The organism is Novosphingobium sp. ST904, assembly GCF_001298105.1.
Classification (GTDB): domain Bacteria; phylum Pseudomonadota; class Alphaproteobacteria; order Sphingomonadales; family Sphingomonadaceae; genus Novosphingobium.
The window spans coordinates 1-57,671 of record NZ_LGJH01000150.1; the positions used below are offsets into that span (position 1 = coordinate 1).

The 57,671-nt window shown below is 64.4% G+C and carries 48 protein-coding genes and 7 pseudogenes (1 of these 55 running past the window's edge); 33 read left to right on the top strand and 22 right to left on the bottom strand.

Annotation, left to right across the window (positions count from 1 at the left end):
• The first annotated feature begins 1,168 nt into the window (after positions 1-1,168).
• Complete coding sequence (locus ADT71_RS15865) at positions 1,169-2,944, top strand: tetratricopeptide repeat protein (protein ID WP_054438377.1); 1,776 nt, start codon at positions 1,169-1,171, stop codon at positions 2,942-2,944.
• A gap of 114 nt (positions 2,945-3,058) precedes the next feature.
• On the opposite strand, the gene ADT71_RS15870 is transcribed toward ADT71_RS15865, so the two are convergent.
• Genes ADT71_RS15870 through ADT71_RS15880 form a run of 3 tightly spaced genes read right to left on the bottom strand, consistent with a single transcriptional unit; the run spans position 3,059 to position 4,236 of the window.
• Complete coding sequence (locus tag ADT71_RS15870; protein WP_231635922.1) at positions 3,059-3,454, bottom strand: cytochrome c family protein; 396 nt, start codon at positions 3,452-3,454, stop codon at positions 3,059-3,061.
• A gap of 19 nt (positions 3,455-3,473) precedes the next feature.
• Positions 3,474-3,800, bottom strand: coding sequence for a hypothetical protein (locus ADT71_RS15875; protein WP_231635923.1), 327 nt, complete (start codon positions 3,798-3,800; stop codon positions 3,474-3,476).
• Positions 3,801-3,807: 7 nt separating this feature from the next.
• Positions 3,808-4,236 (bottom strand): DUF983 domain-containing protein, encoded by a 429-nt coding sequence (locus ADT71_RS15880; protein WP_054438379.1) that lies wholly within the window; start codon positions 4,234-4,236, stop codon positions 3,808-3,810.
• Between the two features lie 83 nt (positions 4,237-4,319).
• Between ADT71_RS15880 and ADT71_RS15885 the strand changes: the two genes are divergently transcribed.
• Entirely contained in the window at positions 4,320-5,657 is a 1,338-nt protein-coding gene (locus ADT71_RS15885; RefSeq protein ID WP_231635924.1) for a PLP-dependent aminotransferase family protein, read from the top strand.
• A gap of 105 nt (positions 5,658-5,762) precedes the next feature.
• Here the strand turns inward: ADT71_RS15885 and ADT71_RS15890 are convergent.
• The 4 genes and pseudogenes from ADT71_RS15890 to ADT71_RS33765 form a co-directional block, all read right to left on the bottom strand.
• Positions 5,763-6,766, bottom strand: a pseudogene (locus ADT71_RS15890) (class 1 fructose-bisphosphatase).
• A gap of 72 nt (positions 6,767-6,838) precedes the next feature.
• Positions 6,839-7,705 (bottom strand): shikimate 5-dehydrogenase, encoded by an 867-nt coding sequence (locus ADT71_RS15895; RefSeq protein ID WP_231635925.1) that lies wholly within the window; start codon positions 7,703-7,705, stop codon positions 6,839-6,841.
• A 2-nt stretch (positions 7,706-7,707) separates the two neighbouring features.
• A complete protein-coding gene (locus ADT71_RS15900) occupies positions 7,708-8,613 on the bottom strand; it encodes a LacI family DNA-binding transcriptional regulator (protein ID WP_231635926.1) in 906 nt (301 codons plus the stop codon).
• On the bottom strand, positions 8,598-8,717 hold the full coding sequence (locus ADT71_RS33765) for a LacI family DNA-binding transcriptional regulator (protein ID WP_231635927.1): 120 nt from the start codon (positions 8,715-8,717) through the stop codon (positions 8,598-8,600). Before ADT71_RS33765 ends, ADT71_RS15900 begins: the two co-directional genes overlap by 16 nt.
• Positions 8,718-8,895: 178 nt before the next feature.
• Here ADT71_RS33765 and ptsP point away from each other — a divergent pair.
• The 6 genes and pseudogenes from ptsP (at position 8,896) to ADT71_RS15930 (ending at position 16,940) form a co-directional block, all read left to right on the top strand.
• Positions 8,896-11,415: pseudogene (gene ptsP, locus ADT71_RS15905) on the top strand (phosphoenolpyruvate--protein phosphotransferase).
• Entirely contained in the window at positions 11,415-12,395 is a 981-nt protein-coding gene (gene pfkB, locus ADT71_RS15910) for a 1-phosphofructokinase (RefSeq protein ID WP_054438381.1), read from the top strand. The pseudogene ptsP and the gene pfkB overlap by 1 nt, the downstream one beginning before the upstream one ends.
• Positions 12,395-14,088 (top strand): annotated as a pseudogene (locus ADT71_RS15915) (fructose-specific PTS transporter subunit EIIC). The gene pfkB and the pseudogene ADT71_RS15915 overlap by 1 nt, the downstream one beginning before the upstream one ends.
• A gap of 51 nt (positions 14,089-14,139) precedes the next feature.
• On the top strand, positions 14,140-15,510 hold the full coding sequence (locus tag ADT71_RS15920) for a carbohydrate porin (protein ID WP_054438383.1): 1,371 nt from the start codon (positions 14,140-14,142) through the stop codon (positions 15,508-15,510).
• Between the two features lie 47 nt (positions 15,511-15,557).
• Complete coding sequence (locus ADT71_RS15925; RefSeq protein ID WP_054438385.1) at positions 15,558-16,232, top strand: hypothetical protein; 675 nt, start codon at positions 15,558-15,560, stop codon at positions 16,230-16,232.
• 366 nt (positions 16,233-16,598) lie between these two features.
• Complete coding sequence (locus tag ADT71_RS15930) at positions 16,599-16,940, top strand: hypothetical protein (protein WP_054438387.1); 342 nt, start codon at positions 16,599-16,601, stop codon at positions 16,938-16,940.
• 41 nt (positions 16,941-16,981) lie between these two features.
• Here the strand turns inward: ADT71_RS15930 and ADT71_RS15935 are convergent, their stop codons facing one another.
• Complete coding sequence (locus tag ADT71_RS15935; RefSeq protein WP_054438388.1) at positions 16,982-18,019, bottom strand: acyltransferase; 1,038 nt, start codon at positions 18,017-18,019, stop codon at positions 16,982-16,984.
• A gap of 22 nt (positions 18,020-18,041) precedes the next feature.
• Positions 18,042-19,559 (bottom strand): hypothetical protein, encoded by a 1,518-nt coding sequence (locus ADT71_RS15940; RefSeq protein WP_054438390.1) that lies wholly within the window; start codon positions 19,557-19,559, stop codon positions 18,042-18,044.
• A 506-nt stretch (positions 19,560-20,065) separates the two neighbouring features.
• Here ADT71_RS15940 and ADT71_RS15945 point away from each other — a divergent pair.
• Together ADT71_RS15945 and ADT71_RS15950 are read left to right on the top strand one after the other, a co-directional pair.
• A complete protein-coding gene (locus tag ADT71_RS15945; protein WP_054438393.1) occupies positions 20,066-21,121 on the top strand; it encodes a glycosyl hydrolase in 1,056 nt (351 codons plus the stop codon).
• Positions 21,043-22,578, top strand: a complete 1,536-nt coding sequence (locus ADT71_RS15950) for a calcium-binding protein (protein ID WP_054438395.1) — start codon at positions 21,043-21,045, stop codon at positions 22,576-22,578. Before ADT71_RS15945 ends, ADT71_RS15950 begins: the two co-directional genes overlap by 79 nt.
• Before the next feature lie 408 nt (positions 22,579-22,986).
• Here ADT71_RS15950 and ADT71_RS15960 read toward each other — a convergent pair whose 3' ends face one another.
• The 5 genes from ADT71_RS15960 to ADT71_RS15985 all read right to left on the bottom strand — a co-directional run bounded on the left by ADT71_RS15960 (position 22,987) and on the right by ADT71_RS15985 (position 31,426).
• Positions 22,987-23,442: a calcium-binding protein gene (locus ADT71_RS15960; protein ID WP_231635929.1), complete on the bottom strand. Its 456-nt coding sequence runs from the start codon at positions 23,440-23,442 to the stop codon at positions 22,987-22,989.
• 639 nt (positions 23,443-24,081) lie between these two features.
• A complete protein-coding gene (locus tag ADT71_RS15965; RefSeq protein WP_054438399.1) occupies positions 24,082-26,787 on the bottom strand; it encodes a S8 family serine peptidase in 2,706 nt (901 codons plus the stop codon).
• 751 nt (positions 26,788-27,538) lie between these two features.
• The gene (locus ADT71_RS15975) at positions 27,539-29,065 is read right to left on the bottom strand and encodes a hypothetical protein (RefSeq protein ID WP_054438402.1); all 1,527 of its coding nucleotides are present in this window, start codon (positions 29,063-29,065) and stop codon (positions 27,539-27,541) included.
• Positions 29,066-29,084: 19 nt separating this feature from the next.
• On the bottom strand, positions 29,085-30,359 hold the full coding sequence (locus ADT71_RS15980; RefSeq protein WP_054438404.1) for a polysaccharide pyruvyl transferase family protein: 1,275 nt from the start codon (positions 30,357-30,359) through the stop codon (positions 29,085-29,087).
• Complete coding sequence (locus tag ADT71_RS15985) at positions 30,356-31,426, bottom strand: FAD-dependent oxidoreductase (RefSeq protein ID WP_197283043.1); 1,071 nt, start codon at positions 31,424-31,426, stop codon at positions 30,356-30,358. The genes ADT71_RS15980 and ADT71_RS15985 overlap by 4 nt, the downstream gene beginning before the upstream one ends.
• A 6-nt stretch (positions 31,427-31,432) precedes the next feature.
• Here ADT71_RS15985 and ADT71_RS33780 point away from each other — a divergent pair, with 6 nt between their 5' ends.
• Complete coding sequence (locus tag ADT71_RS33780) at positions 31,433-31,600, top strand: hypothetical protein (RefSeq protein ID WP_231635942.1); 168 nt, start codon at positions 31,433-31,435, stop codon at positions 31,598-31,600.
• A gap of 23 nt (positions 31,601-31,623) precedes the next feature.
• Here the strand turns inward: ADT71_RS33780 and ADT71_RS33785 are convergent.
• The 7 genes and pseudogenes from ADT71_RS33785 to ADT71_RS16015 form a co-directional block, all read right to left on the bottom strand.
• Positions 31,624-31,680: pseudogene (locus tag ADT71_RS33785) on the bottom strand (hypothetical protein); the annotation flags it as partial.
• Positions 31,681-32,126: 446 nt separating this feature from the next.
• Positions 32,127-32,975, bottom strand: a complete 849-nt coding sequence (locus tag ADT71_RS15990) for a TorF family putative porin (protein ID WP_054438405.1) — start codon at positions 32,973-32,975, stop codon at positions 32,127-32,129.
• Between the two features lie 314 nt (positions 32,976-33,289).
• Positions 33,290-34,764 (bottom strand): annotated as a pseudogene (locus tag ADT71_RS15995) (SulP family inorganic anion transporter).
• A 76-nt stretch (positions 34,765-34,840) separates the two neighbouring features.
• Positions 34,841-35,530 (bottom strand): carbonic anhydrase, encoded by a 690-nt coding sequence (locus tag ADT71_RS16000; RefSeq protein ID WP_054438406.1) that lies wholly within the window; start codon positions 35,528-35,530, stop codon positions 34,841-34,843.
• A 278-nt stretch (positions 35,531-35,808) separates the two neighbouring features.
• Positions 35,809-37,131: an ATP-binding protein gene (locus tag ADT71_RS16005; protein WP_054438408.1), complete on the bottom strand. Its 1,323-nt coding sequence runs from the start codon at positions 37,129-37,131 to the stop codon at positions 35,809-35,811.
• Entirely contained in the window at positions 37,131-37,871 is a 741-nt protein-coding gene (locus ADT71_RS16010) for a response regulator transcription factor (protein WP_054438532.1), read from the bottom strand. Before ADT71_RS16010 ends, ADT71_RS16005 begins: the two co-directional genes overlap by 1 nt.
• A 239-nt stretch (positions 37,872-38,110) precedes the next feature.
• A complete protein-coding gene (locus tag ADT71_RS16015; protein WP_054438411.1) occupies positions 38,111-38,374 on the bottom strand; it encodes a hypothetical protein in 264 nt (87 codons plus the stop codon).
• Positions 38,375-38,738: 364 nt separating this feature from the next.
• Between ADT71_RS16015 and ADT71_RS16020 the strand changes: the two genes are divergently transcribed.
• The 10 genes from ADT71_RS16020 (at position 38,739) to ADT71_RS16060 (ending at position 46,343) form a co-directional block, all read left to right on the top strand.
• Positions 38,739-38,969: a DUF6429 family protein gene (locus tag ADT71_RS16020; RefSeq protein WP_054438414.1), complete on the top strand. Its 231-nt coding sequence runs from the start codon at positions 38,739-38,741 to the stop codon at positions 38,967-38,969.
• 379 nt (positions 38,970-39,348) lie between these two features.
• The gene (locus ADT71_RS35785) at positions 39,349-40,488 is read left to right on the top strand and encodes a ParB/RepB/Spo0J family partition protein (protein WP_369818276.1); all 1,140 of its coding nucleotides are present in this window, start codon (positions 39,349-39,351) and stop codon (positions 40,486-40,488) included.
• Positions 40,472-41,422, top strand: a complete 951-nt coding sequence (locus ADT71_RS35790) for a hypothetical protein (RefSeq protein ID WP_369818277.1) — start codon at positions 40,472-40,474, stop codon at positions 41,420-41,422. The genes ADT71_RS35785 and ADT71_RS35790 overlap by 17 nt, the downstream gene beginning before the upstream one ends.
• Positions 41,423-41,603: 181 nt before the next feature.
• Positions 41,604-42,020, top strand: coding sequence for a hypothetical protein (locus tag ADT71_RS16030; protein WP_054438416.1), 417 nt, complete (start codon positions 41,604-41,606; stop codon positions 42,018-42,020).
• Positions 42,021-42,117: 97 nt separating this feature from the next.
• Positions 42,118-42,453: a type II toxin-antitoxin system PrlF family antitoxin gene (locus ADT71_RS16035; RefSeq protein WP_054438418.1), complete on the top strand. Its 336-nt coding sequence runs from the start codon at positions 42,118-42,120 to the stop codon at positions 42,451-42,453.
• A gap of 1 nt (position 42,454) precedes the next feature.
• A complete protein-coding gene (locus tag ADT71_RS16040) occupies positions 42,455-42,946 on the top strand; it encodes a type II toxin-antitoxin system YhaV family toxin (RefSeq protein ID WP_054438421.1) in 492 nt (163 codons plus the stop codon).
• 742 nt (positions 42,947-43,688) lie between these two features.
• Positions 43,689-44,006, top strand: coding sequence for a DUF736 domain-containing protein (locus ADT71_RS16045; RefSeq protein ID WP_054438423.1), 318 nt, complete (start codon positions 43,689-43,691; stop codon positions 44,004-44,006).
• A 398-nt stretch (positions 44,007-44,404) separates the two neighbouring features.
• Positions 44,405-45,250, top strand: coding sequence for a DUF932 domain-containing protein (locus tag ADT71_RS16050; protein WP_054438425.1), 846 nt, complete (start codon positions 44,405-44,407; stop codon positions 45,248-45,250).
• 309 nt (positions 45,251-45,559) lie between these two features.
• The gene (locus ADT71_RS16055) at positions 45,560-45,775 is read left to right on the top strand and encodes a transcriptional regulator domain-containing protein (protein ID WP_054438429.1); all 216 of its coding nucleotides are present in this window, start codon (positions 45,560-45,562) and stop codon (positions 45,773-45,775) included.
• Between the two features lie 160 nt (positions 45,776-45,935).
• The gene (locus ADT71_RS16060) at positions 45,936-46,343 is read left to right on the top strand and encodes a DUF2285 domain-containing protein (protein WP_231635930.1); all 408 of its coding nucleotides are present in this window, start codon (positions 45,936-45,938) and stop codon (positions 46,341-46,343) included.
• A gap of 38 nt (positions 46,344-46,381) precedes the next feature.
• On the opposite strand, the gene ADT71_RS16065 is transcribed toward ADT71_RS16060, so the two are convergent.
• A complete protein-coding gene (locus ADT71_RS16065) occupies positions 46,382-46,675 on the bottom strand; it encodes a DNA -binding domain-containing protein (protein WP_369818278.1) in 294 nt (97 codons plus the stop codon).
• 465 nt (positions 46,676-47,140) lie between these two features.
• Here ADT71_RS16065 and ADT71_RS16070 point away from each other — a divergent pair, with 465 nt between their 5' ends.
• The 12 genes and pseudogenes from ADT71_RS16070 to trbB all read left to right on the top strand — a co-directional run.
• Entirely contained in the window at positions 47,141-47,413 is a 273-nt protein-coding gene (locus ADT71_RS16070; protein WP_054438436.1) for an AlpA family transcriptional regulator, read from the top strand.
• Positions 47,414-48,247, top strand: a pseudogene (locus tag ADT71_RS16075) (replication initiator protein A); the annotation flags it as partial.
• Positions 48,248-48,462: 215 nt separating this feature from the next.
• Positions 48,463-49,116 carry a ParA family partition ATPase gene (gene parA, locus ADT71_RS16080; protein ID WP_054438441.1) on the top strand — a complete coding sequence of 218 codons (654 nt, stop codon included), beginning with the start codon at positions 48,463-48,465 and terminating at the stop codon, positions 49,114-49,116.
• Complete coding sequence (locus ADT71_RS16085; RefSeq protein WP_054438442.1) at positions 49,113-49,367, top strand: hypothetical protein; 255 nt, start codon at positions 49,113-49,115, stop codon at positions 49,365-49,367. Before parA ends, ADT71_RS16085 begins: the two co-directional genes overlap by 4 nt.
• Complete coding sequence (locus ADT71_RS16090) at positions 49,364-49,882, top strand: DUF2840 domain-containing protein (protein ID WP_054438445.1); 519 nt, start codon at positions 49,364-49,366, stop codon at positions 49,880-49,882. Before ADT71_RS16085 ends, ADT71_RS16090 begins: the two co-directional genes overlap by 4 nt.
• A gap of 17 nt (positions 49,883-49,899) precedes the next feature.
• Positions 49,900-50,424, top strand: coding sequence for a S26 family signal peptidase (locus ADT71_RS16095; RefSeq protein ID WP_369818282.1), 525 nt, complete (start codon positions 49,900-49,902; stop codon positions 50,422-50,424).
• 68 nt (positions 50,425-50,492) lie between these two features.
• On the top strand, positions 50,493-50,828 hold the full coding sequence (locus tag ADT71_RS16100; RefSeq protein WP_054438534.1) for a DUF736 domain-containing protein: 336 nt from the start codon (positions 50,493-50,495) through the stop codon (positions 50,826-50,828).
• A gap of 206 nt (positions 50,829-51,034) precedes the next feature.
• The gene (locus tag ADT71_RS16105) at positions 51,035-51,757 is read left to right on the top strand and encodes a lytic transglycosylase domain-containing protein (protein WP_369818283.1); all 723 of its coding nucleotides are present in this window, start codon (positions 51,035-51,037) and stop codon (positions 51,755-51,757) included.
• A gap of 1,227 nt (positions 51,758-52,984) precedes the next feature.
• Positions 52,985-54,106, top strand: coding sequence for a DUF3363 domain-containing protein (locus tag ADT71_RS32215; RefSeq protein ID WP_231635940.1), 1,122 nt, complete (start codon positions 52,985-52,987; stop codon positions 54,104-54,106).
• 232 nt (positions 54,107-54,338) lie between these two features.
• Positions 54,339-56,323 (top strand): annotated as a pseudogene (locus tag ADT71_RS16115) (conjugal transfer protein TraG).
• Positions 56,324-56,333: 10 nt separating this feature from the next.
• Positions 56,334-56,795: a CopG family transcriptional regulator gene (locus ADT71_RS16120; RefSeq protein ID WP_054438452.1), complete on the top strand. Its 462-nt coding sequence runs from the start codon at positions 56,334-56,336 to the stop codon at positions 56,793-56,795.
• Between the two features lie 145 nt (positions 56,796-56,940).
• Positions 56,941-57,671, top strand: the 5' portion of a protein-coding gene (trbB, locus tag ADT71_RS16125; RefSeq protein ID WP_054438455.1) for a P-type conjugative transfer ATPase TrbB. It continues 250 nt past the right edge of the window; 731 of the gene's 981 nt are visible here — the first part of the coding sequence; it begins with the start codon at positions 56,941-56,943; the stop codon falls past the right edge of the window.

The following is a 57,671-nucleotide window of genomic DNA, read 5'->3' on the forward strand; positions in this document are numbered from 1 at the left end:
GGATGGTATTGCGGGACAGGCCGGTCCGCCTCTTGATCTCCCGAATGGAGATCTTCTGCCGGAAATGCCACCGGCGGATCACACTGAGTAAGTCCATGTTGATCACTCCACGACCCTCCGACTGGCAGCCGGAGGCGAGGGAAACATGGTCAATTCTCAATGGTAATTTATACGCCCCCCGGTTCACATCTCAGTGGCAATCAACAGGCATGACGATTTTTCTGCAAGTTGCAATGGGAGATTTCGCTATTCGACAAGTTTTACAATATCATTGTTCAAAAATATTTGTTTCGCAGTCTGTGATTTTTCTGCTGGCCATTTTTGTGGATATTGGGTGAAGTTAGGTAAATTTACAGTAAAGTCAATTTGTTATCTCTCCGACAGGTGAGCGTACCCATAGGTTTGGCTGAGGGGGCGCCGACCGGAGACAAAAGATGGCGGATGTGTGCAAGGCAGGCGCCGATGAGAAGATGATTGGTTCGCGATCGTGTTGCCTCGCCAAGCGGCATTGATCCTTTGAACGCCGCAATGTTTCAATGCACAAATCTGTGCGGAAGGTGCCAATCAGCAAGCGTTCATTAGAGAAAAATGGGGTGCGTCTGCGGGCGTGAGTGAACCTGTTTGGATTGCTCTGGACAAGTGAAAAAGGGTGGGGCACAATCGCCAAGGCACCGGAAGAAAAGGGTTATTTTTGGTGCGTGTGGGATAATGTGTGGGGAAGTGCAGCGCTGAGAGCGGAAAAATTGCATTCTAACAAGTTGTTACGATTTCAGATGCAAATCCCACCCTCTCCGCCAAGAGCCCTTCCGGGACCATCCAGAACTGATCGCAGGAAATTCATCGATTTCCTTGGTTTCGGCGATCGGGCTCAATTTCCTTTATCGTGGCTGGACGTTGGCTCGACGAGAGTCGTCTCTTGCGAATTTCGCGCGGAATGTCCGGGAATTCTCCTCACCGACCGGGGCTTTGTTCTCATGTGCGTGATTGCCGGCAGCGCTTGAACGTATTTCGGGCGGAAGCCGGTTTTTTCGTTCACTGAGGTCGCGTCCGGTGTCATGTTGACAGATATCGGCGGCGCGAGCAGCTTGTTCCGGTTGAAGATGGCGGCTCGGAGAGTCGGTGTGAATTAGCGCTTTTTCGGCGGCTACCTCGCTCAAGGGTCGGGTGCATGCAGAGGGTGTTGAGCAGCATTGCTTTGGCGGCGCAGGGCTTTGTTCTTGCCAGTTTTTCGACTGGCGCGGGCATTTCGCCGGTGACTCTGGCCATGCTTGATCCGTCAGGGCTTGCCGCTTCGATTTGCGGCGCAAGGGCTGAGGCGGCGGTGCTGGCGCACGAGCTTGTGCTTGCCGCAGCCGTTACGGGTCCGGTCGGTGCCGCATCCCAGGCGATACCGCTCTATCGCGATCTCGTTGCCGATCGTTTGCCGATCACCACTTCAAGCGAGCAGGCGCGGCGCTATTTCAATCAGGGTCTCCTGCTGGCCTATGGCTTCAATCATGCAGGGGCGGTGCGCTCTTTTCGCGAGGCGCAGCGGCTCGATCCGGCTTGCGCGATGTGCTGGTGGGGCGAGGCGCTGGCGCTGGGGCCGAACATCAACGCGCCCATGGACGATCGCGATCGCAATGCGGCTTTGGCGGCGATGGATAGGGCCGCAGGGCAAAGCGTGCATGCGTCACCGCTGGAGCAGGCGTTGATCGGTGCGACGGTGCGCCGCTACACGCGCGATGCGAAGGCCGATCGCTCTGCACTGGATACCGCATATGCCGATGCCATGATCGACGTTGCCCGTCGCTTTCCAGCGGATGACGATGTGGCCGTGCTGGCGGCCGAAGCGGTCATGGATGTCAGCCCGTGGAGCTACTGGGAGGCGGACAAGCGAACGCCGACAGGCCGAAGCGGCGAGGCGGTTCGGCTGATCGAGGGCGTGCTAATGCGTGACCCGGGCAACCTTCAGGCCGCGCATCTTTACATCCATCTCATGGAGAACAGCGCGGACCCGCGCCGCGCGGAAGCTGCGGCAGACCGGCTGGCGCGGGCAGGCGCGCCGAGCGCCGGCCATCTGGTCCACATGCCGGGGCACATCTATCAACTGGTCGGCCGCTACGCCGATTCCATCCGGGTCAACATTGCGGCGGCGCGTGCGGACGAGGCTTTCATCCGCAGCACGAACGATCGCAGCCTCGTCCGCTACGGCTATTACCCTCACAACGTCCACTTCATCGTGACATCCGCGCAGATGGCAGGTGACATGCGCACGGCGATCACCGAGGCGCAGCGTCTGCGGAAACTGCTGGATCCCGGCACCTCCGCGCGGATCGCATGGATACAGGCGATCGATGCCGCACCCTTTCTGGCGATGGCGCAATTTGCCGAACCCGAGGCGATCCTGGCCATGCCGCCGCCCGACCCGCGTTTGCCCTATGCCGCTGCCATGCGGTTCTATGCGCGGGCCGTTGCCCGGGCGCAGGGGCGGGACCGCGCCGGAGCCGAGCGTGAAATCGCCGCCATCGTGGAAATCCGCAATTCCGGCACCCTGGCCGGCATGACCGAACAGGGCGTGCCCGCAGCGGACCTTCTCCAGCTGGCCGAAGCGGTGGCGCGCGGCAAGCTGGCCTTTTCGGAAAAGCGCTACGAAGAGGCCGCGCGCCTCTATCGCCGGGCAATCGTGCTGGAGGCGAAGATACCCTATCAGGAGCCGCCATACTGGTATTATCCCGTGAGCCAGTCGCTTGGCGCGGCCCTGTTCAGGGCCGGGCATTATGGCGAGGCGGCGCAGGCTTTTCGTGCCGCGCTCGTGCAGTCTCCGAAAAGCGGCTGGGCACTTTACGGACTTGCCGAAAGCGAGAAGGCGCAAGGGCACGGTGTTGAAGCGGCCGCCGCCCGCCAGGCGCTCGGGCAGGCGTGGCTGGGCGACGATGCCTGGCTGCGGATGGACCGCTTGTGAATCTCGTCCACGCCCGGGCGCTGCCCATTTTCCCGCAGCCGACCGGTGGCTATCGGCGGGCTCTTGCCTGCGTGCGCAGGTAGGCGATCAGGTCGGCTCGGTCCAACGGGTCCTTCACGCCGGGGAACTGCATGGTCGTGCCAGGCACGACGAGGCGGGGGCGGCGATCCATGCGTCGAGCGCCTTTTCGTCCCATTTGCCGCCGATGCCGATCAGCGCTGCGGTGTAGCCGTAGCGCGACCTGTTGGTGCCGGGGGGCTGGCCGAACACGCCGAACAGGTTCGGTCCGCCGCGATCGCTCGCGCCTTCGATGATGCTGTGGCAGGCGGCGCACTGCCGGAATTTCCGGGCGCCGCTTTCCACGTCGGCCACTTTCATAAGCTCTTGCAGGGTCGGGTCTTGCCCCGCTTCCCGCAGGCGCTCGTCATGACGGTCATCGCGGCATCCGGCGAGTCCGATCAGGAGAGCCATTCCGGCAAAGGCCGCGCGGGCCGATATCCATGCTTTCACGGTTCGCAGGTCCGATGCATCAATCGCGATGGAAGAACGCGGGCCTGCCCTTGAGCACGTTGCGCGCCATGTCGCCGCCATCGTGAAGGGCGAGCGGGCCGCCGGGCAGAGCATCGTCCCAGAAACCGTGGTCGGCATATTGATCGAGCGCCTCTTCATACCGGGCGATCTTGGCGGCCTGCGCTGCAAGCAGCCTTGTTGCGCTGTGCATTTCGGCAAAGTCGTCGCCCGATCCCGCGCGCACCATCCGGGCAAGATCGGGGCGTTCCAGTGCTTCGAAGTAGTCGGCAACGAAGTCCCGGGCGGATTGCAGCGGGGTTGCGTGTCCCGCAGTCGGCATGGTCATGGGCAGGTCAATCGCCGTTGCGCGGGGCGCGGGCATTGAGATCGGCCCAGAGTGCCTCCGTGCCCGCTTCCTGCGCCTTGTTCACGTATTGCGAGGCCACGAGCCAGCCCTTGATATACTGCAGCGGCAACACGCAGCCCAGCCCGACCAGCGGGAACGAGGTGAGCAGATGGACCCAGAACGGCGGGTCGAACTTCACCTGCAGCCATACGGCGAAGAACGTGAGCGGGAAGGCGACGATGCAGAGCGAGAAGAAGGCGGGGCCGTCGTCAGGGGCGGCGAAGCCGTAATCGAGCCCGCAGGCCGGGCAGGTATCGTTCAGCTTGAGCCACTTGCGGAACATGGCGCCTTTTTCGCAACGGGGGCAAAGTCCCTTCAGGCCGCACCTGAAAATACGGCGGGCCTTGTCGCCGGGCTCCATATTGTTGTCTGACATGATGCAGGTCCGCCGTTGATCGCGAGGATTCGTCTGTTGCTCAATATGGATATTGTATGCATACAAAGTCAATGCAAACAGTGATGCAAAATTGGCTGCCGGACATCCGCAATGCTCAAGGGCCGCTTTATCTGGCGATCTCCGCGGCGATCGGCCGGGATGTGGAGGAGCGGCGGCTCAATCCGGGGGATCGCCTTCCGCCCCAGCGCGAACTGGCCGAAGCGCTGGGCGTGGATACCGGCACGGTCACGCGCGCTTATGCCGAGGCGCGCAGGCAGGGGCTGATAGACGCGGAAGGACGGCGCGGCAGCTTCGTCCGGGGCAAGGCGGCGTTCGATGCGTCCAGCCAGGTGCCGCCGTTCGATACCGGCATGAACCTGCCGCCGATTCCCTCCAGCAGTTCCTATGCCGCCAGCTTCGCGAATGCGCTGCAAGCCGTGCTGGAAGGCCCGGCCGCGGCGAACCGGTTGCAGTATCAGCCTGCGGGCGGCGCTCCGGAAGACCGCGCGGCCGGCGCGCAGTGGCTGGCGGCTTCGGGAATGGAGGCGACGGAGGACAATGTCATCGTCACCAGCGGTGCGCAAACCGCGCTGCATGCGGTTGTCAGTTCCGTTCTGGCGCCCGGCGATATCGTGTGCACGGGGCCTTTCGTCTATCCGGGCTGGAGCGCGATTTGCCGCCGGCACGGCGTGGCGATCGTGCCGCTCGGCGCGGATCGGCACGGCATCGATCCCGACGCTTTCGCGCGGGCCTGCGAAACCGGGGCGGTTCAATCCACCCCGGTCAGGGCGATCTATCTCGTGCCCGACAACGACAATCCGACGACCGCGACGCTCAGCGAGGAACGGCGCCGCCGCATTGCCGAGATCGCGCGGCGGCACGATGTTCTCATCATCGAGGACGATCCCTATTCCCGTCTCGGCAGCGGCGAGATTCCGTCGCTGGCTGCGCTCGCGCCGGAGCGGACGTGGCATGTCGCAAGCCTTTCAAAGCTCGTCTCGCCATCGCTGCGCGTTGCGTACTTGCGCGCGCCGCAGCTTCGGGATGCGCTGCGGCTGGCGACGGATACCTATGAGACCACGATCATGGCGCCTCCGCTCAACCTGGCCGTCTGTACCCAGTGGCTGAACACCGGGAAATGGGCTTCGCTGGTGGCGGAGGTGCGGGACGAGTGCCTTGCGCGGCAGGCTATCGCGGCGGGCATCCTGCCGCATGGGAGCTATGAGGCGGCCGCGCGGGCTATCACTTGTGGATTGCGCTGGAGCGGGAAGGGCAGTCCGCCGATCTCGTGCGGGCGCTGCGGCCGCTCGGCATCTCGGTCGTGTCGGGAGAGCAGTTCCGCATCGACCCCGAGGCCCGTCATGCGGTGCGTATCTCGATCGGCGGCAGCGCCGATCGGCAATGCATCGAACGGGCGCTGAAGATGGTGGATGCGATGATCCACCATCAGGATGGCCGTTTCAGCCCGATGGTCTAGCCTCAACGGCCCGGAACTTCACCCGAAGCTCCGGGTCGCCGAGCCTCGGTCAGGCCGTTTCCGTTTCCATGAGGGCGGCTACCTGTTCGGGATCGCCCAGGATCAGGCCGATGCGCTGGTGAAGTCCGACCGGGGTCACGTCGAGCACGCGGTTCCAGCCGTCGGTCGAGGCGCCGCCCGCCTGTTCGACCAGGAAGCTCATCGGATTGGCTTCGTAAAGCAGGCGCAGGCGCGCCTTGCCCGGCGTGCGGTGATCGGCGGGATAGAGGAACACGCCGCCGCGCTTCAGGATGCGATGCACGTCGGCAACCATCGAGGCCGTCCAGCGCATGTTGTAGTCCCGGCCGCAGGGGCCCTTGCCGTCAGTCAGGCGCTCGTCGATGTAGCGCACCACGGTTGGCGACCACTGCGGGCGCGCGCCATGTTGATGGCGATTTCGCAATTGCCCGAAGGGATCTGCATGGGGCCGTCGGTCATGATCCAGGCGCCCAGTTCGCGATCCAGCGTGAACTCGTAGACACCGGAGCCCAGGGTCAGCACCAGCAGCGTCTGCGGGCCGTAGATCGCATAGCCGGCAGCGACCTGCGCGGTGCCGGGCTGGAGGAAATCTTCCTCTCGTACTTCGCGGCCCGCGCATTCGTCAGGCGCGCGCAGCACGGAGAAGATCGTGCCGACCGAGAGGTTTACGTCGACATTGCTGGAACCGTCGATCGGATCGTAGACCAGCAGGTATTCGCCCTTGGGATAGCGGTTGGGGATGGGATGGATCGTTTCCATCTCTTCCGAGGCCATTCCGGCGAGGTGGCCGCCCCACTCGTTGGCATCCAGCAGCAGTTCGTTGGCGAGCACGTCGAGCTTTTTCTGGACTTCGCCCTGCACGTTTTCGCTGTCGAGGCTGCCCAGAACGTCGCCCAGCGCGCCCTTGGCGATGGCGTGGTTCACCGTCTTGCAGGCGCGCGCCACGGTTTCGATCAGCAGGCGCAGTTCGGGCGGGCAGGTCGAGTTCGGCTCGCGCTGCTTTTCGAGCAGGAAGCGGGTGAGTGTCGGTTTCATATCAGCTTCCTTACCCCATGTTCCGGACAAATCCATGGCACTGCGAGCACATCCTGCCCCGTCGGGCCGGCATTACGCCGCGTCTTGCAGCCGCCGGGCTACTTGCGGGCCATGCGCGAAGGCGGTGGCCTTGGCAATGGCCTCATCGTCGGGGCGGATGCCGGTATAGAGCACGAATTGCTCGATGGCCTGGAGCACGATCACTTCCGCGCCGGAGATCGCCGTCTTTCCGGCGGCGAGGGCGGCCTTGATGAAGGGCGTTTCGGCGGGCTGCGCCACCACGTCGAAGGCGACCTCGCAGGCGGCGATCTGCGCGGGCGTGAAGGCGAGTTCACCGGCCTGCGCGCCTTCCATGCCGAGCGGCGTGACGTTGACAAGCATCGCCGCCCCCTGTTCGGGAAGCTCGGGGAGCCAGCGGAAACCGTACTGTTCGGCAAGGGCGGGGCCGGCTTCGGCATTGCGGGCGATAATCGTGCCCTGGCGGAAGCCGAGATCGCGAAGCGCGGCCATGACCGCCTTGGCCATGCCGCCGCTGCCGCGCAGCAGGAACGGCGTGGCCGGATCGATGCCGCGCCGGGCAACGAGATCGCGCACGGCGGTATAGTCGGTATTGTAGCCGGTCAGCACGCCTTCGTCGTTGACGATGGTGTTCACGCTGTCGATGGCGCGGGCCGAATCCTCAAGCCCGTCGAGCAGGGGGATCACCGCTTCCTTGAACGGCATCGAGATCGCGCAGCCGCGAATGCCCAGCGCCCGCAGGCCGCCGATGGCTGCAGGCAGGTCGGTGGTGGAGAAGGACTTGTAGACATAGTCCAGCCCCAGCAGCCCGTAGAGCGTGTTGTGCAGGCGCGACCCGGCGTTGCCGGGGCGGGCGGAAAGCGACATGCACAGGCGCGTGTCCCGGCCGATCGATTGTTTTGCGCTGAAGTCGGTCATCATGGTCAGGCTCCGATGGGCTGGTTGGCGCGGGCGCGAGGGCCGCTCGATCCGCGCGTGATGAGGCGTCCCGCCAGCACGACCTTGCGGGCAGGCGCTTCGGGATGGTCCAGCCGGTCCAGCAGCATGGTCATCGCGGTGCGGCCGATCTCCTCGACCGGCTGTTCGATCACCGAGAGCCCGTCGCCGACGAATTCCATCCAGTCGTTGTTGTCGAACCCGGCAAGGGCAATGTCGCCGGGCACGGCGAGATCGAGGTCGCGCAGCGCACGCAGCACGGTGAGCAGCATGACGCCGTTGCTGGCGACGAGCGCGTCCGGGCGAACCGGGCCGCAGAGCAGTTCCCTGACCGTGCGTGCCGCGGCCTCGGCGGCGTGCGGCATCTCGACCGTGACGGCCTCCATGCCGAACTTGCGGGCCGCTTGCTCGAACCCGGCGCGGCGCTCGATCCCGGTGCTGCTGGCGGCGCCGAACAGCCCGGCCACGCGGCGGTGGCCCTGGGCGTGGAGGTGCGCCACCAGTTCGGCGGCCATGGTTTCGTTGTCTAGCAATACCGTGTCGAGACCGGCGCTGGGCAGGCTGCGGTCGATCAGGACGACGGGGAAGCCCGGTTCCAGCCGCTCGGCCTTTTCGACCCATTGGCGGCAAGGCGCGAAGATCACCCCGGTTACGCGTTCCTCGTGCATCAGTTCGAGATAGCCGGCCTCCTTGGCCGGGTCCTCGTCGGTGTTGCACAGGATCACCCGCATTCCGCGGGCGGTGGCGAGGCTTTCGATGGCGCGCGAGACGGCGGTGAAGAAGGGGTTGCGGATATCGGCGACGATCAGGCCGATGGTGTTGGTGTGCTGGGAGCGCAGGCGCCGCGCCGCAAGGTTGGGGCGGTAGCCGGTGGACTTCACGGCCGCCAGCACCGCTCGTGCATCGCGGGATCGACGCTGCGGCCTGACAGCACCCGCGAAACGGTGGCGGGGGACACTTCGGCAACCCGGGCTACGTCCTTGATTCCAACTGTCATCCGCAATGCGCCATTCGAGAAATCGTTCTCACTTGTTAGGGCGTTTTGCCCCTCTCCTGCGGGCGACTATGCATCACGTTCTCTCAAGATCGCAAGCATTCTCTTGACAAGCGCTTTGAGAAAACGTTTTCTAAGTGCATCACAGACCCGTCGTCAAAACGGTCAGGAGAGGCCTGAAATGCTCGCAGATGCGCCCGCCTCGGGGGTAGAGGATCTCGTTCGAATCGATGCCAGCGCGGCAGACAAGGTCGATGCGATTCGCCAGGTCGGCCAGCTTCTGGTCGCCGCCGGCTGCGTTGCGCCCGGATACGAGGAAAGCATGGTCCGCCGGGAGGGCGTGGCGAACACGTTCCTGGGCGCGGGCGTGGCGATCCCGCATGGCCTGGGCGAGGACAAGGGCCTTGTCCGCCGTGACGGCGTGGCGATCCTCCAGTTGCGCGAAGGGGTCGAATGGAACCCCGGCCAGCGCGCCCATCTGGTGGTGGGCATCGCCGCCAATTCGGACAGCCACATCGCCATCCTGCGCCGCCTGACCCGCCTGATCCAGGACGAACCGCGCCTTGCCGCGCTGGTCGCTACCGACGATCCGGCCGCCTTTTCCCGCGCGCTGTGGGAAGACGGCGCGGCTGCCGCCCCGTCCGAACCGGCGGCAGACTATGCTGAAATCACAGAATGGACGGTCGACTACCCAACCGGCCTCCATGCCCGCCCCGCCTCGGCCTGGGTCGAAGCGCGCGTGCCTCTGGCGTGCGCCTGCGCGTGCGCCACGGCGGAGAGAGCGCCGATCCCCGCAGCCTCGTTTCCCTCCTCCAACTGGGGCTGCGTGCTGGTGATCGGGTGACTCTCTCCGCCGAAGGGGCAGGCGCGCGGGCGGCTTTGGACAGTTTCGCCGCCGTGGTCCGCCGCCTGACCGCGCGCGAGAAGGAAGACGCCGCGCGCGCCGCCGAAAGGCCGCCGCGCCGATCCGCGGCTGGAAGCCCGTGGCGAGGCGCGGATGATCGCGGGCGTCGCCGCCAGTCCGGGCCTCGCCATCGGCAAGGTCCATGTGCTTTCCGCGCAGGAACTCGACGTGCCCGACCGGCCGACCGATCTGGCCAGCGGTGGCACCCAGCTGAACGATGCGCTCACCCGCACCCGCGCGCAGATGAAGGCGCTGATCGACGATACCACCCGCCGTCTGGGTGCGGGCGATGCGGCGATCTTCAAGGCGCAGGCCGAACTGCTCGACGATACCGATCTCATCACGCTCACTTGCCAGCTCATGGTCGAGGGGCACGGGGTGGCATGGTCGTGGCATCAGGCGGTGGACCGTATCGCCGGGCAGCTTTCGGCGCTGGGCAATCCGGTGCTCGCCGCGCGCGCGGCGGATCTGCACGATATCGGCCGCCGCGTTCTGGCCGAGATCGATCCTGCGCTTGCGGCCGGATCACTGACCGATCTGCCCGAGGAGCCCTGCGTGCTGGTCGCGGCGGACCTGTCGCCTTCGGATACCGCCACGCTCGATACCGCGCGGGTTGCGGGCATTGCCACGGCGCTGGGCGGGCCGACTTCGCACAGCGCGATCCTGGCCCGCACGCTCGGCCTGCCTTCGGTCGTGGCGGGCGGCGCGGACCTGATGGGGCTTGCCGCCGGGGCCACCGCGATCGTCGATGGCGACAGCGGCCGCGTCTGGCTGAACCCGTCGGAGGCCGATCTTGCCTCTGCCCGCGCGTGGATCGCGGCGCTCGGCGAAAAGCGCGCCGCCGAAGAAGCCGAGCGCGGCAAGCCTGCCGAAACCCGCGACGGCCACCGCGTGGAGATCGCCGCCAACGTCAACCGCCCCGATCAGGTCGCTTTCGCGCTGGCGCAGGGCGGCGAGGGCGTCGGCCTGATGCGCACCGAATTCCTGTTTCTCGAACGCGGCGACAGTCCGGGCGAGGACGAGCAGGCCGAAATCTACCGCGCCATGACCGAGGCGCTGGAAGGGCGCCCGCTGGTGGTGCGCGCGCTCGATATCGGCGGCGACAAGCAGGTGCCGCATCTTGACCTCCCGCGCGAGGAGAACCCTTTCCTTGGCGTGCGCGGCGCGCGGCTCTTGCTGCGCCGCCCGGACCTGCTGGAGCCGCAGCTTCGCGCGCTGTACCGCGCCGCCAAGTCCGGCGGCGATCTTTCGATCATGTTCCCGATGATTACCTCCGTCCACGAACTGATCGCGCTGCGTGCCCGCTGCGAGGAGATCCGCGTCGAGCTGGACGCGCCGACGATTCCCGTGGGCATCATGATCGAGGTTCCCGCCGCCGCCATCCAGGCGCGCTCGCTGGCGGCCCATGCCGATTTCTTCTCGATCGGCACGAACGACCTTACCCAATATGTCCTCGCCATCGACCGGCAGAACCCGGAACTGGCAGGCGATGCCGAAAGCCTGCACCCCGCCGTCCTGCGCATGATCGCGGCGACGGTGGAGGGCGCAAAGGCGCATGGCCGCTGGGTCGGCGTCTGCGGCGGCATTGCCGGCGATCCCTTCGGCGCGGCGCTGCTGGTGGGGCTGGGCGTCAGCGAACTGTCGATGACCCCGCGCGACATTCCGGCGGTGAAGGCCCGCATTCGCGGCGCCAGTCTCGAAAGCCTGCGCACGCTTGCCGCCAGGGCGCTCGACATGGAAAGCGCGGGCGAAATCCGCGCGCTGGACGGGCCGAAAATCGAAGAGGGGGAAGGCTGATGCGCACTCTTACGGTCACCTTCAACCCGGCCATCGACCAGACCGTCATGCTTGACCGGCTGGTCGTGGGCGAAGTCCACCGCGCCCGTTCGGTGCGCCAGAACGCGGGCGGCAAGGGCGTGAACGTCGCCAGTTGCCTGGCCGACTGGGGCATGCCGGTGTCCGCCTACGGCCTGCTCGGCAGCGACAATGCCGCCGCGTTCGATGCGCTGTTCGCCGCCAAGGCCATCGAGGACCGCTTCATCCGCATCGCCGGGGCCACGCGGGTCAACCTCAAGCTGGTGGACGCGACGGGCACGACCGATATCAACCTCGACGGGATCGCCGTGGATGCGGGGCGCGCCGAAATGGTGGCGGCAACCATCTGCGAAGCCGCGCGTGAGGGCGATCTGGTGGTCCTGGCCGGAAGCCTGCCGCCGGGCTGCCCGCCCGACAGCTATGTCACGCTCACCGCACGCCTGCGCGCGGCCGGGTGCCGGGTGGTGCTCGACACCAGCGGCCTGCCGCTCAAGTGCGCGCTTACCGCCGATGTTCTGCCCGATGTGGTGAAGCCCAACCGCGACGAATTGGCGCAATGGCTCGGCCGTCCCCTGTCCGATCTGGCCGCGCTTTCCGAAGCGGCGGCGCAGCTGCACGGGCGCGGCGTTTCGCTGGTCGTCGTGTCGATGGGCGAGGAAGGGGCGCTGTTCCTGTCCTCGGAAGGCGCCGTTACCGCGCGTCTCGCCATCGGACAGGTCGCCAGCACGGTGGGCGCGGGTGATGCGATGGTCGCGGGTATCGTGGCGGCTCTGGGCGAAGGCGCGGATCTTGAACGCACCGCCCGCCTCGCCACCGCGTTCGCGGTCGCCAAGCTCGGCATGGCGGGGCCGAACCTGCCCGCCCTGCCCACGGTGCATGCACTGGCCGATGAAGTGGCCGTCACGCCGTCGATGCTGCCGGGCTGTACCCGCCCGCAAACGATCAAGGCCGGAGAGGAATGATGGGCAAGCTCTACGCAGTTATCGATGCGGCCGATTCCGCCGTGCAGGGCGTGCTCGCAGGGGAAGCGCTGCGCAAGGCGGCGCGGGCCAAGGGCCGCGATATCGAGATCGAGGTGCGCATCGGGCAAGGCGTGCTCAATCCGCTTCCGCCGGAATTGCAGGCGGGCGATACCCTGCTGCTGGTCGCCGCCCATGACGAGGCCGCAGCCGCACTCCCGCTCACCCCGCTTCGCCGTGTCACGCTGGAGGCGGTGCTGGCCGATCCCGAAGCTGCCCTGGCGCAGGAGCCGCAGGTTTCCGCCGATTTGCCGCGCGTAGTGGCGATCACCTCATGCCCCACCGGCATCGCCCATACCTTCATGGCCGCCGAAGGCCTTGAGGAAGGCGCCAAGCAGCTGGGCTATCCGATCCGCGTGGAAACGCAGGGCTCGGTCGGCGCCGGTTCGCCGCTGACGGCGGAAGAGATCGCGGCGGCCGACGTGGTCATCATCGCCGCCGACCGCGAAGTCGACCGTGCGCGCTTCGGCGGAAAGCGGGTCTTCGCATCGAGCACCAAGCCCGCCATCTCCGGCGGCAAGGCCCTGATCGAGCGTGCTCTCACCGAGGCGAAAGTGCAGGGCGGCGCGGCCTCTGCCGAGACTTCCGGCGGCGCTGCCGAACGTGCCGGTCCCTACAAGCACCTGATGACCGGCGTTTCCTTCATGCTGCCCTTCGTGGTCGCGGGCGGCCTGTTGATCGCCATGGCTTTTGCGCTGGGCGGCATCGATGCCAACAGCGCAGGCGCCGAGGGGACACTTGCGGGTGCCCTGTTCCGCATCGGCGCGCAGGGCGGTTTCGCGCTGATCGTGCCGGCGCTGGCGGGCTATATCGCCTATTCGGTGGCCGACCGTCCCGGCATTGCGCCGGGCATGATGGCGGGATGCTGGCCGCCAATCTGGGCGCGGGTTTCCTGGGCGGCATCGTGGCGGGCTTCATCGCCGGTTACGGTGTCGAGGCGCTCAACCGCTTCATCAAGCTGCCCAAGAACCTTGCGGGCCTGAAGCCGGTGCTGATCCTGCCGCTGCTGGGCACGCTGCTGACCGGGCTGCTGATGATCTACGCGGTCGGCACCCCGGTTGCCGCCGCGCTGGCGTTCCTGACTGAGTGGCTGCGCTCGATGCAGGGATCGAGCGCGATCCTGCTGGGCGTGATCCTGGGCGCGATGTCGGCCTTCGACATGGGCGGGCCGGTCAACAAGGCGGGCTATGCCTTCTCGGTCGGGCTGATTTCCAGCCAGGTCTATACGCCGATGGCCGCGACGATGGCGGCGGGCATGGTGCCGCCGCTTGCCGTGGGCCTTGCCACCCGCCTGTTCCGCGACCGGTTCTCGGTGGAAGAGCGCGAGGCAGGAGGCGCCGCCGCCGTGCTGGGCCTTGCCTTCATCACCGAGGGCGCGATCCCCTTTGCCGCGCGCGATCCGTTCCGGGTGATCCCGGCGCTGATGGCGGGATCGGCGATTGCCGGGGCCATTTCGATGGCGGCGGGCGCCGAGCTCAAGGTGCCGCATGGCGGCGTGTTCGTCCTGCCGATCCCCGGCGCGGTCACGCATCTGGCGGTCTACGGGCTGGCCATTCTGGCGGGCGTGGTGGTGAGCGGGGTCCTCGTTGGCCTGCTCAAGCCGCGCATGGCCCCGGCGGAAATCGCCGCCGCCTGAATTGATTCCGGGCCGGCGGAAGACCGGGCATCCTAGAGAGGATATGTTTCGATGCGGTTCGCACTGCTCAAGGGCGCCTGCTGCGCAGGTGCCGCCGCCCTTTCCTTGCCCTGTTTGACGGCATCCGCCGCCATGGCGCAGGAGGTCGCTTCCGACGAGGCCCCGGTCGCCGACAGGCAGGCCGATGTCCCGAAGCCCTGGCAGCCGCTGGCCGACGACGGCGTGACCCTCGCGCTCAGCTACACGGGCGAGGCGGCAACGAACGTCACCGGCGGCCTGCGCCGCGATGCCGCTTATGCCGGGCAGATCTATATCGGCGCGGACCTCGACATGGACCGCATCGCCGGCATCGGCGGCGGCACGATCCATGCCGCGATCACCAATCGCCACGGGGAAAGCCTCTCGGCGCTGGCGCTGGGCAACAACACCTCGGTTCAGGAAATCTGGGGCACCCAGAACACGCACCTCGCGATCCTGACCTGGGAGCAGAAGCTGTTCAACGATCGCCTGATGATCGAGGCGGGGCGCAGCCAGGCCAACATCCATTTCCTGAATTCGCCGATCTACTGCAATTTTCAGGGCAATTCGGGCTGCGGCAACCCGACGTTCGTCTTCAAGAACAGCAACTTCACCTACTTCCCGGCATCCAGCTGGATGATCCGCGCCAAGGCCGAAGTGCTGCCGCATGTGACCGTCCACGTCGGCGCTTACGAGGTCAACCCGGACCGCAAGCGCGCCAGCGACCACGGCTTCAACTTCAGCACGAAGAATGCAACCGGCGTGATCGTGCCGTGGGAACTGGGCTATTCGAACGAAGGCAAGGGCGTGCGCCTGCCCGGCCACTACATCGTCGGCGGCTGGTTCGACCGGGGCGACTATGCCGATCCGCTGCGCGACGATCAGGGCGGCATCGCCATCCTCACCGGGCGTGATCCGCAGACCCGCAAGGGTCGCTCGGGCCTCTATTTCCGCTTCGACCAGCGCCTGACCCGGCCCGATCCCCGTTCGGAGCGCGGCCTCAGCGTGTTCGGCGTGGCGATGACCAACTTGTCCGGCCGGGTGGAGGAAAGCCGCTTCCTCGACTTCGGCGTGGTGCAGACCGGCACTCTTGCCGGACGCGATGCCGATACGATCGGCTTCATGATCAGCGACCAGCGCTTCAGTAACCTCGCGATGGAGCGCATGCGCGCGGCGCGGGTTTCGGCGGGCGGGGATGCCGCCGTCAGCCGCCACCAGTACATGATGGAACTGGCCTACGGCGCGCAGCTCGGCCCGGCGATCCGCATCTCGCCCAATGTGCAGTACATTCTCCACCCCGACCAGACCGGCGCCCCGTTCCGCACGCGCGACATCAAGGATGCGCTGATCTTCGGCTTCAAGTTCACGATAGACGCGCCAACGCTGCTGTCCGGCGGTCGATAAAGGCGGGAGCGCTTGACCGCCGCCGCCGAAGATGATGGAACGGGCGCGTGAGCGACGAACTTCCCCGCCCCGAAACTCCATCTCCATCCAGGGCAGAGGCAAAAGCCGAAGTGCGCGCGGCCGAGGCCGCCGCCATCCGCCGCCGATGGATCACGCTGGGCGAAGTGCTGGCCGTGGTCGCAGTCGTCATTTCCGGGCTGACGCTCTGGAATAACTGGACCGCGCGCAGCGATGGCGAGGCCGTGAAGCAGGCCGATGCGCAGCGCGCTTCCACCCGCGCCGCAACACTGGTGCTGGTGGCGACAAGTTCCGGCGAACAGGTGCTCACCCTGAAACCTGCCTCGCCCGAACAGTCCGTACAGAGCCAGACCATCCTGTTCCCGACAGCCTTGGGTGTGGCGCCTGCCGAAACCACCGGAGAACCGCGGATCGAGGCCAGGTGGTTCGAGCGGGAACTGGAAAAGGCTCGGAATGAGGCCAGGCTCCCCGATAACAGCCGCGGCGACGAGCGGCTGCCGGTTGCGATCAGGACACGGTTCCTGGTCGATGGCGAACCGCACGAAGATGTCGCGCTATACGATATCGGTTACAGCGTTTCCGGTCGCTTCCTGTCCGGCCACAGCGTTGCCCTTCGCGGCGTATCGCTGATTTCCAATGTAAAGAGCGGCGCCGCTCAATCGAAACTCGACGCCCGTTGGGAACGTCTGCGCGCTCGCCCCTGAAGGTCGCCATCTGAACGGGTGGCAAATGCTCGGAAGGTGCACGGGCAATCCGACCATTCCGGTCACGCGGAACCGCTGCTCGCTGGCAAGGGGCGGCGAGGCGATTCCCCGCTTGTTGCAGAGTGAGTTTTACGCCGCCTTTTCGGCGTGAACATCTCGATGGCGAGGGGGCATTCCTGCGTGGGTCTGGCCGCTGCTTCTGTCACGCTCTGTCGGTCTCAGTGGCCGTTAGGTGCTCTTCAATGCGTGTGTCCGATCTTAATTCTGTGTCCAGCGAGACCGAAAACCGAGACTGCGATCCTATAAGAAGTTCACGCTGAGCCGGGATCGGCAAAGGTTTGTAGCAGCGGTCGCAGGAGTTGGGTCTTGTTTGGTTTCGTCGTTTCCGGTTTCTGGTTTGCAGGCAGCGTTTTCCTGGCATCCGCAGCCATTCAACTCCTGATCCGGCATCCGGGATTCCGTGGCCCTGCGGCCATCGCCTTTGCGGTTGTCGTGGCATGGGATATGCCGAGCATCAACGCCGCCCTAATCGATATTGCCAGTGCAAGCGGGTCGGCGCCTTCACTTGTCAATGATGTAGACGGGAAAATGATGGAGTTCCTGTACTTCCTGCCCATTCTACCTCTCGGATACGGCCTGTTTGCGGTCATGACCTGGCTGCGCGAGAACTCTCTGGGAACTCACGCGGCGACGAGAATCCAAGCTTGAATACTGTCCTTGTGTCCCTGAATATTTTTGCCGGCATGTGATTATGCTCCGGTCACGGGTTGGGCGCGCGTCCTGCGGGCAATGTGTTCCTGAAGAATATTCCTTGCGGCCCCTTCATATCTGGTCGTGATCAGCCAGGCGAAGCCGACGATGACGGGGATCAGAAGATAGGCTTCCCATCCGGTACGCTCCAGGCCTGTGAACCTCTCGAAACCGCCGGAATAGAGCGCGAGGATCGGCACATGAAGGCCGTAGACCGGATAGGAAACGGCCCCCAGAAAGCGGCCGCCGGGGATCACTGTGCGATGGCCTGCGATAACCGCCAGAACGAGCGTGCATGGCAGGATGATAGCGGTGACGAACAGCGTCCATCTGACGTCATTTATCGGTAAGCAAAGCGACAGGATCAGAAGCAGGGCTGCGACGTACGAAGCCCAGGCTCCGGCTTTCGGCAGGGCTTGGCGGAATGCGTGTATCAGCAGGCCGATCAGGAAACCGAAGGATACGCGTGCGAGGCCTCCGGTAAATGTCGGCAGGTTCCAGCCCATGTCCATTGTTCCGTGAATTCCGGCAAGACGGGTCAGAGCGATCAGGCTGATCGCGGCGAGAACCAGGAGCGTCCCGCGTCTCCTGGCGACCAGAAACCCGGCCCATGCGAAGTTCACAAGGATTTCGAAGAACAGTGACCAGAGGGGGCCGTCCGCCGGGAAGAGTTCCCAACCGGTTGCCGATGCTTGCCACCATTTGGGCAGCAGCAGGAGGTTGAGCGCAGCGCTGGCGAGGATATCTTGCAGGCTGTCAGACCTCGCGGGTACGGCGATCCAGCGAGCAAGGAGGTAGGCTGCACCCATCAAGACGCCCAACACGATGATTGGCGCCACTCTGATGATGCGTTTCGTCGCAAAATCCCCGAATGTCATGCCGTTCAGAAGTCGCGCGCGGTAGGCTTCCGCGATGACAAAGCCACTCAGCATGAAGAAGAAATCGACAGCGAGATACCCGTTCGCGGCCAGCGGCGGGGCGCCCGTTCGGGTTCCGATGTGAAAGATCAGGACCGCCATCGCGGCGATGCCGCGCATTTCATCCAGAAACCCGTAGCGATCATGTGTGGAATTCGCGGACTGCATCGGCAGTAATCCCTGGGCGTGCATTTCGGGAACCGGCTTGCGCCGAAGTTCGGACGACATCGTTGGCCGCCGCCATGGGCTCCCGGATGAAATAGGGAGAAGATGCGGCTCTCACCGGGCGGTCCGGCTGGAAGGAAAGCGCTGTCGCAAGGCCGAAGCCGAAAGCCGCCACGAAGTCGAAATTGGCATCCGCGATCATCAGCGACACGGTGAACATCGGTATGTAGGCAAAGCGGAAACCCGAAGCGAGAATCCGCAGTTCCGGGCTGCTCGCTGAGCGAAGGCAGCTTTGAGCGATGAATGCGCAGAAAAAGACGCCTCCGAGGATACCCGTGGCGCTGAATATGGCGACGATGCTGCTCGACGCCCGTGTGCTTCCCAGACCAATGCCGAAGCCATGGCTTTCGAAAACGCTGGCGAGCGCAATCGAACGCCACATTCCGCGTTCCTCGTAGGAGTGCGAAGAGCCTTTCTGCAGGACCATACGGTCGATCATGGCATAGATCGGATCGAGCAGGTCCGGCTTGAGAAGCAGGGTCAAGGTCACGCCCGTCAGGATAGCGATCGGCACGGAGAGTTCGCCGAGTAGGCCTTGCCTATAGATCAGCCCTGTGTGCTGCGGCCTGTTCGCCCTGAGCAGCCATTCGGTGCATGCCATCGCCAGGAAGAGGCCCATGCCCACGTAAGCAGCAGAGGATTTCGACTGCCAGCAGAGCAGGAGCAACGCGATCAGAATGGGCGGACAAACCCTGGTTCGCAGCGCGATGTTGGTGATTGCGCGCCTGTAGAAGTAAAGGCTGCACAGGAAGCCGAGGCAATAAGTGCCGAACGCGGAAGCTTCCGGCATCAGGCCGACGACGCGTTTGGAGCCCATGACCTCCACTTCCGTGGCCAGCGCATAGGATGCAGTCCTGAACGGCTGCAGCAAGGGAGCCAGCGGCAGGAACTGGCTCGCATAGTCAAGCAGGCCGGTGACGATCAGCATGGCTGCGCCGAGGCAGAGCGCCTGAAGGGCATGCTGCCGCATGTCCGGCGATCGCAGGTGCCTGGCAAGCGCGAAGACCGTGAACACCGATATCGTCATGTAGACCCATTGGGAGAGATTCTGCGTCGATGGGGCCAAGGGTGCCGTGGTGCGGAGTACGCCGCGTACAGGAACGACGAGCAGGTCGCCGGCAAGCAGGCGGGGCATGAAAAAGGTCGTGACCGTGGCGATCGTCCAGAAGGCGAACAGGAACAGAAGCCGGTTCGGCATGATCGCCATCGACAGCAGGGCCGATGGGCCTTGCCTGTTCAGGAAGGCTTTTGCGATGACCACTATCGCAGCGATGGGCGTGGCGATGAACGTCAGCCCTCCGGTGAGTTGGGTGGGGATCACCGCGAAAGCGCCGAACGGCATGGTTGCGAAGAAAAGATAGAGCGCAACCGGCCGCCGGCTTGCGGCTGCCCAGATGACGAGCAGCCAGAACAAGGCGATGGGAATCGCATTCATTGCCGGTTCTTCCCGTGCTGCCGGGATGCGGTGCGGAGGTTAGAGGGTATCAGGCTGACCTCCGTGGGTTGGCGATCTGGACGTGGCTGGAGACTAGCCCGGAGTGGTCTGCAGGCGCAGTCGGGTCATCTCCGTTCCGGTGTCAGTTTTGATCGCTGACCAGTGTGGGCGCGGCTCATCTCTTCCATACCTGGCATTTGCTGTAGTCGCGGCTGATGGCTGGGACGGGGGTTATGGAGGGGCCGCGTGAATTTCGACGGCATACCGGTTGCATCGCGAATGCCTGGGGAGTTGTATCGGATACGGATGAGTTCGACTTGAAGGAGAGGAAATACTGGCGCACCGTTTGATTGAGGCGGGTTTTGCATGGTGATGGATAGGTGTTTACACATAATCTATCTGTGCAATTGCATTGTTGGTTGTGTCTGTGGTGGTAACCATCGCTGTAAGTCTGTCGTAGTGATATGATCCGTTACTTCCGGGGAAATTCTTCTTCGGGGAACGTTATGACTATCCGGTTAGGTGCCCAGACCCACTTCAGCCAGGGGTGGAACACATCGCTTCTTGATGCCGCTGCAAACCTTGGCGTGGATGGCATCCGCGACAGCGTGCCATGGGGGGCGATCGAGAAAGCTGCGGGCAAGTATGACTTTTCGGTTCCGCAGGCTGCCTGGCTCGATCAGGCGCTGCAGAAGGGCCTTGCGGTTACGCTGACGTTTGCGAATGCCAATGCGCTCTACGACCGCGGATACACGGTTTACAGCGATGCGGGGCGCGAGGCTTTCGCCAATTTCGTCGTGGCGACATTGCAGCGCTATCCCAATGTGAGCGCCGTCGAGATCGGCAACGAGTACAACTCCAATTCTTTCGTGACCGGCCCTGTGGCGACATCGTCGGCGGCCAACCGCGATGATTATTATGCCAAGCTGGTTGCCGCGGTGGACAGTGCGCTGAACAGGGCGGGACTGGACGTGGAACTGGTAGGAGGCGCCACGCACTCCATCCCGGTGGACTACTTCGCGGACCTCAAGGCACTCGGAACACTGGGCCTCCTCGATGCGGTTTCCATCCATCCCTATACCACACCGCCCGAGCAGTTTGCCGACCAGATCGAGGTGCTGCGCGGCGTGATCGGCAAGGACATGGCGATCAAGGTTACCGAGTTCGGTGCGAATTTCGCCTCGCTCGACGATGCGCCGGCCTATCTTGCGAAAATGCTCAGCGTCATGGGGGATGCCGGTATCGAGAGCGCGAGTTGGTATGCACTGGCGCGCCAGTCCTACTTCCCGAACATGGAGCTCTGGAATACCCAGGGCGCCAGCGCGACGCCGGCGGGAGAGGCTTTTCGGGTATTCGACAGCCTGCTGGCTGATGCCGACGTGATCCGGCGGTCGCGACCGATGATTTCACTTACCTGTACACTTTCGGCGATCATGCGGCGGTGCTTTGGGGGCAGACGGGTTCCGTCAGCCTGGCGAAGGGCGTGTCCGCCTATGATCTCGACGGCAATCGGATCGCCAACTTCGACGGCAGGATTTCTGCAGATACTCCGATCATCCTGAAGTCCGAGGGGGTGATGACGGGAACGTCGGTCCAGTTCCACGCGGGAAATCTCGTTGCGGACAGCTATGACCAGTTTGACGTGACCAATCAGGATGCGGCAGGCGCCGGGTTCGAGGGGCCATGGTCGTACTTTTCCCTGTCGGGGACCGGCCAGGTCGCCGCGTTGCAAACGATGGGAGGTGGATTGAAAGGGGGGGAACTGTGGACTCCGTATCTGGGTTCGCAATGGCTCCGCCCGCTGGAGATCAATGCGACGACGCTGACACCCGTTGATTTCGGGGGAGGCAAGAGCGCGGCGGCCCGTTACGGCATTATCGAGCGGTACACCGCCCAAACTGGCGGTCTGTTCACGATCAAGGGCACATATGATGTTGCCGATCAGAGCCTCGACGGGATTTCGCTGAAGGTCACCGTGAACGGGAAGGAGATTCTCCAAAAGGAGATCTATGACCCCGCGAAGGGCAATGCATACGATTTCAGCCTGGCTCACGTATCGCTCGCGGCAGGGGATCAGGTCGATTTCATCGTGCAATCGGGCGCCAGCTCAAGCGGCGATGTTACCACGCGCCATATCCAGATCTACTCCGAGAAGGCTGTTGCTGCCACGGTCCAGGCTGCAACCCTGGATTACTCTGGCGCGGGGGCCGGATTGCAGGTCAACCTGACGAAGGGGGCGGCGATCGTGGATGGCAAGCGCGCAGCCATCAGCGGGTCGGACGTGAAGGGATCGGCCCATGCCGATATCCTTGTCGGGGACGGGAAGGGCAATCGTATCGACGGCGGCGCGGGTGACGATCGTCTGGACGGACTTGCCGGAGATGACGTCCTGATCGGCGGAAAGGGCAATGACAGGATCGACGGCGGGATCGGGGCCGACCGCATGGAAGGTGGCGACGGCGACGATACCTATTTCGTCGACGACCGCGGAGACAGGGTGATCGAAAGCGGTGCGCAGGGCGGCGTCGATACAGTCAGGTCGCAGGTCGATTTCACGCTTGGCGACAGTATCGAGCGGCTCTACCTGACCGGCACGGCCAACCTCCATGGTATGGGCAATGCCCTGGCGAACATTCTCTACGGCAACGACGGGAACAACGTCCTGAATGGCGGCAAAGGCGCGGACAAGCTGACCGGTGGGGCCGGCGCGGACACCTTCGTATTCGATCATCTCGAAACAGGTGCGAATGCCGATACCATCCTCGATTTCCAGAGCGGTGTCGATCACATCGAGATCGACAAGGACATCTTCGCGGCGCTGGCGCCGCTTCGCCCGGGTTCGCCCGCGACCCTCGACTATGGCCGCAAGGCTGCTTCGGCCGATACGCATCTGTTCTACGATGCCTCTGCCGGGACGCTCTATTATGATGCCGATGGTAGCGGGTCTGCCGCGGCCGTTGCCCTTGTCACCCTCCGTGGAAAGCCGATGATCGATGCGACCGATATCATCCTTGCCTGACATGCACGAAACTGGCGGTGAACCGCTGGTTGGCCATAGGGAGGGCTTTGGCCCTTGCTCCGGTGAATTCATGCCGGGGCCGAGCAGGCGAAAGCCCTGGGGGGCATCCCGGAGAGAACCGCTGCCGGAGATCGCGCATCCTCATCGCCCCTCGCTTCTGCTCGGCCGCGTGTTTGCAGCCGAGTCCGACGACAGGAATCCGATGATGGGAATTGCGGTGGCCATGGCGGTCTCCGTCATGGGCTGGGCACTTCTTCTGGGCGCGATTTTCTGAGGCGGCCGAATGCCTCTGTCTGGCAGGGGGGCTCTCCCGGAAAGTCAAACGCCGCAACCGGAATTGCGTGAGGCCCGTAAAAAAGCGGACCGGGATGCGAAGGCATTTCGGTCCGCTTTTTGTGCGTTCAGGGCTCAGGCGAAGATAATGTCGGCGCTGGTCAGGTGGGCGTCGTAGAAACGAACGGTGGTGGTGCCGTAAGTCAGAATGGTGTTGTCGCCGAGATAGCTGAGCGAATAGGTGTTGCCTTCGAGCAGGCGAACCTTGTCCAGCCCCAGTTCGAAGTCGAACACCTTGTCCGAGCCGTCATCCTTGTCGAACTCGAAGATGTCGGCACCGGTTTCCGTCGGGTCGTTGGGATTGTCGCCATAGAGGACATCGTCACCGGCGCCGCCGAAGATGATGTCGTCACCCGAGCCGCCGTAGATGCGGTCGGCCCCGCCGCCTCCGTTCAGATAGTCATTGCCTTCGCCACCGCGGAGCTTGTCTGCAGAACCGCCACCGTAAATGGTGTCGTTCCCTTCGTCTCCGTAGAGGTTGTCGCTGTTGGCTCCGCCGATGATGTAATCATCACCGCCGGCACCATGCACGGTGTCGTTGCTTGGCCGGAAAGAATACGGTCTCCCAGCGCACTGCCGGAAATATTGTCACCAATGGATGATCCGTTGATATCTGCCACGGGAATGCTCCTTGCAATAATCGTTGCGATTTGAACTCGAAATCATTCGACGACGATTGTGCCGGCTTCCCGATTATTTGTGCAGCAAATCACGTCCACTCAAGAGAGTTTGGTGAAGTGTACCGGTTGCCCCCTTCCCCTTTCGATTTGCAGGTTCGGCGCAGTGCGCTTCAGTGCCCTCTCAATCGTGGCTTGTTCATAAGGCTTAGGGTTAATGTCGTGCAACCGTTTTGATGTGGATCTTCCATTCATTCATTTTAATATACGCCATTATGGATGGTGTTTTACGTGTTATTACTAGAGTCTATGGCGATATTGCGCGGAATTTCTTTGTTGTTCAGCGCCCGCATGTGAAGTCTCCGCTTCCGGAATGTCCATTATGGACGCAGAATTCGATGGCGGGGAGGGGGGCTTGCACTTCCGGCGGATTAACGATGGCGGGCGTCGCGAGGGCGCACAAGGAAAGGGCCCCGATTCCTCGGAGCCCTTTTGATACAGTCGCTTGGGGCGATGTGCGGGCGTCAGCGGCCCTGTCAATGAACGGGCGGCCTCACGCCCAGAGCAGTCCGGCATCGGTGTCGGCCACATGGAGGCCTTCCATTCCGACGCCCTTGATTCGGGCGAGCAGGTGGTCGCCACTTTCGTCATGCATCTGGAGATAGGTGCCCGAACCGCTGGTGACGATGTCGAACGTGGCAGTGCTGCCGTTCGCGATGCCGGTGATCAGGATCTTGTCACCATCGGCCGCGCTGAAATCGTAGATGGTGTCCATGCCTGCCACGTCGGAAGCGTCGAACACGAAGGTATCGGCGCCGGCCTCGCCATAGAGCCGGTCCGCGCCGGTTCCGCCGAAGATCCAGTCATTGCCGGTGCCGCCCATGATCGTGTCGATGCCGGCATCGCCATAAAGATGATCGTTCCCGTCATCGCCATAGAGCGTGTCGTCGCCGTTGCCGCCGTGGATGCCGTCGTCGCCGGCCATGCCGCGCAGCTTGTCGATCCCGTCGAGGCCGTCGATCCGCTCGCCTGCCGTGGTTCCCACGATGCGGTCATCCGCGCCGGTGCCGGTCAGGGTGGCTGCATAAGTGCGGCCTTCATCGCCATAAGGGCTGGTGGCCGCATGATCCGTGGAGCCCGAACCGGGCGTCTCGGTGACCGGAGCATGCACGGTTCCGTCGCCGGTGCCGGCCTCGCCCGAGGTGTTGCCGGGGACTGTCGGCGTTTCCACCGGGGCCTGCGTGACCGGCTGGTCGACCACTGCCGAAGTGCCTGCGGCGAGCAGCTTCACCAGCTGGGCGTAGCTATAGGTGCCGTCCGAGAAGGTGAAGGTTTCGACGTTGCTGATGGTCGAGACCTCGCCATACTTCGCGGAGATGAGCACGTCGCCGGTGGCCGAGACCGAGCCGGAAATCTTCGAGAAGGCGCAGTTCATGACCAGCGCGTCCTGGCCTTGCCCGCCGTCGATCCTGTCATTGCCGAAGCTGAAGTAGATCGTGTCGTTTCCGCGCCCGGCGCTCAGCATGTTGGCGACGTTGCTGCCGATCAGCGTGTCGTTGCCATCACCCGAGTAGACGTTTTCGATGGTATTGGCCGCCAGGTTCAGGGTGACGCCGGCGATCGTGCTTACCTTTGTGGCGGTAAGATCGATCGTGGTGTTGCTGGTGACGGCCGCCGTGTTGATCGTGTCGGTTCCGCCGTTCGCATCCTTGAGCACGCTGCGCTTGGCGAGATCGGCGCCGGCGTAGAGCGTGCCGAATTCGTCGGTGTAGATGTACGTGTCGTTCTTCGAGGTGTCCGCTTCGCCAAGCAGGGTCAGCGTAGCGCCCTTGAACTTGCCCGTCATCGGCACACCGGCCTTGTCGGCAGCGGCGGGATCGCGGTTGTAGATGTCGAGCTTCCAGGTACCGGCGGATTGTTCGCCCATCGAGGCGACCGAACTGAAAGTGAAGTTGCGGATGCTGCCGACGCGGCTCTCGGTTGGAAGGTCGTAGACCAGGCGGACCCGGGTACCTTCCGGCGATGTCAGGTAGACGTCGAGATCGCCTGTGTTGAGCCAGTTGAGGTCGATGGAAATCTGGACATGTTCGAGATCGATCGCATCGGTCACGGGGATGTCGAGCGAAAGGTGATCGTTCGATCCGGCAACCAGGGTCTGCGCTGTCGTGACGGTCTTGGTGGCTGTGGCCATGTTCGCGAAAGTCTGCTGTTCGTCCCAGGTTTCGGCCAGTCGCACGGCATCGTGGACGTTGAGGAAGCCGTAGCCGAATGCGTCGCTGTAATGGAGCCCGCCGCCATTGGCGTTATCGGCGCCATTCGTCCGCCAGCCGTCGCCGAAGCTTGCGCCGTCGGTCAGGCCCGTGCGGTGGGCGGAGTAGGCGAGGATTTCCTGAACGTCGCGGTAGCCGAGGTCGGGATTGGCCTGGAGCATCAGGCCGATCGTTGCCGACACGGCCGGAGCGGCGAATGATGTTCCCGAAACGCTTTCATAACGGTCGCTCAGCGTGGTGGTGAGCACGTCGCGGCCGGCGGCCGAGATCAGCACGTTCGCGCCGATGCTGGTGAAGGCGGAAGGATTGCCGTCGGCGTCGACCGAGCCGACCGCGATCGTATAGGGCGAGTTCTGGAAATTATGGTAGTTCGAGGTGCCGGAGGTTCCGGCGTTACCGGCCGCGAACACCAGCGAAGTGCCCAGCCCGCCGCGTCCGGTTGAAACGGCGGAAACGAGCGCTGCCTTGTATTCCGGGTTGGCATTGAAATTGTCGGCGAAGTTTTCGACGAAGCTCCAGCTGTTGTTGGCAACGTCCAGGCTGGCCGACTTCTGCAGGGCAGACACGATCTGCCCTGCGGCATTGCTGGAGGAATAGTCGACGCCGAGGCCGACAAGCGTGGCGCCGGAGGCGATGCCTACGGTTCCGATGGCATTGCCGGCTTCGGCGGCGATCACCCCGGCAACGGAAGTGCCGTGGGATTGGGGCAGGGCGGTGGCGCTGATCGTTACGGCGTCAGTCGCCGTTGCGAAGTTGTAGTCGAGCGTGGTGTCATAGGCCTTCTTGAGATCGGCATGACGAAAGTCGATCTGGGAGTCGATAACGCCGATGCGCACGCCTTTGCCGGTGTAGTCCTGCCATACGGAATAAGCGTCGATGCTCAGCTTGGAGCGGGTCGATCCGTCCAGATACCACTGCTGCTTTTCAAGAGCGTCGCCGTAATAAGTGGTTGTTGCTGCAGTCGATGCGATGATATTCTTCTTTGCCATGTGATAATACTCGCATTGTTGGCTCTATCCGGATCGATTGTTGTTTCGGTAGAGCTGTTGGTTTCGTTTCTGCGAGATATTCAATATGGCTGTAGTGGCTAATCGGGGCCTTCTGTGCACGGTAAACGCAAATTCACGGCTGGATGTTTTGATTGTGATTCAAGTAATACTTGGTTGGTAAGGGTGATTGCGTACAATTCACAATCGTTTGGCAGTTGCAGCCGCTTTTGCCTTGCAGTCACAAACGTTTGTGCGTGCCCTTGTAGAGGTGGCGTTAACCATGCGGCGAAATGGCCGGCTTTGCAGGCCCGTTGTGGTTCCGGTTTCGCAGGCAAAAACCAGGTGGTTGCCCGGATGCCGTGGCCGATAGGGGTTTCGCCCTAAGCGTGATCGTTTTTTTCCGGGATCGACGCTTTTTCCCTTCCCAAGGGAGCGGAAATGTCGATTCGGTTGCCGGGTGGACTTGCCATGGGCGGGGTGAGGGACGCAGCTTGGCTCCGCTATCGTTTGATAGCGCCGACAGGAGCGCAGGCCCCCGTGTCGTACAGGCGTATGCGATACCGGACCGCACCCGTGCGGCCAGCGCCCTCCGGTGCGACGACAAAGTCCAGCGCCTGCCCGGGGGTAAGCGGTATCGTCCGCTCTATCCGGATCGGGGCCGCCCCCCGGGTTGCAAACACGGACTGTCCGCCCGATCGCATGGATACGGCCAGGCCGCTTTCACTGCGGCCTGTCAGCGCGAATTCGGCCTCTATCCTGAGCACCATCCGAAACCGCGCGGTGTAGCGGAGAAGAACGGCATCTCCGTTTGCTCCTGTGGCCGGGACAATCGTGTCAGCCGCCACTCGAGGTACGGCCGCGCCGCGCGCGCGAGATAGGGGGTCCATGGTACGCCGGCCGTCTGTTGACCGGGAAACGTCATGAAAGGCACTTCGCGAGAGCCCGTCTTCCAGAACGGGACAAGCCCGACCGTCTGGCTGGGGATGGCACCATCGGGTGCCGGGAAAGTAAAGCCGAGGAAACTGTCCGCGATCAATGGCGTGCAGCCGAGTTTCACGTTTTCGTCGATCTTCAGTGGAACCTTGCCCGTGAGGATGAGCACCCGGTCTTCGGCCAGCATCAGAGAGGCGCCACTAAGCCGGGTTCCCGCGGCGTCGAACGCGGAAACGGAGGCCGAATCGATCGAGATCGGCCTTGCCGCGCCCCAGAGGACCCAGGTTCTGGCGCCGAACGCGTGAATGAAGGTGAAGCGATCGGGGCTTCGATCCTCCCCCCGATGATCGCCGAGCTGCTTCGTCACGAAACGGAAGGCGCGGCCTGCCTCCGTCAGTCCTGCGTCGCGTCGCAGCAAGGGGACGAACCCGTCGCCCCGATCGTTGAGCGGGTACCAATCGAACTCCGCGATGCCCAGAGACGAAAGGGTCGCGTAAGCGCGGACCAGATCGTCACCGGCATGCTCTGGGTCCAGGCTGCCATATTCGGTCATGTAGAGCGGTATTGGCGCCAGAGAAGGATGGCGGCGGAGGACTGCGACTTGAGCGGGAAGTTGATCGATCGGCGTGGTGTAAGGATGGAGCGCGAGACCGTCGAGCAGGCCGGTGCCGCCCTGATCGAGAAGGGGCCAGAGAAAGCCGCCGGGCAGCGAATGGGTGGAGCCGCCAATGACCTTGATATCCGGCCGTACCGCTCTCGCGGCCTTGGCTGCGCTTCGTACCATGGCCAGGTGGTAGGCGAGGCGCTGCGCGGGCGGCGCGTCCTTCATCGGGCCGGAAACGAAATTGTTGCCGTTGATCTCATTGCCGATTTCCAGCCTGTCGATCGCAGGATACCGGCGCACCACTTCGGCAACGAACTTCCCGAATGCCGCGAGCGCTTCGGGCGAATGCGGTGTCTGTCCGGCATCGTAGAGCGGATTTCCCCAGTTGAGCGTCAGGGTCATCCGGGCATGGTGCTGCTCCAGGCTGGCCGGATACAGGGACATCGGCTGGTCGAAGGTGTAGCGGCCTCTGGTTTTCTCGACGTCTGCCCAGCGGATGCTGTCGCGCCAGTTCGCAAGCGGCAGAGCCAGGGCGGCATCGAACAGGCGAGGGAGGTTGCCCTGCGAGAAATTGGTGGCGGCGCCCAGCCGCATCGGTGGGAGCGGGGCGCGGATCTCAGAAGCAAGCCGCGCGCCGGGTTGCGCTTCTGGTCCTGCTTCGAGGCGGCTGGGGCGCTGCGGGTTTCCGGCGGGCGCCTGAGCGGCAGCGAGCGCGGCGATCAGTGCGAGTATCCGTTTCACTGTAGATTATACCGAAATTTCAAGGCTTAACGGCTCGTGCGATTTCGGTGTGCAGGCTTTCTACCCCATAACGCGCCTGCGCGATCACGCGGGCATGGGTGTTGGGGGCTATCCCGTTCGCCATGGCTTGAGCCAGCAGGGAGGCGGCTGTTTCGGGCGGGGTGGAGGCTGGATCGACAAGCCATTCGCTGTGGTCGATGGAATGTACAAAGGAGGCGAGCTTGGGGTCCCAGTCCAGCGCGACGAAGGGAATCCTGCACGCGTAGGATGCGATAATTGCGTGCATTCTGAAGGCGATAAGTCCGCCGAGACCGGAAATGAGCCGCGCCAGTTCGCCCGGCGTATCGGCTTCGGGAAACGAGACCTGGCCTGGCAGGGCGATGGTTTCGAAGGCGCTGCGAAGCCTGGCGGCGCAGGCGCGGTCTTCCGGACTGCCATTCGTGAATACGGCGACCCGAAACCCGCGTGCAACCAGGGTTTCTGCGAGATTCAGGTACCAATCCTCGAGCTGTCGGGCCTGCGGGGCATGTTCCGCATGGTATTGCACGGCGACGGGGGCAGTCACATTCAACCCGACCAGAACGGCACCTGGACGGGGTTGAGAAGCACCGAGGCCGTAGCGCTCGCCGGCGAGGAGGCCGGGGTCGCGCACCAGTCTGGCAGGGAGGCCTGCATGTTCGCCGAAAAGGTCGTGCCACAGCGATATCGATCTTTCGTCGCGCAGGAACACCTGCCGGACCGCGTCTCTGGCAAGCGCCTGTTGCAGCAGCGCCGCCCCTTGCCTGCTCCAGCCTGAGGAGACCCCGCAGCCATAGATGAAAACCGGCAGTCCGCGATCCGCCGATTCATGGATTGCCAGGGCCAGTTTGGTCGGGAAATTGAGATCGAGATCGGCGATGAGGTTTCCGCCTCCGATCACCACGCAATCGGCATCCCGCAATGCGGCGCGGTAATGGGGCAGCCAGCGGCGGCGGCTCTGGACAGCGAGCGGCAGGCGGACCGCGAGCCGGCGGAGCGCGGGCGGCAACGACTGGAGCATCCGCATCAGCGCCGATCGGCCCGCCGTGCCGCGACCGTATGCCGAACGCGCTGCGAGATCGATCGAGCATGTGCTTTCATCGGCCCCGCATTCCACCAGCGCCTGTTCGAGGCACTCCGAAAGCAGGCCGTCCCCGAGGTTCGGGCTGTATTTCACGTTGAAGATCCGCACGCGGGGGCGAGGCTGCGGGGAAGGGCGTGCGGCGGTGTGGTTCAGGGCGCTGGTCGATGGCATCGGTGCGGTTATTCCGGTCATGCGGCCATTTCGGGCGAGGCTGCCGGAGCGGCCCCGCAATCGAGATTGCGGATGACTTGCGCGATCACGCCGGACGATGTCGGCAGATATTCGAAGCGTCCTTGCCGGCCGGCGGAGATGATCCCGACCCCGGCGATGCGATCCAGCGCCGCATCGAGCCGTGCGCGTGCGCCCACCGTGTAGAGCGGATAGCTGTCCTCCACGAGTTCATGGCCTTCCAGCCGAAGGTCGCTGGCGAGGCCGAGCCTTGTTGCATGATCGCGGAAATCTTCGAAGGCGGCGCCGGGGCTGTGGCGGGCGCCGGGGGGCAGGGTGGTTTCCACCGAGAAGAATTCCCGGCCGCACGCGGGGTCCGGGTAGATGCGCGAATAGATCGTGGCGCGTTTCCATTCGCCTTCGGCATGGAAGTTGAACAGCACATTCCCCGCATCCGGATGGAGGTGCGCTGCGGAAACGTAAAGCGTGGTCATGTCGAGCGAGACGGTGCCGGAAGGCGCTGAGAACAGTACCCGGTGGAGCGCATCCACCGGGATCGTGCTGACCACCGCCGAAGCGAGCCGGGTGGTGCGGGGGGCTCCATCCCGGCCAGCACCATGTTTCGGGCCGTGATGGCCGCTCTGGCCCGAGCATTGGGTGCCGACGCGGAAGAAGCTGCCTTCCCGCTCCACGGCGGAAAGCTGTTCGCCAAATGCGAATTCGACCCCCGCCGCCGTCAGGCGTTCCACTATCGGGCGGAACATGGCCTGATATCCTTCGCGCGGGCGCACGCGCATCGGCCAGCGTTTGCGGTGCTGGCTGCCCTGCCGGATCCTGATTGCGCGGGCGGCGCTGCGTGCCAGCGCGTTCATGCGGGTGAAACGCTCGATGATGGCCATTCGCCGGAAAAAGAATTCCTCGTCGATCTGGTCGGGCGGGACGTGATGGAAGCGGCCGATGTAGGAGCGCAGGCCGGTATCTTCGAAGAATGTGCCGCCCAGACGCTTGCGGCAGATCGCTTCAAGGGTTCCATCGCGGCTGACGGCGATGCGCGAGCCGAGGAGATCCAGCACCGACCGGGCGAGCCGCAAGGGTGATTGCTTGAGCAGATCGCGCGGTTCGATGGGGTAGAGCAGGATCGAACCGTCAGGCGCGACACGCCGTTGCAGGCTCAGGACCTGGGGGCAGAGATCGCGGATTCCCGGCGCCAGATCGAAGACCCTGGCGTTTTCTTCGTAGAAGATGCTGCCGACATCGAAGTATAGGGGCCGATCTGGCGGCTGCGGTGCGTACCCCCGGCGGCGTTGCCGCGTTCGATGACGATGACTTTGTGACCCGATCTCACGAGGCTGTCCGCCGCTGCAAGGCCGGCGATCCCGGCGCCGAGGACGATCGTCGGCCGCCGGCGAGGTGCAGGGGAAGTTCGCTCACGCCGGGGGCGGGCCGGCCGCGTGGCATCCGGCGAGAAACGTCTTTTGGGGCCTGGAGAATTCGGGGAGATGTTGCAAGCGATGCTCCAAGCAAGACCGAGGAGAGGGAGCCTCCCGTTTCCGGCGTTCGTTTTATGGTTCCGGCATGGCCTCGGCAACGCGATCAGGGTCCATTACGGCGGGCGTTTCCATCCATTTCGGATGGCCCGGCATCCACCGTTCAGCGCGCCAGCGCCCGAACGCAAAAGCGCCGGGGCCGCGCCTCCCGCGTGAGCGGTGGAGGCGAAGCCGCGGCGTCCTGGATAGGCGAAATCTGGTCCCGGAAGGCCGGTGGGCCTTCCGGGCCTTTCGTCCGCTCAGATCAGAAGCTGGCGCCGACCGAGAACAGGACGGTCGATCCGGCGATCTGCGAGCCGTTCTTCGTGGAGGAGAAGTTCGGCTGGAGATAGGCGCTTTCCGACTTGGAGATATCGGTGTCTACATAGGCGACGCCAAGCGTGACCGGGCCGAGCGCGAGGTCTGCGCCGAGCATCCAGTCGAGGTATTCGCCGGTCGGCGCGACGCTGGTGCCGTTCGGGCCGAGGCCGGAGTTGCCCTTCGAGTAGCCGAGGTGCGCCTTGAGCGTCAGCGGGGTGCTGGGGATGGCGGTGTTGCCGTCGGCCCACATGTAGAAGTTGTCCGACTTGGCGCCGGGGCGGCCGATGCCGTCGGCATAGTCGTCACCGCTGGCATAGACCTTGCCGAGCGCCTGCTGCTTGGGCGCGTAGGCGACGCCGACCAGCATGTTGGCAGGGCCGATCGCGCCCGACAGCTTCACGTAGGGTTCGGCGAAGTCGGTTTCCGAGGCGCCGCCCGGATACATGTACCAGGTGAGGCCGACGTCCAGCTTCACGCCGCTGGTGATCTCGGTGGCGTAGCCGGCCACGAGGTCGAGTTCCATGTTCGATCCGCCGAAGGTGCCCCAGCCGGAGAGGTTCGAGGCCCAGGTGCCGACGTAGGCGCCGCTGGCGTGGGACACGGTGATGCCGCCCTGAACGGCCATTTCCTTGTCGGTCTGCGAGACCCCGCGGAAGCGATAGTCGGAAACGAGGCCGACGGTGCCGGATACGGTGATCTCGCTCGGGACCTCTTCCTGGGCCATGGCAGGAGCGGAGAAAGCAATACCGGACGCGGCGAGGCCAAGCAGGCCTGCGGCAAGACGGATTTTCATATGGAACGCCCTCATGATGACTGTTGTCGCGTTCCATCCTGCGGCCTGCAGCCGGGCCCTACATGCGTGGCGAACCCGTTTCGTGCAGACTTGCACGGTGTTACGGGCCGTAATTGTCCTTTGGTTTTCCCATCCGTGACAAAGTGTGTCTGATCGCCACGCGGCGCCGGGGCGATGGGGCGGCCCCGGCCGGAGGCGGCCGGCGAAAGGCATGCGGGCAAAAAGAAACCGGGCGATCCCGCATGGAGATCGCCCGGCAGAGGAAAGGGGCGCGGACGAGAAGGTGCCCGCGCCTTACGAGATCGAAGTGATCGTCAGGCCGCGATCGGAAGCGGGCGCAGGATCGGCTCGGGGCCGGTCACGCGGTCCGCATGGCCGCTCTGGCGGCGCCGGTTGAGCCATTCGCTGATCGTCTCGGACGTGGTGTGATCCATGACCTTGAGCTGGCCGAGGTCCAGGTGGACCGGGCGGCCGTGCGGCAGCTTTTCCAGCACGTTGTTGAGGCGGGTGAGGCCGAGGAAGGTGGCGCCGCCGCCAAGGGCGAGGCGGGTCGATTCGCCCGCTTCGTGTTCCTCGACATGCTCCTCCACCTTGAGCTTCAGGTTCCTGAAGTGCGGGGCCAGTTCCACCACTGTCAGCGCCAGGCCGACGAGCACGCCGGTCAGCAGGTCGGTGGTGACCACGAGCGCGAAGGTCACTGCCCAGATCAGCGCCGGGAAGGCCCCGTAGTTGTGGAACAGGTGGCGCACGTGGCTGAGGCTGACCAGCCTGAAGCCGGTGACGACGAGGACGCCGCCCAGTGCCGCCATCGGCACTTCGCGCAGCAGCCAGGGCAGCAGGGCGATGAAGGCGAGAATCCATGCGCCGTGCAGGATCGCCGACAGGCGGGTCTTGGCGCCGGCCTGCACGTTGGCCGAGCTGCGCACGATCACGCCGGTCATCGGCAGGGCGCCGAACACGCCGCAAAGCAGGTTGCCGATGCCCTGCGCACGCAGTTCCTTGTCGTACTTGGTGCGCACGCCGTCATGCATGCGATCGACCGCGGCGGCCGAAAGCAGCGTCTCGGCGCTGGCGATGAAGGCGATGGCGAGTGCGGCGACGATCAGCGCCGGGTTGGCGAGCGGGGCGAACCAGCCGGTGCTGGTGGGCAGTGCGAAGGCGGCGCCGATTGATTCCGGAACGGCGATGCGGGCAACGTCGAGGCCCATGGTCCATGCCACGGCGGTAGCCGCGACCACGCCGAGCAGGGCGCCGGGGACGAGGCCCATGGACTTCGGACGGACCTTTTCCCAGCCGAGCATGATCGCCATCGTCAGGACGCCGAGCATGACGGCCATTTCGGTGGAGGCCATGTTGCCCGGATCGAGGCCGAGAATGCGCGCGGGCATCATCGCCATGTTCTGGAGACCGCTCGACATCGGCTTCTCGTCGAAGAGGATGTGGAACTGGCCGATCACGATGAGCGCGCCGATGCCGGCGAGCATGCCGTGGACGACGGCGGGGCTGATCGCGCGGAACAGGCCGCCGAGGCGGAGCGTACCGGCGAGAACCTGGATCAGGCCGGCCAGCAGGAGGACGGGGCCGAGCGCTTCGAGGCCGTGCTCGCGCACGAATTCGAAGACGATGACGGCAAGGCGGCCGCCGGGCCGCTCACCTGGAGAGGCGAGCCTGCCAGCAGGCCGACCACGAGGCCGCCGATGATGCCGGTGACGAGCCCCTTTTCAGGGGGCACGCCCGACGCGATGGCAATGCCCATGCAGAGCGGCATTGCCACCAGGAACACCACGATCGAGGCCGTGAAGTCCCTGCCGAAGTGGCGAAAGGCCCACTCCGGGTTGCCTCCGGAGAGGTGGGGGCGGCGGTCGTCATTCCGCTGCCTCGGCGAATTCGGAGGCGATGCGGGCGCGGGCGGAAAGCGCGACCGGGAGCGGTGCTTCCTCACGCAGCGGCACGAACTGGCCGGTTTCGCCGTCGAGGCCGAGGACCTGGCCGGCGTGAATGTCGACGAACCAGCCGTGCAGCGTCATTTCGCCGCGGGCGATGGCGGCGGCAACCGCGGGGTGGGTGCGCAGGTGGCTGATCTGGGCGATGATGTTTTCGAGCGTGATGGCGCGGACGCGGTCCTCGCCCGAGAGGTCGCCATGGCAGGTGCTGACGATATGCTCGGCGGCGGCGCCGTGCTTGAGCCAGGCGGCGACGTTCGGCATCGTTTCCAGACCGGTCGGGTCGGCCAGCGCCTTCATGGCGCCGCAGCCCGAGTGGCCGCTGACGATGATGTCGCGCACGCCGAGGGCAGCCACGGCATATTCCACGGTCGAGGTCACGCCGCCGTTCTGGGTTGCGTAAGGGGGTACCATGTTGCCGGCGTTGCGGCAGACGAACAGGTCGCCCGGCTGGGCCTGCATGATCTGCTCCGGCACGATACGCGAATCGGCGCAGGAGATCATCAGGGCCTTGGGCTCCTGACCTTCGCGGGTGAGCTTGCCGAACAGTTCGCTGCTGGCGGGGAAGATGGTCTTCTCGAAGTGGAAGACGCGTCCGATCAGTTCATTCACTCTCGTAACCTTTCCTTGATTCGGTTGCCCCGCGCGCACGGAGGGGTTTGGGGGACGCGGGCGCGGAGCTTGATGGGAAAGGTACGTGTCGCTGTTTTCGCAGGTCGTGCGCATTTGTCAGGAAATGTTGCTGCAGCGCAGCGTGGATGAACGGTAATTCAGGAAAGCCCCCGGTAATGCGGGAGTTTCCGGTGATGGCGATCGTGTTTCAGGGAATTGCCGAATATTAACAGCGTGTTGTCCGCCGGGCTGCTCAGCAGGACCGGCGGCAATTGCGATCAGCGCGTTCCGAGCGGCAGCCTGATCGTTGCCCGCAGGCCGCCTTCGGGCCGGTTGCGCAGGTCCAGCGTGCCGCCTTCCAGCCGCACTGCCTTGCGCACGATCGGCAGGCCCAGGCCCATGCCGGCCGTGTCGCGGGCGCGGGCGGTGTCGAGGCGGACGAAGGGCTGGAGCGCGTCGGGAATGCGCTCCTCGGGAATGCCGGGGCCGTCGTCGTCGACGGTTATCTCGGCGCCGTCGCCGTCGCGCCGCAGGCTGACGCGGACATTGCCGCCGTAGTGCAGCGCGTTCTCGATCAGGTTGGACAAGGCGCGGCGGATCGAGACCGGGCGGGCCATGATCTCGAGGCTGGTCGGGCCGCTGTAGGAGGCATTGGCCCCGCGATCGGCGGCGGTATCCACCAGCGTCTCGGCCATGATGGCCAGGTCGATGCGCTCCGCCGGGATCTGGGTGCCGCCCGTTTCCACATAGGCCTGGATCGAATCGAGCAGCATCCGCATCTCGTCGATGTCGTGATTGATGCCGTCGCGCACCACCGCATCCACTTCGCCATCGTCCAGCCGCAGCCTCATGCGGGCGAGTGGCGTCTTCAGGTCGTGGCCGATGGCGAGCATGGTATGCGTGCGATCGAGCAGGGACTGGTGAATGCGTTCCTGCATCTCGTTCATCGCCCGGATGAGCTGGCGCATTTCATCGGGGCCGCGTTCGGGGACGGGCCGGGGCGGGCCGGCGCCGAGATGGCGGGTGGCGCGGATCAGCGAACGCAGCGGATTGAGCGCGGCGCGCAGCAGGATCCAGGCGAAGGTGATGAGCAGCAGGGTCGGCAGGACCAGGCTGGCGAGCCGCCCGGCGCTCAGCTTCCAGGCGGAGCGGGCATGGGTCCGGAAATCGAGGACGCTGTGGTCCGGCAGGCGCAGCGAGCCGCCGATATTGCCGTCCCGCGGGATCGATTCGAGGTGCAGTTCGAGGTCGCTATGCGCGAGTTCCGGGGCGATCTCGATGATCTGGGCGCGCAAGTTGGCAAGGCCCAGCGACCCGCGATAGCGCTTGCCTTCCGTCAGGCGCAGCGAGAACTGCGGCGAGCTCAGCGCGGCGGTGACCTTCTGGCGGTCGCCAGGGAGGCTGTGGTCGATCGCGCGGCTCGCCAGCACGAGATTCTCGGCGATGCGCTGGGCGTCGTCGCGGCGCAGTTCGAACGTGTTGGCACGCTCGAACAGCACCGTGTTGCAGACGACATCGATGACGAAGACCAGCAGCAGGACTGCGATCAGCCGCTCGGGCAGGCCGAAGCGCCGGAACAGACGGAACCGGCGCAAGGTCATCAGGCGCGCGTTACCTCGGCCTTGAACATGTAGCCGACGCCGCGAACCGTCACGATCGGCGATTCGCCGCCTTCCGCCTGCAGCTTGCGGCGCAGGCGGCTGACGAGCACGTCCACGCTGCGGTCCGAACTGTCGCCCAGGCGCGAGCGCGAAAGCTCGATCAGCCGCTCGCGGCCGAGCACGCGCTGCGGATAGGCGAGGAACGTGGCGAGCAGGTCGAACTCGGCGCCGGTGAGGTCCACCATGGCCCCGGTCGGCGAGCGCAGTTCGCGGCGCGCCATCGACAGGTTCCAGCCTTCGAAGTGGATCGATTCGGGCGTCCGGCCATCGGCGACGGCATCGTTCCCCGTGAATTCGGCAGTGGCCGCGCCATTGCCGCCCCGGCGCAGCACGGCGCTGACGCGGGCCGCCAGTTCACGGGTGCTGAAGGGCTTGGCCAGATAGTCGTCCGCGCCCAGTTCGAGGCCGAGCACACGGTCTTCCTCGCTGCCGCGCGCGCTGATGAAGATCACCGGGATGTCGCATTCGCGGCGCAGGCGGCGGAACAGGTCGAAGCCGCTGGTGCCGGGAAGCATGATGTCGAGCACGACGAGGCTCACGGGGCCTTCGCGCAGGGTCACCCACATTTCGGCGCCGGTCGCGGCGGTGAGCACGTTGAAACCGCTCTGCCTGAGGGCGCGCGCGGTGAGGGTGCGCAGGGGGCCGTCGTCCTCCACCAACAGGATCGTCGGGGTGGGCATGGGGCCGTCGTCGAGGTGGCGATAGATGGGGGCTGTGGTGTTGCTCATCGTCTCTTCATGCACAGATGTATGATTTCGGGCGCGGCTTGGCAAAATCTTTGGATAAAACCCTGGGGCAAAACCTTCAGGCTATCCCGATCGGGCCGTTAGCGGATGGCGCCCGCCAGTTTCTCGTCCGCCAGTCACTCGTCCGTCGATGCGCCGCCCGGTGCCGGGTTGCACCGGGCCGGCGGGGACGATCACTGAACCTTCGGTGCGGAGACTTCGGCGCTGGCGAGGGCCGGTGCCGCGGTTGCGGCCTGGGCCTGGACGTTGCGGTGGCGGCAATCGCGGCCCTTCGAGGGTTCGGGATGGCAGACGCCGCGCGACTGGGCCTGCGTCTTGGCCTTGGGGGCGGCAACCGCGGTATGGCCCTTGAGGTGGGCGGACGTGGTGTTGGCGATCGCGGCGCCGGGGATGGCGACGACGACGAAGGCAGCGGCGGCAATCAGGGTAGACTTCATTATTTCAGCTCCAGACTTTGCGTGGAGCCGAATCTGGGCATGCTTCGTGTCTTGCCTCGTGCAAGAATGTAACGAAGTGTTGCTCGGTGGAGAGTCTTGGAAACGAACGGGAAAAACATCGGAAACCATGCGGACGCAGCATGGTGGACCCCGGTGGGGGGTGTTTTCGTCGTTCGTTGTCTTGATGGGAAAAGCTGAAACCGTTGCCGCATGGCGGGCCATGCGAGATAGCGATGAGAACTATACCTACTCCATAGCCCTCCATGACCCTATAAAATAGCCATAGGCATGAAAATCGACGGTCTTCGTGGTGCGGTCTCCTCCATCGGCCGGGACTCACCATGAACGCTGGGGGATCGCGACTATGGAAATCGACAAGGACAAAATCGACGATGCAATCCTTGCGCTGCTCTTCCTCTCACTCGACCGGGACGGACGATCATGGAAGAGCTTCGATTGGGATGCGATGAACCGGCTGCATGAGAAGGGCTTCATCAGCAATCCGATTAGCAAAGTGAAATCCGTCTTGTTGACCGACGAGGGCATTGAGCGATCGGAACAGCTTTTCCGGGCGATTTTCTGCAAACCCGAATAGGCAGTCGCTTCTTCCGCGCACAGCACCTTTTCAGCTCTCTTTATTCATAGATCAAGCTGCGATCAGGATGACACAGCTTCCGGCTCTACAGCCTCCCATATCCTGATCTGTCCTTGTGCCCGGCCTCCGCTTCGCTCTGGCCGGACGGGTTGCTTGGGGGCGCTGCCCCCTGGCGCGGCACAAGGGCGGCCGGGCGGTATCCCCAGCCTTCCGCGCGAATATGTGCTGCGTACCTTCGTCACGACTTCGATCCGCTTGTGCAGGCCGGGTGATCCCCCTCCGCCCGTCCGCCCTTGCGCCTTGCACCCCCCGGTCTCGGCGACGGCCAGGGTTGCAGCGCAGCGCTGCGCTCCAACCCAGACCCATAAGGATCAAGATCATGACGACCAACGCACAGATCACGACCGTTCCCGAACATGGCGAAACGGTTTTCATCCCGCTCAACAAGCTGAAAAAGCATCCGAAGAACGCTCGGAAGACCCCGCACAGCGAAGCGTCTATCGAGGGGAAGGCCGCGAGCATCGCCGCCAAGGGGATGCTGCAAAACCTTGTGGTGGAACCGGAAACGAACGCGGATGGGGAGCCGACCGGCTTCTATCTCGTCAGCGTCGGGGAAGGCCGCAGGCTGGCGCAGCTTCTGCGCGCCAAGCGCAAGGAAATCAAGAAGACGGAGCCGATCCGCTGCGTCATCGACACCGCGAACGACGCGGCAGAGATCAGCCTTGACGAGAACGTCAATCGCGAGAACCTCCATCCCGCAGATGAATTCGAACGCTTCCGCGAGCTTTCGGAAAATCGCGGATGGGGCGCGGAGGAAATCGCAGCCCGGTTCGGCAAGTCCGCGCATGTCGTGAAGCAGCGGCTTCGCCTTGGCGCTGTCAGCCACAAGCTCATTCAGGTCTACCGCGACGGCGGGCTGACCATGGACCAGTTGCAGGCGTTCGCCATTACCGACGACCACGACCGGCAGGAACAGGTCTATGAAAACCTGTCCCACAACAAGGAGCCGTGGATCATCCGCCGCGACCTGACCGCGAGCAACGTGGCGGCTTCGGATCGGCGGGCGATCTTCGTCGGCCCGGAATCCTATACCGAGGCGGGCGGCAACATCATCCGTGACCTGTTCACCGAGGATCGCGGCGGCTTCTACGACGATGCCGCGCTGCTGGACCGGCTTGCGCTGGACAAGCTGGAAAGGACCGCCGCCGAGGTTCAGGAGGCCGAGGGGTGGAAATGGGTTTCGGCCTATATCCACTGGCCCCACGCTCACGGTATGCGCCGCACCTATCCGCAGCCGGTGGAGCTTTCCGAGGAACAGGAAGCCGCCTACGACGCCGCGCAGGAGGAACTTGAGCGCCTGTCAGCGGAATGGCAGGACGCGGACGTGGACCTCCCGCCCGAAGTGGATCAGCGCCTTGCGGAGCTTGAATCCGAGATTGAGCGCATCGACGGGCTGCGCCATGCCTACGATCCCGAGGAGATCGGACGCGGCGGCGTTTTTCGTGGTTCTGAACCATGATGGGGAAGCCCGCATCGAGCGCGGTTTCATCCGTGCCGAGGACGAGGCCCCGGAGCCGGAGGAAGGCGAAAGCGCGGACGGCGGCACCGGCATCGACGGCGTTCGCGTCAACGCCGATGGCGAAATCATCGGGGAAGACGGCGAATATGACGAGGACGGCAACCACATTTCCGCGCTCGACGCCGAGGACGAGGAAGCGGAGGAAGACGGCAAGCCCCTCTCGGATTCGCTGATCCGCGACCTGACCGCCCATCGCACCCTTGCCTTGCGTCTCGCCCTTGGCGAGCAGCCCGATATGGCCTTGATTGCCGTCACCCATGCGCTTGCCGCGCAGACCTTCTATCGTGGTGGCGGGGACGCCCACGCCCTCGAAATCCGCCCGATCAGCGCCAGCCTTGGCGGACATGCGGACGGCATTGAGGACACGGCGGCGGCGAAAGCGCTGGCGGATCGTCATGCCGGATGGGCGGCGGACATGCCCCGCGACGTGGCCGATCTTTGGGGCTTTATCGCCGGTCTGGACCATGCCAGCGTCATGGCGCTGTTCGCCCATTGCGCCGCGCAGACCGTCAACGCACTCAAGCTGCCGTGGGAGCAGCACAAGCGCCACGCCCATGCAACGGCGGACAGGCTGGCGACGGCGGTTGCGCTCGACATGACGGCCCATTGGACACCGACCGTCCGGGCCTATTTCGGGCGCGTGACCAAGGCGCAAATCCTCGACGCCGTGCGGGAGGCGCTTGGCGACGAAGCCGCCGAGCAGATCGCGGACAAGAAGAAGCCGGAAATGGCGGAAGCTGCCGAACAGCTTCTGGCAGGAACCGGCTGGCTCCCGCCGATTCTGCGCACCGAGCGGCCCGCATGGCTGGCGGCGGACGAGCAGCCGGAAGCCCGCGCCATGGAGGACGAACCTTTCGCCGTGGCGGCGGAATGAAGGATGGGCCGGGATCGCATCAGCGGTCCCGGCCTGCCACCCGGAAAAATCCGGCCGCGCGGCTTCCCCGCGCGGCCGGATGACCTCGACAGAACAGGAACACATCGGCACATATCGGAACGCGCAGCGGCCATCATGGCGATTGCACGAAAGGCGGTGCCGTCAGCAAAGGTGAAACATCATGGTCGCCGTCATGTTCATGAGCGTTGCGCTGGTCGCGCTTCTCTGCGTCCTCGCCTACAATCTCGCCGTCTATGCGCTGCCCTTTTTCGTAGGATTGGCCGCAGCACAATTCGCCTACCAGACAGGATCGGGCCTGATCGGCGCGGGACTCGTCGGCTTACTTTCTGCTGGTGCCGCCTTCGGCATTCTGGCCGGGCTGTTCGAGACGATCCGTTCGCCTTTCATCCGCTTGATTGTCGCGCTGATCTTCACCGCGCCCGCCGCCGTCGCGGGCTATGCGCTGGTCCATGGCGTCACCAAGGAGGCGGTGCCGTCCGACATCTGGCGGCAAATCTTCTGCATTGCTGGTGGCGGATTCGTCGGCTTCTCCGCCTTCGCGCGTCTGGTGAACGGTGTCGGCCAGCCCGCGAAGTAATGGTGCGGAAACGGCTGGCAGAGCAAGGCGGCGGTCAATCTTGACATGATAAGGAATATTCCTTACATTCCACTCCACCGATTTATGGAGGCCCGCCATGGGAGCGTTGCTGAAAGAAGAAAGCACCATCACCGCCAAGGGACAGACCACCGTGCCGAAGTCCGTTCGGCAGGCGCTGGGCGTTGACTATGGTGGACGCATTGCTTTTCTCATTGATGAGCAGCACCGCGTCTATGTCCAGAAGGCCGAGGTTGAAGAAACCGCCGATCCCGTGATCGACCGTTTTCTCGAATTTCTCGCGCGGGACATGGCGAAGCAGCCCGAAAAATCCGTTCTTCCGTTCCCGCAATCCTTGCTCGACCGGGCTGTTGCCCTGACGTCGGGCATGACGGTCGATCTCGATGCCGAGATCGAGGGGGACGTTTCGATCTGATATGCCGACGATCAATGGCTGGACCGTCCTCGCACACCCACTCTTTCTAGATCAGTGGGAAAAGCTGATCGAGGCGGTCGACACGCTCAAAGCAAAGAAACCGGGCGATTATCAGAAAGCCGCCGACGCCAAGTTGCTTGCGTCCTTGGTCCAGCTTGTCACCGTCAATGTGCCATCGGACCCGACAGCATCCATCTATCGGCAAGGCGCGACTCTTGGCGATGACCGCAAGCACTGGTTTCGCGCCAAGTTCGGCAATGGTCGTTTCCGGCTCTTTTTCCGCTACAGCAGCGCCAGCAAGGTCATCATTTTCGCCTGGGTGAACGACGAAAACAGCTTGCGGACCTACGGCTCCAAAACGGACGCTTATAAGGTCTTCAAGGGGATGCTGGATGACGGCAATCCGCCTGACGATTGGGACACGCTTCACAAGGAGGCTTCCGACTCCAAGGCGGTTGATCGGCTGGAAAAAGCCTCGCCCCCGAAACCATAACAGACGCTGTAGAACGTCACAGGATTGGGCGTTGCCCTCCGGGCCGGGCTTTCGGCTGCGCCGGAACCACGCCTTCGCCGCGTTTCCGCCATTCGGCTTCAATCCCATAACGCAAGGGCGGCGGCGGACATTTCGCGGCAAGCCCCATCCGGCTGGAGAGGCAATTCCCGGAGCCGGTCTTAGTCGCCGTTGCGGCAGACCCACGAGGTCGGACTTTCCGTCCACTTCGATGAACGAGCGGATCAGCGCCGGGAAACTCGGATCATCTGCGTGGCGAGGTATGGCGTGCGGCCCGCAAGCGGTCTTCCGGCCACGCCAGCACCGGCGAAGGTCAGACGAAGCCTCGCCTGCAAACGCCCACTGGCAGCACACGAACTGGCCTTGAAGGTCAGGATGAAAAGACCGCAGCCAAGGCGACCGGCGCAGCCTCCCCGATCCCGGCGCGGCGCAGGACGGCCGCCATTTGCCGTATTCCCACGATTTCCTGAAACGGGCGCTCCATCCGCGTCCTCGATTGGCACGGTCTGACCGAAGATCGGCTTCGCCTCGCTCGTCTTCCCGCAACGTCCGCCGCCAGCTTTTTTCCGCCGCCTTCGGCTTTGCATCGCGAAGCAAAAAAAGCCGTCGCCGGCCGCCTTCCACTTTGTTCCAGCCCCGAAGGGGTGCGGGGCCGATCGTCCCCGGTCTCACGACCACCATCGAGGTCGCAATGGTGCGGCCCGACAGGAAAAGGAATACGACAATGGCGACCATCGGCACCTTCACCCAGAACGAGAACGGCGCGGGCTTCACCGGCGCGGTCAAGACCCTGACCCTCAACGTCAAGGCCAAGTTCGTCCCCAGCGAGGGCGACAGCGAGCGCGGCCCCGACTTCCGCATCTTCGCGGGCGCTACCGAGTTCGGCGCGGCCTGGAAGAAGACCGCCCGCGAGACGCAGCGCGAATACCTCTCGGTCAAGCTGGACGATCCGAGCTTCCCCGCACCGATCTACGCCAGCCTGGTCGAAGCCGAGGACGGAAAAGCCCACAACCTCATCTGGTCCCGCCGCAACGGCGACTAAGACCGGCTCCCGGAATTGCCCCGCTCAACCGAGCGGGGCTTCTTTTTGCTCATGTCCGCCGCCTTTCAGGAGACAAGGAGATCAGGATACACGACTTTCCGATTTTCAGGTTTCGCGTATCCCGATCAGATCTTCTCCCCGGCCTCCGCTTCGCTCTGACCGGGCGGGTTGCTTGGGGGCGCTGCCCCCTGGCGCGGCACAAGGGCGGCCGGGCGGTATCCCCAGCCTTCCGCGCGGATATGTACTGCGCACCTTCGTCACGACTTCGATCCGCTTGTGCAGGCCGGGTGATCCCCCTCCGCCCGTCCGCCCTTGCGCCTTGCACCCCCCGGTCTCGGCGACGGCCAGGGTTGCAGCGCAGCGCTGCGCTCCAACCCAGACCCATAAGGATCAACATCATGACCTATCATCACCTTGCCACCCGGTTCGGCCGCAACAGCCACCAGATCAGCGGGCGCGAAGCACTCGACAACGAAGCGCTCTATCGTCATGTCCCGTCCATCTTTGCCCGCGAGGCGCATGACAGCCGGTCGGAGCGTTACGTCTATGTCCCCACCATCGACATCGTGGAGGGGTTGCGGCGCGAAGGATGGTTCCCGTTCTTCGCCGTCCAGTCGGTTCCGCGTGACGGGAGCCGCCACGGCCACGCCAAGCATATGCTGCGCCTGCGCCGGGATGACGGCATCGGCAAGCCGGAGGCGGCGGAAGTCATCATCGTCAATTCGCATGACGGAACGAGTAGCTACCAGATGTTTGCCGGGATGCTGCGTTTCGTCTGCACCAACAGTCTTGTGGCGGGCGAGCGGTTCGAGGACGTGCGCGTGCCGCACAAGGGCAATATCCAGCATGACATTATCGAAGGCGTCTATACGGTCGCGGAGGATTTTCCCCGGCTGATCGACGCCAGCGAAACCATGAAGGAAATCCAGCTTGGCCAAGATGAGCGCCGAGTTCTGGCCGAAGCCAGCCTTGTCGCCCGGTATGGCGAGGATGAAAGCCCGGTCCGCCCGGAACAGATCATCGAACCGCGCCGCCGCGAGGATGCCGGGCAAAGCCTCTGGATGACCTACAACACCATTCAGGAAAATATCATCCGGGGTGGACTCCATGGCCGCAAGCGTAACTCCGAAGGCCGTATCCGCCGCAGCCAGACCCGTCCCATCAACGGAATCGACCAGAACGTGACCCTCAATCGCGCGCTCTGGACGCTGGCCGAAGGGATGCAGCGCCTCAAGACCCAATGACCGCCAATCCGTAGAGCCGGGAAACCGGCTCTACGGTTTTCCGCTTTTCAGGCTTTCAGGTTCCTCAATTTTTGCGCCGATCCGGCTCAGCGGATCGCGGCGCGGCCATGCCGGGACACGGCCGGCGCTCGCCGGGCTAGGCCCGGCTCGCGAATCAAGGCAAGCACTCTTAAAACAAAAATAACCAATGTATCTATCGAGTTAGCAGAACCACTTATATCGTTGGCGTGGCTACAGCTACCTGCCGAAATCTCGCAGACTTCCAGTTCGGGCCTGTCTCTGCACGGCCCGAAATTGGGAGAAGACGCCATGCTTAGCATCGATTGGCGTGCTCCGGCGGCTTATAAGCACACCGAGAATCTGCCCGCCGCCGGTTTCGCCTGGGAATATCTTCGTCGCAACGACGAATATCGCCATGACTTTAACGCCATTGCGCTGACCGGAGAACCCGGCGCGAGGCAATTGGAACGGTTCGCGCAGCGCTGGGGGTTGCGATTTCGCACACGATCCCGACGCACCGGCTGATCGCCAGCCCCCGTTCTGGTCGCCGCGCCTTCAGCCGCAGGCGGTCATGCTGTCGCCTGTCGAACAGGAGGCCGCAAAAACGGAGCCGCTGGTCGCTCTCGCCCATCTCGACGGTCTCGATCTACGCCGCGCGGCCGATGGCTGGCACGGCGTCTGGCAGGTGGGCGACATCGCGCACCAGTTCTGGTTGCCGGACGCGGTGCCCGACGCAGCCGCTTTCTATGCCGTGACCTTGCCGATGGATTCGTTTCTGGAGCTTCGCATCCATGCGGCGCGTCGCCTTTGGCGATCCCTCACGCGGCGTCGGCCTGGCCCGCCCATCGGCGTCCTGCCCGACCAGCTCCGGGAATGGCATATCCTGTCCCTGCGCGCGCTCGACGCTCGCCTGCGCGGCGAGAGCTATCGCGCCATCGCCGAAGTCCTGCTCGGCTTTCAGGGAACGAAGGAGGATTTCGAGGCCGATCCAGCCAAGAACAAGGCCCGCCGTCTTGTCGCCCACGGCATCAGGATGATGCGCGGCGGCTATCGCTTGTTACTGCATTATCCGGTCAAACCCGGTAAAACCTGATTTCGGTCAGTAATCACGTTGCCGCCGATGCCGAGGCGTTACGCCTTGTTGGCGGCGGCCTGTTCCAGAATCCGCTTGTAGCCTTCCCGCGAGAGCCATTGCGCCCGTTCGAGATGGCTTTGCCAGCATCGGCGCGACCGCAGTTCCTCGGCAACCGGATCGCGGTGCAGCACGATTCGCGCCACTTCCTTCCAGTCGGCGTCCTCGGCCTTGGCGTCGAGAAGGCGCAGATAGGTCACGAAATGCCGTTCGTCATAGGTGGTGATTTCATCGCCTGTCGGCGCTACGTCATCCACATCGGGATCAAGTTCGACGGGCGTTCGCATCGTCATTGCCCTTCCTTCAGGAGAGTGCCTGCGGTGCGCCCCCGCAGATAAGACTCTCTGACTCCTGGTGATCGGGGAGTTCGAAACCGCTGTTACACGGCCCCATGGCCTTTAGCTCGGAAAGCCTGTTGTATACGCCACAGGCTCCCCGACCATAGGTCAAGGAGTGCGGTGCCGTAACGGCCGGCACCAAACGGTAACAGAGGGGTTTCGACGCCCCGGAGCAGTGCGTCTGCTCCGCTTTCACCCTTAGCCGATGCGCGCGCGATTGTCTTGACCGAATCCGCGCCGCAGGTGGTGAAACGCTGAAATCTCTCGCCTTTTCCGGCTGACTATCACCCGAATGGGGGGTGCCGCCAGCGCATAGGCGCAACTGCGGCACGCTACAGGCCGCCGATCCCTCGCCATCGTTCGCCACAGCCCGCTGTCGCTTCGACAGCGCCTGCCTGACGAACCGGAGAGAGAGATTCCATGGCCATCCGCTCCAATGCGGACCTGCCGCCGCGCCTGCTGCGCACAAAGGAAGCCGCGCGCTTCCTCGGCTTGTCCATCCGCACCCTTGAGAAGCATCGCACCTATGGCACCGGCCCGACCTACCGCAAGATCGGTGGCCGCGTCCTCTACGCCGTGCGCGATCTGGAATCATGGTCGGCCATCGGCACCCGCAAATCCACCAGCGACAAGAACGCCGGCACGGTCTTTCCCGCGCGTCCGCTAACGCCGCAAGAGCGGGACGAGCTGTAAATGCTGCGCGACGACGATCCCAGACCCGCGCAGCCGACCGAGGATAGCGAGCGCACCCGCCTGGACACCTTCGTGGTGGCGACCGGAGACGCTGCCCCGCGCGACCAGCGCGATCTGATGGAGCGGCCTTTCTTCTCGCTGGCGAAGCGGCCCCGCACCACGCCGATCCTCTACCGCGCCGCTGATGTCGAAGTGCAGGTGTTGGCCATGCCCGAACATGGCATGGCCACGATCTGGGATGCCGATGTGCTGATCTGGGCCGCTTCCCAGATCGTCGCGGCCGAGAACAACGGCATCCCCACGTCGCGCTTCTTCCGCTTCATGCCCTATCAGCTCTTGCGCTCGATCGGGCGGGCGACTGGCAATCGCGACTATCTGCTGCTCAAGGCCGCGCTCTCGCGCCTGCAATCCACCGTCATCGCCACGACCATCCGCAACGGCAAGCATTGGCGACGGCGGCAATTCTCATGGATCAACGAGTGGGAGGAAATGACGACGCGCGCCGGTCGCGTCGAGGGCATGGAGTTCGTCCTGCCCGAATGGTTCTACAACAGCGTCATCGACCGCTCGCTGGTCCTGACCATCGACCCGGCCTATTTCCGGCTGACTGGCGGCATCGAGCGCTGGCTTTACCGTGTCGCTCGCAAGCACGCCGGACGCCAGCCCGACGGCTGGGCGTTCGAGGTTTCTCACCTTCACCAGAAATCCGGCAGCGCGGCGCGGCCATCCGACTTTGCCCTCGATCTGCGCCGGATAGCGGCACGGCAGTCTTTGCCCGGCTACCTACTCCAGAGCGAATGGGAAGACGGGCGCGAACTGCTGCGTTTTCTCCCCGAAAATCTATCCACAGTGCCTGTGGATAACCATGTGAATCCTATCGGGACATTAGGCGCACGCAGTATCGGGACATTAGGCGCAAATCGTTCGCCGGACTCTATAGAAGAATCTAACAAAGAATCTAACTCTTCTTCTTTGACGCGCGCGCACGCGATCCGTGGTGCCGGTGCCAGTGCCGATAACCGTGCTGCTTTTGGCCGGCGAGGTGCGCCATGATCGTCGCGCTCCTCAACCAGAAGGGTGGCGTTGGCAAGACCACGCTGGCCTTGCATCTCGCCGGAGCCTGGGCGGCTGAAGGACGGGGCGTCATCCTGATCGACGCCGATCCGCAAGGCTCTGCGCTCGACTGGTCGCAGACGCGCAGCCATGAAGGGCTGCCGAGGCTGTTTAGCACCATCGGCCCGGCGCGTGACACCTTGCACCGCGAGGCCCCGGAGCTGGCCCGCGACGCCGATCACGTCGTCATCGACGGGCCGCCGCGTGTCGCCGCTCTGATGCGCTCGGCGCTGCTGGCCGCCGACCTGGTGCTGATCCCGGTGCAGCCATCCCCCTTCGACGGCTGGGCCTCGGCCGAGATGCTGGCGCTTCTCAGGGAAGCGCGCATCTACCGGCCCGACCTCGCCGCCCGTTTCGTACTCAACCGTTGCGGTGCGCGCACCGTCATCGCCCGCGAGACGGCCGAGACGCTGGCCGACCACGATCCGCCCTTGCTTGGCCAAACCATCGGCCAGCGCGTCGTCTTCGCCGATGCCGCGCAGTCCGGCCGGCTCGCATCCGAGATCGACGCCGACAGCCGGGCCACACACGAGATTGCTGCGCTTGCCGCCGAGATCGACAGCATCGGTATCGGGAGGTCCGCGCCATGACCGGACGCACCCGTAAGCCCGGCTTCGCGTCCCGGCCGGGCGATCCCGATAGCTGGATCAAGGCTGCCGACACGCCGTCCCCCAGCAAGGTTGCTGGCGAGGCGTTCACCGCCCGCCTGACGATCGACATCACGCCCGAGATGCGCGGGCGCATCAAGGTCGCCGCTTTCCGGCGCGGCATCACGGTCGCCGACATGCTGCGCGACCTGCTCGCCCGCGAATTTCCATCCACCGAAGGAGATCCGATATGACCGGCAACGCGGCCCGCCGCTTGCACGGCCGTCCGCTGCCGGACGGACCTGCGCCCTTCACCACATTGGTCGAACTGACTTTCGACAAGCGCAAGGTCGAGCGCTGGATACGGTTCGGCCGCAAGAGCTACGAACAGATCATCGACCGTCGCCGCAGCCTTGTCGGCTTCGCGCCGGAAAGCGTCTTCACCTTCGTCCGCTGGGCGGCCGGCGAGCACGGCACGGTGATTTCGCGCATCGACATCGTGCGCGCCATCGGCCGCGGCGAGCCGTTCCAGATGCTGCCTTTCGTCCGCCCCGGCGGCGACATCCTGTTGCGCCTCGATAGCTGGGCGAAGGTGCAGCGCGCGCTGGCCGCCATCGACGCGGTGGAAGCCCTCGGCCTCGATCCGGCCGACGCGGCGCCCGATCACTGGCGGCACGTCCACAACCGCCTGACCGCCGGTCTGGAGCCGCGCGATTACACGCCGGAACGACACGCCGCCTGGCTCCACCGCCGGAGGATCGAACCATGACGCGGTTCGGCTACGTCATGGTGACGTATTTCGCGGCGATGGGCGTTGGCATCGCGGCGTTCATCCCGACGCCCACGAAACTGATCTGGAACGCCACCACCAGCGCGCCCATCGGCTTCTACACCGTCGAATCGACCGAGCGGATCGAGGTGCCCGAGCTGGTCGCCATCATGCCGCCCGAACCGCTCGCCGACTTCATGGTCGAGCGCGGTTATGTCGGGCGCGGCGTGCCGCTCCTGAAGCGCGTCCTCGGCCTTCCCGGACAGCGGGTTTGCCGCACCGACCGCACGATCACCGTCGATGGCGTGGAGATGGGCGAAGCGCTGGAGCGCGACCGGATCGGCCGCGATCTACCCGTCTGGCAGGGCTGCCGCGTGATCGGCGACGGCGAAATCTTCCTGATGAATTGGGAGGTCCGCGACAGCCTGGACGGCAGGTATTTCGGACCTATCCCCGCAAATTCCGTCATCGGCCGGGCGCTGCCGCTCTGGACCGATGAGGAAGGCGACGGCCGCTACGAATGGCGCGCGCCGACGCAATGACCGCTTTCCCATCAGCGGGAGCGGTGCCCGCCGATGGTCTTTTCAACCACACCGCCAAGGAGACTGTCATGCCTCAGATCGGTCAATTCACCGCCGAAAATGAAACCTTCGTCGGCCGTGTTCATACGCTCACCCTTTACCGCGAACTCACCATTGTTCCCGCCGAACCATCGGATGCGGAGAACGCGCCCGCCTATCGCGTCCTTCACGGGGCCGAAGATGGCCCGGAGGTCGGTGCGGGCTGGAAGGAAGTCGGCGAAAAGGCCGGCGACTACATTTCGCTGGTGATCGACGATCCCGCCTTGCCGCAGCCGATCCGCGCCAACCTTTTCCAGAACAGCAACGACAAGACGGCGTGGTCGTTGCACTGGAACCGCCCGAAACCGCGCGGCGGGCGGGACTGAAAGCCATGCGCTATCGCGTCATCCCCGCGTTCAAAACCCTCATCCCGTTGTTCGCGGAAAAGCCGTCTCATCCCGTCGTCCCGCTCGGCCACCGGCCGGCCGGCGCGCGCAGCGAAGGTCAGGGGCGGCCTCTGGCCGGCGCTCGCGCCTTGCCCTTGACCGCAGCGAGCACGCTGGCAGGCTGGAGGTCGAACGGAGGCAGGGAGATCGTGCGATATGCCGCTCTCCTGCTGGCTGGCGTGCTCGCGGTCGCAGCTTGTCCGGTAGCCGTATCGGCGCAGGCGGCACCCGTCGCGCGCGTGAATCCCGCCGATCCTTTTGCCGGCTTCATCACCGAAGCCGCGCAGCGTTTCGGCGTTCCAGAGCATTGGATTCGCGCCGTGCTGCGCGCCGAGAGCGCGGGCGACGTGCGCGCAATCTCGTCGGCCGGAGCGATAGGATTGATGCAGGTCATGCCCGACACCTGGGCGGGCCTGCGCGTCCGTCATGGCCTCGGCCGCGATCCCTACGATCCACGCGACAACATCATGGCGGGCGCGGCGTATCTGCGCGAAATGTGGGACCGTTACGGCAATGTCGCCGCGATGCTCGCAGCCTATAATGCCGGTCCCGGCCGCTATGACGAAGATCGCACGACAGGTCGCGCTTTGCCCGCCGAGACGCGCGCCTATGTCGCCGCGCTTGCGCCGGTTCTGGGCGGCTCGGCCGAGAGTGAACCACCCGCGCCAGCACCGCCACCGCCGCCCGACTGGCGCGCGGCTCCGCTGTTCGTCACGCGCTCGACCGACATGCGGACTGCCGCCACGCCGTCGTCCGAAGCGCAGTCCGGCGACATCCGCGCGACCGTTCCGGTGCGCGATGATGCCGATACGGAGCCGCCGACCGGCAGCATTTTCGTGGCTCGCGCCGACGACGGGAGTGCGCCATGAGAGGCGTGCTCCCGCGCTCGGCGCGATCCGTTCCGGTGTTCAGCCAGGCAGGAAGGGCAGAAGAGAAGGCAGGAAGGGAGGGCAAGATAAAGGAAACCGGCACTACGCTGGCCGGATTTCTGAAATTGTTGTTGTCTGCACACTGGTTAGGGGAGCCGCGAGCGGCACCCTGTTTTTGGACGGCGCGAGCGTGATTGTGCGCAACGCCTTGGCTTTGCTGGGTTTCGACCGGCACCATGGCCGCCGAACACGCGATTTTCCGCGATTTTGGCCGGAGGCGCAGCCATGAGCGCCGACGACGAGAACCGCTTCCGGCCGAAGCCCGGCCGCATCCGCGCTGATGCCCCCAAGCTCGGCAAGGCCAAGAGCTTTCTGACGCAGGCGAAGAAGCTGGCGCGGCAGCACAGCAACAGCCCGTCGCGGTCATCCGCATCGTCCGCGCCCCGCTCCAGATCGTCAGCCACCACAAAAGGCGGCAGGGCATCACGGACCAGCGGCGGGCCGGGCGTGCGGCGTGGGCGCGGCGCGTCGTTCGTCCGTGCCCGCACCTTATCCGGCGGCTGGAAGCACAGCGCGCCCGGCATGCGCCGCGTCGTCGTGAAAACCCGCTATGTCCAGCAGGCCGGAAAGAACGGCAAGGCCGCCGCCCATCTGCGCTATATCCAGCGCGACGGCACCTCCCGCGATGGCGAGCGCGGCCAGCTCTATTCCGCGACCGACGACCGCGCCGAGCCGCAAGCCTTCCTTGATCGCGGCAGGGAGGATCGCCACCAGTTCCGGTTCATCGTCTCGCCGGAAGACGGCGCGGACCTGACCGACCTGACCGCACACACGCGCGACCTAATGCGCCAGATCGAAACTGACCTTGGCACGAAACTCGATTGGGTGGCGGTCAACCACTACAACACCGGCCATCCTCATGTGCATGTCATCGTCCGGGGCAAGGACGAACTGGGCGAGAATCTGGTTGTCAACGGCGACTATCTCGCCAACGGCATCCGCGAGCGAGCGAGCGAGCTGACCACGCTGGAGCTTGGTCCCGTCACGGAGATCGAGCAGACCCGCAAGCTGTCGGCCGAAGTCGACCATGACCGCTTCACCCGCATCGACCGCGCGATGACCGAGGAAGCCGATGAACGCTTCATCGACTTGCGCCATGAACCCGACGATCCGCGTCGCCAGTTCGACCGGACGCTGCGCCTGCGCCGTCTGGGCAAGCTGGAGCAGATGGGCCTCGCCACAGAACACGCGCCTGGCGTCTGGGAATTGAGCGAGCGCATGGAGCCGACCTTGCGCGAGCTGGGCGAACGCGGCGACATCATCCGCAATATGCACAAGGCGCTGAAGGCCGATGGGCTGGAGCGCGATCCGATGACCTTCCAGCTTCATGATGCCGCGCCTGAGACGCCCATCGTCGGCCGCGTCGTGGACAAGTATCTCACCGATGAGATGGGCGAGAACCTGACCCTTGTGGTGGACGGCATCGACGGCCGGACGCATCATGTTCCGGGTATCGACCCGGTTCGCGTCGAGGATGCGCGGATCGGCAGCGTCATCGAGATCGGCCCGGCCGACACGGCGCAGCGGCCATCCGACCGGACTATTGCCGCCATCGCCGAGGATGGCATCTACCGGCCGAGCCGCCATCTCGAACAGGCGAAGTTCGACGGCGGCGTTCCGGGTAGCGACTATGAGGGATTTGTCGATGCCCACGTGCGTCGGCTGGAAGCGCTTCGCCGCTCCGGGATCGTCGAGCGGGTCGACGCCGATCAATGGCGCATACCGGAGGATTTCGAGAGCCGCGCCGCCGCCTATGACGCCAGCCGCAACCGGCAGGCCAGCATCCGCGTCATTTCGACCTTCAATCTGGAAAGCCAGATCGGTTCGGATGGCGCGACCTGGCTCGACCGGCGGCTGGTTACACCCGACGCATCGGATCTCGCTCCGGCCGGTTTCGGGCAACAGGTCCGCGAGGCGATGGATCAACGCCGCGAACATCATATCGAACAGGGTGACGCCACCCGAGCGCGGGATGGCCGCATCTTCTATCGGCGCAGCCTTCTCGCCACGCTGCGAGAGCGCGAAGTCGCCCGCGTCGGCACGGAGATGGCCGAGAGCAAGGCGCTGCCGTTCCGGGCGGCGGCGGATGGCGAGAAGATCAGCGGCAAGTTCACCGGAGCGGTGCAGCTATCGAGCGGCAAGTTCGCCGTGGTCGAGCAGAGCCACGAGTTCACCCTTGTCCCGTGGCGGCCAGTCATAGACCGCCAACTCGGCCGCGAGGTCATGGGTGTCGTGCAGGGCGGATCGGTGTCGTGGCAGTTGGGGCGGCAGCGAGGAATGGGACTATGAGGAATTCCGCGCTCATAACGCCCTTCAATCTAAGTCCAGACACCAATGGCTTTTACTTGCCGGTCGAGTCGCGATCCCTGATTCCAAGAGAGTGCCGGAATGGTGCCATCGCAACCCGTCCGATTTGCCGCCGATAGTATCCGACAGCCCTACGACTGCGCCTTTGTTGTTGATCCCTGCGAATTTGGCCATTTTCTAATCGGCTCCACCTCTCTTGCCGATTGGAGCCACTATGCGCGGAGGCAGAATACTCTGGGGGCAGATTGCCGTCGTCATCACCATTGTCATGGTGATGACATGGGCCGCGACGCAATGGGTGGCGTTCCGGCTCGGCTTTCAGCCCCAGCTCGGAAGCCCGTGGTTCGATCTGGCCGGTTGGCCATTCTACCATCCACCCGCCTTCTTCTGGTGGTGGTTTTCCTTCGACGCCTATGCGCCCGCGATTTTCATGGAGGGTGCGGCCATCGCCACGTCGGGTGGCATCCTCGCCATTGCCGCCGCCATCCTCATGTCGATCATCAGGGCGCGCGAAGCCCGTAACGTCGCGACCTATGGTTCGGCGCGATGGGCCGAGGACAGGGAAATCCGTAGCGCCGGGTTGCTCGGCCCGGATGGCGTTCTGCTCGGCCGATACGATCGCGACTATCTGCGCCATGACGGGCCGGAGCACGTCTTATGTTTCGCTCCCACGAGGTCGGGCAAAGGCGTCGGCCTTGTAGTGCCGACGCTGCTGACCTGGCCAGGAAGCTGCATCGTCCATGACATCAAGGGAGAAAACTGGACGCTGACAGCGGGCTTTCGTTCCCGGCACGGCCGCGTCCTGTTGTTCGATCCGACCAACGCGAAGTCCTCCGCCTACAACCCGTTGCTGGAGGTGCGGCAGGGCGAATGGGAAGTCCGCGACGTGCAGAACATCGCGGACATATTGGTCGATCCCGAAGGCAGCCTCGACAAGCGCAACCATTGGGAAAAGACCAGCCATAGCCTGCTGGTCGGCGCGATCTTGCATGTTCTCTATGCCGAGAAGGACAAAACCCTGTCCGGCGTCGCCAACTTCCTGTCCGATCCGCGCCGCCCCGTCGAGGCGACCTTGCGCGCGATGATGGACACGCCGCACCTGGGCGAGGCAGGCGTCCATCCCGTCATCGCGTCGTCGGCGCGCGAACTGCTGAACAAGAGCGAGAACGAACGGTCGGGCGTGTTGTCCACCGCCATGTCGTTTCTCGGTCTCTATCGCGATCCCGTCGTAGCGCGCGTCACAGACCGCTGCGACTGGCGGATTGCCGATCTTATCGGCAGGCAGGAGCCGGTCACGCTCTACCTTGTCGTTCCGCCCTCCGACATCAACCGGACGAAGCCGCTGATCCGGCTCATCCTCAACCAGATCGGCCGCAGGCTGACCGAGGAACTGACCCTATCCGGCAAGCGGCATCGCCTGCTCATGATGCTGGACGAGTTTCCGGCATTGGGGCGGCTGGACTTCTTTGAATCCGCGCTCGCCTTCATGGCGGGCTACGGCCTCAAATCCTTCCTGATTGCCCAATCTCTCAACCAGATCGAGCGCGCCTATGGGCCGAACAACAGCATTCTCGATAACTGCCATGTGCGCGTTGCCTTTGCGACCAACGACGAGCGCACCGCCAAGCGGGTGTCGGACTCGCTCGGCACCGCGACCGAGATGCGCGATTCCACCAACTATGCCGGCCACAGGCTCGCGCTTGGCTGGGGCATCTCATGGTGTCACGACAGGAGACGGCGCGGCCGCTGCTGACCCCCGGCGAGATCATGCAGCTTCCGCCCGCCGACGAAATCGTCATGGTAGCGGGAACACCGCCGATCCGGGCGAAGAAGGCCCGCTATTTCGAGGACGCGCGGTTGCAGGAGCGCATCCTGCCGCCGCCCGAATTGCCATCTGGTCCGGCGACGAAGCCGGCAACCGACGACTGGACGAGCCGCGTCATCGTAGGGGCGGACAAGCCAGCAACGACCGCTGCCAGTGGCGCGGAGGGCGATCCCGACAATGCCGGCATCCGCCGCGAGCCGGAATTGCCCGAGCATGAGGAAATCGTCCCGCCGCCGACCCCGCCAGCCCAGGAGTTCGACATTCTGGACGACGAGCCGGACGTGGATGCCGCCAAGGCCCGCGCGCTGCGCTCCCGGATGCGGATGATCGCCCGGCAGGCGTCGTTGGACCCCGGCGACGGCATCGAGCTTTGAGAGGGAGCCAATGACGACCCGCACTCGCATGAATGTCTATTTCGACCCGGAACTGCTCAAACAGGTTGAGGCACTGTCGCTGCGCCGTCAGGTGTCTAAGTCCGCCATCGTCGAGGCGGCGGTTGCATCCTTCCTGTCGGGCGACACATCGGATCGGCTGGAAGCGGCGATGTCGCGCCGCCTGGACAAGATCGGCCGCCAGATCGGCACGCTGGACGAAGATCTCGCCGTGCTCGGCGAGACCCTTTCCTTGTTCGTCCATTTCTGGCTGACGATGACCCCACCGTTGCCGGACAGCGCCAAGCAATCCGCACGCATCAAGGGGAATGAGCGGTTCGAGGGCTTCATGCAGAATCTCGGTCGCAGGCTGGCGACCGGAGATAGGTTCCTGAAAGAGTTGTCGCGCGACATGGATTCGCTTCACGACAGTCCGCCGCAAGATCAGACCGATACCGATGGCGATGCTGCCTAGATTTTCAACCCATCCTATTTGCCGCCGATAGCCGCCGATCACCGCATCCTCTTAGATACTTGTTGAATCGGCCTGATTTCAGGCTCTTTTAATCGACCCCGTTGCGGGGTCCGTCTGTCACGCCCCGCGAGAACAAGGGGCCGACATGACGACACATCACCAGAAACCGGAGGCGATTGCACGCGGGGCGCGGATGCTGCGCACGGCGCTGGGCGCGTCCATCGCGCGGTTTCTCGAAGACCCCGGCGTCATCGAGGTGATGCTGAACCCGGATGGTCGCATCTGGATCGACCGGCTGTCCGAAGGTCTGGCCGATACGGGAGAGAGGCTATCCGCCGCCGATGGCGAGCGCATCGTCCGGCTGGTCGCACATCATGTCGGTGCGGAAGTTCACGCCCGCGCGCCCCGCGTTTCGGCAGAGCTTCCCGAAACCGGCGAGCGCTTTGAGGGGCTTCTGCCGCCTGTCGTCGCCGCACCCGCTTTCGCCATTCGCAAGCCCGCCGTCGCGGTGTTCACGCTCGACGACTATGTGGCGGCCGGCATCATGTCCACCGATCAGGCCATGACTCTCCGCGAAGCCGTTGCGGCACGCGCCAACATCCTCGTCGCGGGTGGCACCAGCACCGGCAAGACCACCTTGACCAACGCTCTGCTCGCCGAGGTCGCGAAGACGCAGGATCGCGTCGTCATCATCGAGGATACGCGCGAGTTGCAATGCGCCGCGCCCAACCTTGTGGCCATGCGGACCAAGGATGGCGTGGCGACGCTTTCCGATCTGGTGCGCTCCAGTCTTCGCCTGCGCCCCGACCGCATTCCCATCGGCGAGGTGCGCGGCTCGGAAGCCCTCGACCTGCTCAAAGCCTGGGGAACGGGACA

Bases quoted from the DNA above. Each gene is read 5' to 3' on its own strand.
- ADT71_RS15865 (WP_054438377.1), top strand. From the start codon at position 1,169: ATGCAGAGGGTGTTGAGCAGCATTGCTTTGGCGGCGCAGGGCTTTGTT.
- ADT71_RS15875 (WP_231635923.1), bottom strand. From the start codon at position 3,800: ATGACCATGCCGACTGCGGGACACGCAACCCCGCTGCAATCCGCCCGG.
- ADT71_RS15880 (WP_054438379.1), bottom strand. From the start codon at position 4,236: ATGTCAGACAACAATATGGAGCCCGGCGACAAGGCCCGCCGTATTTTC.
- ADT71_RS15885 (WP_231635924.1), top strand. From the start codon at position 4,320: ATGCAAAATTGGCTGCCGGACATCCGCAATGCTCAAGGGCCGCTTTAT.
- ADT71_RS15895 (WP_231635925.1), bottom strand. From the start codon at position 7,705: ATGATGACCGACTTCAGCGCAAAACAATCGATCGGCCGGGACACGCGC.
- ADT71_RS33765 (WP_231635927.1), bottom strand. From the start codon at position 8,717: ATGACAGTTGGAATCAAGGACGTAGCCCGGGTTGCCGAAGTGTCCCCC.
- pfkB (WP_054438381.1), top strand. From the start codon at position 11,415: ATGCGCACTCTTACGGTCACCTTCAACCCGGCCATCGACCAGACCGTC.
- ADT71_RS15920 (WP_054438383.1), top strand. From the start codon at position 14,140: ATGCGGTTCGCACTGCTCAAGGGCGCCTGCTGCGCAGGTGCCGCCGCC.
- ADT71_RS15935 (WP_054438388.1), bottom strand. From the start codon at position 18,019: ATGCGCGGCATCGCCGCGATGGCGGTCCTGATCTTTCACATCGGAACC.
- ADT71_RS15940 (WP_054438390.1), bottom strand. From the start codon at position 19,559: ATGAATGCGATTCCCATCGCCTTGTTCTGGCTGCTCGTCATCTGGGCA.
- ADT71_RS15945 (WP_054438393.1), top strand. From the start codon at position 20,066: ATGACTATCCGGTTAGGTGCCCAGACCCACTTCAGCCAGGGGTGGAAC.
- ADT71_RS15965 (WP_054438399.1), bottom strand. From the start codon at position 26,787: ATGGCAAAGAAGAATATCATCGCATCGACTGCAGCAACAACCACTTAT.
- ADT71_RS15980 (WP_054438404.1), bottom strand. From the start codon at position 30,359: ATGACCGGAATAACCGCACCGATGCCATCGACCAGCGCCCTGAACCAC.
- ADT71_RS15990 (WP_054438405.1), bottom strand. From the start codon at position 32,975: ATGAAAATCCGTCTTGCCGCAGGCCTGCTTGGCCTCGCCGCGTCCGGT.
- ADT71_RS16005 (WP_054438408.1), bottom strand. From the start codon at position 37,131: ATGACCTTGCGCCGGTTCCGTCTGTTCCGGCGCTTCGGCCTGCCCGAG.
- ADT71_RS16010 (WP_054438532.1), bottom strand. From the start codon at position 37,871: ATGCCCACCCCGACGATCCTGTTGGTGGAGGACGACGGCCCCCTGCGC.
- ADT71_RS16015 (WP_054438411.1), bottom strand. From the start codon at position 38,374: ATGAAGTCTACCCTGATTGCCGCCGCTGCCTTCGTCGTCGTCGCCATC.
- ADT71_RS16020 (WP_054438414.1), top strand. From the start codon at position 38,739: ATGGAAATCGACAAGGACAAAATCGACGATGCAATCCTTGCGCTGCTC.
- ADT71_RS35785 (WP_369818276.1), top strand. From the start codon at position 39,349: ATGACGACCAACGCACAGATCACGACCGTTCCCGAACATGGCGAAACG.
- ADT71_RS16030 (WP_054438416.1), top strand. From the start codon at position 41,604: ATGGTCGCCGTCATGTTCATGAGCGTTGCGCTGGTCGCGCTTCTCTGC.
- ADT71_RS16035 (WP_054438418.1), top strand. From the start codon at position 42,118: ATGGGAGCGTTGCTGAAAGAAGAAAGCACCATCACCGCCAAGGGACAG.
- ADT71_RS16040 (WP_054438421.1), top strand. From the start codon at position 42,455: ATGCCGACGATCAATGGCTGGACCGTCCTCGCACACCCACTCTTTCTA.
- ADT71_RS16045 (WP_054438423.1), top strand. From the start codon at position 43,689: ATGGCGACCATCGGCACCTTCACCCAGAACGAGAACGGCGCGGGCTTC.
- ADT71_RS16050 (WP_054438425.1), top strand. From the start codon at position 44,405: ATGACCTATCATCACCTTGCCACCCGGTTCGGCCGCAACAGCCACCAG.
- ADT71_RS16055 (WP_054438429.1), top strand. From the start codon at position 45,560: ATGCTTAGCATCGATTGGCGTGCTCCGGCGGCTTATAAGCACACCGAG.
- ADT71_RS16065 (WP_369818278.1), bottom strand. From the start codon at position 46,675: ATGACGATGCGAACGCCCGTCGAACTTGATCCCGATGTGGATGACGTA.
- ADT71_RS16070 (WP_054438436.1), top strand. From the start codon at position 47,141: ATGGCCATCCGCTCCAATGCGGACCTGCCGCCGCGCCTGCTGCGCACA.
- parA (WP_054438441.1), top strand. From the start codon at position 48,463: ATGATCGTCGCGCTCCTCAACCAGAAGGGTGGCGTTGGCAAGACCACG.
- ADT71_RS16085 (WP_054438442.1), top strand. From the start codon at position 49,113: ATGACCGGACGCACCCGTAAGCCCGGCTTCGCGTCCCGGCCGGGCGAT.
- ADT71_RS16090 (WP_054438445.1), top strand. From the start codon at position 49,364: ATGACCGGCAACGCGGCCCGCCGCTTGCACGGCCGTCCGCTGCCGGAC.
- ADT71_RS16095 (WP_369818282.1), top strand. From the start codon at position 49,900: ATGGTGACGTATTTCGCGGCGATGGGCGTTGGCATCGCGGCGTTCATC.
- ADT71_RS16100 (WP_054438534.1), top strand. From the start codon at position 50,493: ATGCCTCAGATCGGTCAATTCACCGCCGAAAATGAAACCTTCGTCGGC.
- ADT71_RS32215 (WP_231635940.1), top strand. From the start codon at position 52,985: ATGGGCCTCGCCACAGAACACGCGCCTGGCGTCTGGGAATTGAGCGAG.
- ADT71_RS16120 (WP_054438452.1), top strand. From the start codon at position 56,334: ATGACGACCCGCACTCGCATGAATGTCTATTTCGACCCGGAACTGCTC.